The 57,671-nt window shown below is 60.1% G+C and carries 51 protein-coding genes (2 of these 51 cut by a window edge); 37 read left to right on the forward strand and 14 right to left on the reverse strand.

Annotated features, from left to right (window positions below; all coding sequences use genetic code 11):
- The 7 genes from ACTQ1S_RS04800 to ACTQ1S_RS04830 all read right to left on the reverse strand — a co-directional run.
- Positions 1-231, reverse strand: the start of a protein-coding gene (locus tag ACTQ1S_RS04800) for a bifunctional metallophosphatase/5'-nucleotidase (RefSeq protein WP_441547193.1). 1,797 nt of this gene lie to the left of the window's left edge; only the first 231 of its 2,028 coding nucleotides appear in the window; its start codon is at positions 229-231; its stop codon lies beyond the left edge, outside the window.
- Between the two features lie 116 nt (positions 232-347).
- On the reverse strand, positions 348-1,142 hold the full coding sequence (locus ACTQ1S_RS04805) for an ABC transporter ATP-binding protein (RefSeq protein WP_117839998.1): 795 nt from the start codon (positions 1,140-1,142) through the stop codon (positions 348-350).
- The gene (locus ACTQ1S_RS04810) at positions 1,135-2,058 is read right to left on the reverse strand and encodes an ABC transporter permease (RefSeq protein WP_006234992.1); all 924 of its coding nucleotides are present in this window, start codon (positions 2,056-2,058) and stop codon (positions 1,135-1,137) included. The genes ACTQ1S_RS04805 and ACTQ1S_RS04810 overlap by 8 nt, the downstream gene beginning before the upstream one ends.
- Positions 2,059-2,261: 203 nt before the next feature.
- Complete coding sequence (locus ACTQ1S_RS04815; RefSeq protein WP_441540291.1) at positions 2,262-3,242, reverse strand: ABC transporter substrate-binding protein; 981 nt, start codon at positions 3,240-3,242, stop codon at positions 2,262-2,264.
- 158 nt (positions 3,243-3,400) lie between these two features.
- Positions 3,401-4,189 (reverse strand): hypothetical protein, encoded by a 789-nt coding sequence (locus tag ACTQ1S_RS04820; RefSeq protein WP_427795058.1) that lies wholly within the window; start codon positions 4,187-4,189, stop codon positions 3,401-3,403.
- Positions 4,190-4,439: 250 nt separating this feature from the next.
- Entirely contained in the window at positions 4,440-5,843 is a 1,404-nt protein-coding gene (asnS, locus tag ACTQ1S_RS04825) for an asparagine--tRNA ligase (RefSeq protein WP_427796158.1), read from the reverse strand.
- Positions 5,844-6,022: 179 nt separating this feature from the next.
- Complete coding sequence (locus tag ACTQ1S_RS04830; protein ID WP_441032162.1) at positions 6,023-6,586, reverse strand: PTS sugar transporter subunit IIA; 564 nt, start codon at positions 6,584-6,586, stop codon at positions 6,023-6,025.
- A 246-nt stretch (positions 6,587-6,832) separates the two neighbouring features.
- On the opposite strand from ACTQ1S_RS04830, the gene ACTQ1S_RS04835 reads away from it, so the two are divergent.
- Positions 6,833-7,732 (forward strand): alpha/beta hydrolase, encoded by a 900-nt coding sequence (locus tag ACTQ1S_RS04835; RefSeq protein WP_441547194.1) that lies wholly within the window; start codon positions 6,833-6,835, stop codon positions 7,730-7,732.
- Positions 7,733-8,263: 531 nt separating this feature from the next.
- Here ACTQ1S_RS04835 and ACTQ1S_RS04840 read toward each other — a convergent pair.
- Positions 8,264-8,893, reverse strand: coding sequence for a GntR family transcriptional regulator (locus ACTQ1S_RS04840; protein ID WP_441056789.1), 630 nt, complete (start codon positions 8,891-8,893; stop codon positions 8,264-8,266).
- 276 nt (positions 8,894-9,169) lie between these two features.
- Between ACTQ1S_RS04840 and ACTQ1S_RS04845 the strand changes: the two genes are divergently transcribed.
- The 6 genes from ACTQ1S_RS04845 (at position 9,170) to ACTQ1S_RS04870 (ending at position 18,051) form a co-directional block, all read left to right on the forward strand.
- Complete coding sequence (locus ACTQ1S_RS04845; RefSeq protein ID WP_117583089.1) at positions 9,170-9,946, forward strand: dimethylarginine dimethylaminohydrolase family protein; 777 nt, start codon at positions 9,170-9,172, stop codon at positions 9,944-9,946.
- 109 nt (positions 9,947-10,055) lie between these two features.
- The gene (locus ACTQ1S_RS04850) at positions 10,056-11,519 is read left to right on the forward strand and encodes a basic amino acid/polyamine antiporter (protein ID WP_441547195.1); all 1,464 of its coding nucleotides are present in this window, start codon (positions 10,056-10,058) and stop codon (positions 11,517-11,519) included.
- 701 nt (positions 11,520-12,220) lie between these two features.
- Positions 12,221-14,632: a ferrous iron transport protein B gene (gene feoB / locus ACTQ1S_RS04855; RefSeq protein ID WP_441547196.1), complete on the forward strand. Its 2,412-nt coding sequence runs from the start codon at positions 12,221-12,223 to the stop codon at positions 14,630-14,632.
- Positions 14,633-14,758: 126 nt separating this feature from the next.
- Positions 14,759-15,955: an MFS transporter gene (locus ACTQ1S_RS04860; protein ID WP_441547197.1), complete on the forward strand. Its 1,197-nt coding sequence runs from the start codon at positions 14,759-14,761 to the stop codon at positions 15,953-15,955.
- A 152-nt stretch (positions 15,956-16,107) separates the two neighbouring features.
- Positions 16,108-17,484 (forward strand): alpha-amylase family glycosyl hydrolase, encoded by a 1,377-nt coding sequence (locus tag ACTQ1S_RS04865; RefSeq protein ID WP_441547198.1) that lies wholly within the window; start codon positions 16,108-16,110, stop codon positions 17,482-17,484.
- A gap of 3 nt (positions 17,485-17,487) precedes the next feature.
- On the forward strand, positions 17,488-18,051 hold the full coding sequence (locus ACTQ1S_RS04870; RefSeq protein WP_441547199.1) for a uracil-DNA glycosylase family protein: 564 nt from the start codon (positions 17,488-17,490) through the stop codon (positions 18,049-18,051).
- 1 nt (position 18,052) lies between these two features.
- Here the strand turns inward: ACTQ1S_RS04870 and ACTQ1S_RS04875 are convergent, their stop codons facing one another.
- Positions 18,053-18,712 (reverse strand): hypothetical protein, encoded by a 660-nt coding sequence (locus ACTQ1S_RS04875; RefSeq protein ID WP_441547200.1) that lies wholly within the window; start codon positions 18,710-18,712, stop codon positions 18,053-18,055.
- A gap of 93 nt (positions 18,713-18,805) precedes the next feature.
- Here ACTQ1S_RS04875 and ACTQ1S_RS04880 point away from each other — a divergent pair, with 93 nt between their 5' ends.
- The 26 genes from ACTQ1S_RS04880 to ACTQ1S_RS05005 all read left to right on the forward strand — a co-directional run bounded on the left by ACTQ1S_RS04880 (position 18,806) and on the right by ACTQ1S_RS05005 (position 45,527).
- A complete protein-coding gene (locus tag ACTQ1S_RS04880) occupies positions 18,806-19,942 on the forward strand; it encodes a pyridoxal phosphate-dependent aminotransferase (protein ID WP_441547201.1) in 1,137 nt (378 codons plus the stop codon).
- Between the two features lie 508 nt (positions 19,943-20,450).
- Positions 20,451-20,972, forward strand: coding sequence for a 50S ribosomal protein L10 (gene rplJ / locus ACTQ1S_RS04885; protein WP_117646079.1), 522 nt, complete (start codon positions 20,451-20,453; stop codon positions 20,970-20,972).
- Between the two features lie 102 nt (positions 20,973-21,074).
- Entirely contained in the window at positions 21,075-21,452 is a 378-nt protein-coding gene (gene rplL, locus ACTQ1S_RS04890; RefSeq protein WP_154514707.1) for a 50S ribosomal protein L7/L12, read from the forward strand.
- A 311-nt stretch (positions 21,453-21,763) separates the two neighbouring features.
- The gene (locus ACTQ1S_RS04895) at positions 21,764-22,672 is read left to right on the forward strand and encodes a UTP--glucose-1-phosphate uridylyltransferase (protein WP_154514705.1); all 909 of its coding nucleotides are present in this window, start codon (positions 21,764-21,766) and stop codon (positions 22,670-22,672) included.
- A gap of 559 nt (positions 22,673-23,231) precedes the next feature.
- Positions 23,232-26,660 (forward strand): DNA-directed RNA polymerase subunit beta, encoded by a 3,429-nt coding sequence (gene rpoB / locus ACTQ1S_RS04900; RefSeq protein WP_427796029.1) that lies wholly within the window; start codon positions 23,232-23,234, stop codon positions 26,658-26,660.
- Positions 26,661-26,666: 6 nt separating this feature from the next.
- The gene (locus tag ACTQ1S_RS04905; protein WP_441547202.1) at positions 26,667-31,142 is read left to right on the forward strand and encodes a DNA-directed RNA polymerase subunit beta'; all 4,476 of its coding nucleotides are present in this window, start codon (positions 26,667-26,669) and stop codon (positions 31,140-31,142) included.
- A 438-nt stretch (positions 31,143-31,580) separates the two neighbouring features.
- Positions 31,581-31,958, forward strand: coding sequence for a 30S ribosomal protein S12 (rpsL, locus tag ACTQ1S_RS04910; RefSeq protein WP_154514699.1), 378 nt, complete (start codon positions 31,581-31,583; stop codon positions 31,956-31,958).
- A gap of 73 nt (positions 31,959-32,031) precedes the next feature.
- Entirely contained in the window at positions 32,032-32,505 is a 474-nt protein-coding gene (gene rpsG / locus ACTQ1S_RS04915) for a 30S ribosomal protein S7 (RefSeq protein ID WP_006235013.1), read from the forward strand.
- A 19-nt stretch (positions 32,506-32,524) separates the two neighbouring features.
- Positions 32,525-34,624, forward strand: coding sequence for an elongation factor G (gene fusA, locus ACTQ1S_RS04920; protein WP_154514697.1), 2,100 nt, complete (start codon positions 32,525-32,527; stop codon positions 34,622-34,624).
- A gap of 60 nt (positions 34,625-34,684) precedes the next feature.
- Positions 34,685-34,993 (forward strand): 30S ribosomal protein S10, encoded by a 309-nt coding sequence (gene rpsJ, locus ACTQ1S_RS04925; protein WP_427717612.1) that lies wholly within the window; start codon positions 34,685-34,687, stop codon positions 34,991-34,993.
- A 140-nt stretch (positions 34,994-35,133) separates the two neighbouring features.
- A complete protein-coding gene (locus ACTQ1S_RS04930) occupies positions 35,134-36,288 on the forward strand; it encodes a cation diffusion facilitator family transporter (protein WP_441547203.1) in 1,155 nt (384 codons plus the stop codon).
- Between the two features lie 39 nt (positions 36,289-36,327).
- Complete coding sequence (locus tag ACTQ1S_RS04935; protein ID WP_441547204.1) at positions 36,328-36,948, forward strand: histidine phosphatase family protein; 621 nt, start codon at positions 36,328-36,330, stop codon at positions 36,946-36,948.
- A gap of 459 nt (positions 36,949-37,407) precedes the next feature.
- On the forward strand, positions 37,408-38,028 hold the full coding sequence (gene rplC, locus ACTQ1S_RS04940) for a 50S ribosomal protein L3 (protein WP_089572481.1): 621 nt from the start codon (positions 37,408-37,410) through the stop codon (positions 38,026-38,028).
- Positions 38,029-38,074: 46 nt separating this feature from the next.
- Positions 38,075-38,701, forward strand: coding sequence for a 50S ribosomal protein L4 (gene rplD / locus ACTQ1S_RS04945; protein ID WP_006235032.1), 627 nt, complete (start codon positions 38,075-38,077; stop codon positions 38,699-38,701).
- On the forward strand, positions 38,702-38,989 hold the full coding sequence (gene rplW / locus ACTQ1S_RS04950) for a 50S ribosomal protein L23 (RefSeq protein WP_006235033.1): 288 nt from the start codon (positions 38,702-38,704) through the stop codon (positions 38,987-38,989).
- Positions 38,990-39,168: 179 nt separating this feature from the next.
- A complete protein-coding gene (gene rplB, locus ACTQ1S_RS04955) occupies positions 39,169-39,999 on the forward strand; it encodes a 50S ribosomal protein L2 (RefSeq protein WP_117583062.1) in 831 nt (276 codons plus the stop codon).
- Positions 40,000-40,031: 32 nt separating this feature from the next.
- Complete coding sequence (gene rpsS, locus ACTQ1S_RS04960; RefSeq protein WP_006235035.1) at positions 40,032-40,292, forward strand: 30S ribosomal protein S19; 261 nt, start codon at positions 40,032-40,034, stop codon at positions 40,290-40,292.
- Positions 40,293-40,306: 14 nt separating this feature from the next.
- On the forward strand, positions 40,307-40,678 hold the full coding sequence (gene rplV / locus ACTQ1S_RS04965; protein ID WP_006235036.1) for a 50S ribosomal protein L22: 372 nt from the start codon (positions 40,307-40,309) through the stop codon (positions 40,676-40,678).
- Positions 40,679-40,684: 6 nt separating this feature from the next.
- Positions 40,685-41,395 (forward strand): 30S ribosomal protein S3, encoded by a 711-nt coding sequence (gene rpsC / locus ACTQ1S_RS04970; protein WP_154514689.1) that lies wholly within the window; start codon positions 40,685-40,687, stop codon positions 41,393-41,395.
- On the forward strand, positions 41,395-41,832 hold the full coding sequence (rplP, locus tag ACTQ1S_RS04975) for a 50S ribosomal protein L16 (protein ID WP_370450531.1): 438 nt from the start codon (positions 41,395-41,397) through the stop codon (positions 41,830-41,832). Before rpsC ends, rplP begins: the two co-directional genes overlap by 1 nt.
- On the forward strand, positions 41,832-42,047 hold the full coding sequence (gene rpmC, locus ACTQ1S_RS04980) for a 50S ribosomal protein L29 (protein WP_006235039.1): 216 nt from the start codon (positions 41,832-41,834) through the stop codon (positions 42,045-42,047). Before rplP ends, rpmC begins: the two co-directional genes overlap by 1 nt.
- Before the next feature lie 16 nt (positions 42,048-42,063).
- Positions 42,064-42,324, forward strand: a complete 261-nt coding sequence (rpsQ, locus tag ACTQ1S_RS04985; RefSeq protein ID WP_006235040.1) for a 30S ribosomal protein S17 — start codon at positions 42,064-42,066, stop codon at positions 42,322-42,324.
- Between the two features lie 118 nt (positions 42,325-42,442).
- On the forward strand, positions 42,443-42,811 hold the full coding sequence (rplN, locus tag ACTQ1S_RS04990; RefSeq protein ID WP_117734331.1) for a 50S ribosomal protein L14: 369 nt from the start codon (positions 42,443-42,445) through the stop codon (positions 42,809-42,811).
- A gap of 13 nt (positions 42,812-42,824) precedes the next feature.
- The gene (gene rplX, locus ACTQ1S_RS04995) at positions 42,825-43,130 is read left to right on the forward strand and encodes a 50S ribosomal protein L24 (protein WP_006235043.1); all 306 of its coding nucleotides are present in this window, start codon (positions 42,825-42,827) and stop codon (positions 43,128-43,130) included.
- A gap of 567 nt (positions 43,131-43,697) precedes the next feature.
- Entirely contained in the window at positions 43,698-44,777 is a 1,080-nt protein-coding gene (locus ACTQ1S_RS05000) for a Gfo/Idh/MocA family protein (RefSeq protein ID WP_441547205.1), read from the forward strand.
- Between the two features lie 3 nt (positions 44,778-44,780).
- Positions 44,781-45,527 carry a DeoR/GlpR family DNA-binding transcription regulator gene (locus ACTQ1S_RS05005; RefSeq protein ID WP_441547206.1) on the forward strand — a complete coding sequence of 249 codons (747 nt, stop codon included), beginning with the start codon at positions 44,781-44,783 and terminating at the stop codon, positions 45,525-45,527.
- Between the two features lie 444 nt (positions 45,528-45,971).
- Here ACTQ1S_RS05005 and ACTQ1S_RS05010 read toward each other — a convergent pair whose 3' ends face one another.
- Positions 45,972-46,631 (reverse strand): RluA family pseudouridine synthase, encoded by a 660-nt coding sequence (locus ACTQ1S_RS05010; RefSeq protein WP_441038833.1) that lies wholly within the window; start codon positions 46,629-46,631, stop codon positions 45,972-45,974.
- A 15-nt stretch (positions 46,632-46,646) separates the two neighbouring features.
- Positions 46,647-49,142 (reverse strand): DUF3656 domain-containing U32 family peptidase, encoded by a 2,496-nt coding sequence (locus ACTQ1S_RS05015; protein ID WP_441547207.1) that lies wholly within the window; start codon positions 49,140-49,142, stop codon positions 46,647-46,649.
- A gap of 299 nt (positions 49,143-49,441) precedes the next feature.
- Between ACTQ1S_RS05015 and ACTQ1S_RS05020 the strand changes: the two genes are divergently transcribed.
- Positions 49,442-49,819, forward strand: a complete 378-nt coding sequence (locus tag ACTQ1S_RS05020; RefSeq protein ID WP_441547208.1) for a Rid family detoxifying hydrolase — start codon at positions 49,442-49,444, stop codon at positions 49,817-49,819.
- Between the two features lie 245 nt (positions 49,820-50,064).
- On the opposite strand, the gene ACTQ1S_RS05025 is transcribed toward ACTQ1S_RS05020, so the two are convergent.
- Entirely contained in the window at positions 50,065-50,721 is a 657-nt protein-coding gene (locus tag ACTQ1S_RS05025; protein WP_441547209.1) for a helix-turn-helix transcriptional regulator, read from the reverse strand.
- Between the two features lie 241 nt (positions 50,722-50,962).
- Here ACTQ1S_RS05025 and ACTQ1S_RS05030 point away from each other — a divergent pair, with 241 nt between their 5' ends.
- The gene (locus ACTQ1S_RS05030) at positions 50,963-51,556 is read left to right on the forward strand and encodes a solute carrier family 23 protein (RefSeq protein WP_229770606.1); all 594 of its coding nucleotides are present in this window, start codon (positions 50,963-50,965) and stop codon (positions 51,554-51,556) included.
- Between the two features lie 643 nt (positions 51,557-52,199).
- Here ACTQ1S_RS05030 and ACTQ1S_RS05035 read toward each other — a convergent pair.
- Positions 52,200-52,325 carry a hypothetical protein gene (locus ACTQ1S_RS05035; RefSeq protein WP_427796015.1) on the reverse strand — a complete coding sequence of 42 codons (126 nt, stop codon included), beginning with the start codon at positions 52,323-52,325 and terminating at the stop codon, positions 52,200-52,202.
- A 257-nt stretch (positions 52,326-52,582) separates the two neighbouring features.
- Here ACTQ1S_RS05035 and ACTQ1S_RS05040 point away from each other — a divergent pair, with 257 nt between their 5' ends.
- On the forward strand, positions 52,583-53,317 hold the full coding sequence (locus tag ACTQ1S_RS05040) for an exonuclease domain-containing protein (protein WP_441547210.1): 735 nt from the start codon (positions 52,583-52,585) through the stop codon (positions 53,315-53,317).
- A gap of 42 nt (positions 53,318-53,359) precedes the next feature.
- On the opposite strand, the gene ACTQ1S_RS05045 is transcribed toward ACTQ1S_RS05040, so the two are convergent.
- Positions 53,360-54,595, reverse strand: coding sequence for a hypothetical protein (locus ACTQ1S_RS05045; protein ID WP_441547211.1), 1,236 nt, complete (start codon positions 54,593-54,595; stop codon positions 53,360-53,362).
- A 589-nt stretch (positions 54,596-55,184) separates the two neighbouring features.
- Between ACTQ1S_RS05045 and ACTQ1S_RS05050 the strand changes: the two genes are divergently transcribed.
- Positions 55,185-57,671: the 5' portion of a helicase-related protein gene (locus ACTQ1S_RS05050; RefSeq protein ID WP_441547212.1), read on the forward strand. It continues 1,077 nt past the right edge of the window; the window shows 2,487 of its 3,564 coding nt (coding positions 1-2,487); the start codon lies at positions 55,185-55,187; its stop codon lies off the right edge, out of view.

A 57,671-nucleotide genomic window follows, 5' to 3' on the forward strand; every position in this document is an offset into this window, starting at 1 on the left:
ACTGCCTTGAGCGCTATAGAGAACTGCCAGTCCGTCAAAGCCGACAGTGCCGGTACCCTTGCTTGCGTTGTAGCTGTACTTGTAGCTGCCGTGGATATCATTGGTGTGCATGACGGCCACGGAGCCGTCAATAGCGGCGGGCAGGTTCCCCGCGAAAGCGAGGCTTGGGATACCTGTGAGCGCACCGGCAAACAACGCGGCAGCTAACGCAAGGCGGGGGAGTCTTTTCATGGCGGTCTCCTTACTCTTTAACAAAAACCGCCGCAAAGGTGTCTGTCCCTTTGCGGCGGTTTTGACGTCTGCGCAGATAAAACCTGCCAAAATAAACCTGTCCCTTTTTGGTAGGTTTAGCTCAGCAGCATGCGGTCGTTGGCGAGCTCGCCGCCCGAGACCTCCTCGAACTTCTGAAGCAAGTCGGCCACGGTGAGCGATTTCTTCTCATCGCCCGCCACGTCGTAGATTACGTGGCCCTCGTGCATCATGATCAGGCGATTGCCCAGACGGATAGCGTCGTTCATGTTATGCGTGACCATGAGCGTGGTCAGGTGGTTCTCGTCGACGATCTCCTCGGTCAGATTGAGCACCTTAGAGGCCGTCTTGGGGTCAAGTGCCGCGGTATGCTCGTCGAGCAGCAGCAGGCGCGGCTTGGTGAGCGTGGCCATGAGCAGGGTGAGTGCCTGGCGCTGGCCGCCCGAGAGCAGGCCGACCTTGGCGTTGAGGCGCGTGTCCAGACCAAGGTCCAGGCGTTTGAGCAGCTTGACGTACTCGTCCTTCTCGGCCTTGGTGACGCCCCACGAAAGGCCGCGACGCTGGCCGCGACGCTTGGCGAGTGCCAGGTTCTCGGCAATTTGCATGTCGGCTGCGGTGCCGCGCATGGGGTCCTGGAACACGCGGCCCAGGTACTTGGCACGCTGCGACTCGCTCAGACGCGAGATGTCGGTGCCGTCGAGCTCGATAACGCCCGAATCGAGCGGATATACGCCGGCGATCATGTTGAGCAGCGTGGACTTGCCGGCGCCGTTGCCGCCAATCACGGTTACAAAGTCGCCATCGTTGAGGGTAAGGTCGACGCCGGTAAGAGCGCGCTTTTCGGTGACGGTGCCCTTGTTAAAGGTCTTCTTGACGTGCGAGAGCTTAAGCATCTGCCTCATCCCCCTTCGTGTAGGAGCTGCGGAGCTTATAGCGCTCCCAAACCACGGGCACGCATAGGGCCACGGCGACAATCACGGCGGAGAGCAGCTTCATGTCGTTGGCGTCCATGCCCAGCTGCAGCACGATGGCGCGGATGAGGAAGTACACCACGGAGCCAAAGACGGCGGAGGCAAGACGGACGCTAAACTGCGTGAGACCGCCGGGCAGCAGGCGGCCGAGCACCTCGCCGATAACAATGGCGGCGAGACCGATAACGATGGCGCCGGTGCCCATGCCAATGTCGGCGTACTTCTGGCTCTGGCAGATGAGCGCGCCCGAAAGGCCAATGAGGGCGTTGGAGAGCACGAGGGCGATCATCTTAGTGGAGTTGGTGTTGACGCCCAGGGCACGGATCATGTACTCGTTGTTGCCGGTGGCGCGCAGCGCCGAGCCGATCTCGGTGCCAAAGAACCAATACAGGATGGCAACGATAGCCACGGCGAGCAAGATGCCCAGGATGATGGCAACGGTGGACTGCGGCAGGCCCGTCATATTGCTGACGGCCGAGAACACGGTGCCCTTGGCAAGGATGGGCGTGTTGGATTTGCCCATGATGCGCAGGTTGATGGACCACAGGCTGATCTGGGTGAGGATTCCGGCGAGGATCGCGGGAATCTCAAAGACGGTGGTCAGAATGCCCGTGACCGCGCCCGCAATGGCGCCGGCGCACATGCCGGCCAAAACGGCGAGCAACGGGTCGACATTGTTGTTGACGATGAGCACGGCGCAGACGCAGCCGCCGAGGGCAAAGCTGCCGTCGCAGGTCATATCGGGGATGTCGAGCAGGCGGAACGTGATAAACACGCCAAGCACCATAATGCCCCAGAGGACACCCTGCGAAACGGCGCCCTGCAATGCAATGAGCATGCTTCATACCTCCTAGGATAGGGTGGACACGTGATTTTCCATAATAGCGGTACCAATGCATAAAAGAGCAGCGGACGGACATTTTGTTTTACCAAAAACAAGCAGGGCGAACGCCGGTCTTTAGCGTTCGCCCCAATGACTCAGATATTGAATAACACAGCTATGGCGCAAGCGCGTGCCTAGCTGCGTTACCGCGCATGGCGCTACTCGTCTAGAGCGGAAAGGTCGATACCCAGGGCCTCGGCCATCTCGTCGTTCTTGACGACGACCAGATCCTTGCTTGGGAGGTGCTTGATCGGCATATCCTCGGGCTTGGCCTCGCCCTTCAGAATCTTAACGGCCATCTCGCCCGCGGCGTAGCCCAGGTCCTCATAGTTGATGGAAAGGGTGAACAGGCCGCCGGCCATGCACATGCCCTCCTCGCCGGTCACAAAGGGAAGCTTGTTCTCCTTGCAGATCTGACCGACCTGCGAAGCGCCCGCGGCGATGGTGTTGTCAGTGGGGGAGTAGAGCGCGTCGACCTTGCCTACGGCAGACTCGACGACGGACTGGATCTCGTTGGAGCTCGAGACGGTGAAATCGGTGTACTCCAGGCCCAGCTTGTCGAGTTCCTTCTTGGCGGCCTTGATCTGGACGTCGGAGTTGGACTCGGCGGTGCAGTAGAGCAGACCGACCTTTTTAACGTCGGGCAGGACCTTCTGCATCATCTCGAGCTGCTCGGCGACCGGGGTGAGGTCGGAGGCGCCGGTGACGTTGGTGCCGGGCTTGTCGTTGTCCTGGACCAGGCCGGAGGCGGCGTAGTCGGTGATGGCGCAGCCCACGATGGGGATATCGGCCGTGGCGCCGGCGGCAGCCTGTGCGGCAGGCGTGGCGATGGCGTAGATCAAGTTGACGTTGTCGCCCACAAACTTGTCGGCGATGGACTTACACGTGGACTGGTCGTTCTGGGCGTTCTTCTGGTCGATCTTGACCTTGAGTCCGCTCTTCTTGATGGCCTTGACAAAGCCGTCGTTGGCGGCGTCGAGCGCGGAGTGCTCAGTGAGCTGCAGAACGCCGATGGTGTAGTCGGAACCGGCGGCTGCAGAGCCGGAACCAGAGTTGCCGCCGCATCCGGCGAGCGGGGCCAGTGCGAGCAGGCCGGCGGAGACCAGAAGGCTCCTGCGGCTGATGGTGATGTCGTTCATGTCATTACCCCCAGTATAGAAATTGCTGGAAACACTGCACTCAAACAAAGTGCAAGTGGGTCTATAGTAGCGCCGATGCCCATTTTTTCAACAACCTGTCGGGTTTTTTAATACTGAACCGGATGGACGGCGGGGGATTTGGCGGGCAACGGCAAGACTTAGGCGGCGGGCGCGGGCCGCTCCCCCTCGTCCAGCGCGGCAAAGAGCTTCTTGCCGTCGAGCAGGCGCGTGCTAACGTTTCTCATGCGGCCGACCTCGACGGTGCGTAGGGTGTCGTCGGAGCCGTGCCCGTCGACGACCGTTCCCAGCAGATACGAGACGTCGTCTCGCTGTTTGATGGCAAAAGGCCGAACGGTCATCCTCGTCACTTCGATCTTGTCATGTGTCGTGACGCTTGAAATGTCAAAGCTCACCGTGGTTCCGTGGTCGATGGCCCGCTCGATGAGCTCGCAGGTATCGATGCGTTTGGCGGGCGGTCGCGTGGTCTTGGCGGGTTTGCCTTCTGCGCTTGGTGCCGGCTCGGACGTATCGAGATAGCCGCGAACGTCGGCGCTTGCCATGGCGACCAGATGGCGCGCTATGCTTTTCCTGGTCGCGATGGGTGTGGAGCGGTTGCGCATGACCATGCCATGGAGTCGAATGATTTCCTCGTCGGAGAGCGGTCGGGTGAGAAGTCGGTAACCCGCGCCGCGCTTGTACTCAATCTCGTATCCGGCATGTCGCAGGGCGGAAATCGCGGTATGGATACTGCGTCGCGCTGCCGAGATGGGCATGCGAGCGGGGTCGTCGGGATGGGCGAGGCGCTCGATCAGCTCATCGGGAGGAAGCGCTTTGTCCTCACCGGTATGCTCGCTTAAGAGTTGCAGGATACGCACAGCGCGATAGGCTGCCATGGAAGCAGCACCCCTGGTCGTGGCCTCGTAGTTCTCAACAGCGGGTTTGGCCATTGCGTTCACGTCCTTTCCGATTTTGGGTGATGACGCTACGGAGCCTAGGACACGGGGTTTGCTTAGGGGCGCAGGGCGCTCTGGGTGGTCGGTAGTCGTCGGCAAGCGGCGGATCGAGTTTTCAACAGCCCTGCTCAGCTGACCAAAAACTTGACAAAAGCCTGACGGATGCTGTTGAAAAAAGCGCCCCTCGGCTTGCCGAGAGGCGCTGGTGCGACACGCTGTAACGCGCGGGACGGAGCTGTGGCGATTAGAAATCGGCGTTGCCCACGGTGCGGGGGTGCGGAAGGACGTCGCGGATGTTGCCCACGCCGGTCAGATACATGACTAAGCGCTCGAAGCCCAGGCCGTAGCCGGCGTGTTTGCAGGAACCGTAGCGGCGCAGGTCAAGGTAGTACTTGTACTGCTCGGGGGCCATGCCCAGGTCCTTGATGCGGGCCTCGAGCAGATCCAGGCGCTCCTCGCGCTGGGAGCCGCCGATAATCTCGCCGATACCGGGAACCAGGCAGTCGGCGGCGGCGACGGTCTTGCCGTCGTCGTTCATGCGCATGTAGAAGGCCTTGATCTCGGCCGGGTAGTCGGTCACGAAGGTCGGGCGCTTAAAGTGCTCCTCGGTCAGGAAGCGCTCGTGCTCGGTCTGCAGGTCAATGCCCCAGCTGACAGGATAGTCAAACTTGTGACCGGCGGCGACGGCCTGCTCCAGGATCTCGACGGCCTCGGTGTAGGTGACGCGGGCAAAGTCGGAGTTGGCCACGTGGTTCAGGCGCTCGATCAGGCCCTTGTCCACAAACTTGTTGAGCATGTTGAGCTCGTCGGGGCAAGTGGCCATAACGTCCTTAAGAACGTACTTGAGCATGGCCTCGGCGTTATCCATGTAGTCGTTCAGGTCGGCAAAGGCCATCTCGGGCTCGATCATCCAAAACTCGGCGGCGTGGCGCGTGGTGTTGGAGTTTTCGGCGCGGAAGGTGGGGCCAAAGGTGTACACGTCGCCAAAGGCCATGGCAAAGTTCTCGGCATTGAGCTGGCCGGACACGGTAAGGCTTGCATGCTTGCCAAAGAAGTCCTGGCTCCAGTCGACCTCTCCGGACTCGGTGAGAGGCGGATTTTTGGGGTCGAGCGTGGTCACGCGGAACATCTCGCCGGCGCCCTCGCAGTCACTCGTGGTGATGATGGGGGTGTTGACGTAGACAAAGCCCTGCTCTTGGAAGAAGCGGTGGATGGCGGCAGCCGCGACAGAGCGGATGCGGAACACGGCACGGAACAGGTTGGTGCGCGGGCGCAGGTGCTGCTGGGTACGCAGGAACTCGACGGTTGCGCGCTTCTTCTGCAGCGGGTAGTCCGGGGCGCTCGTGCCCTCTACCTCGATGGAGGTGGCAGAAAGCTCGAAAGGCTGGGGCGCATCGGGGGTCAGCTTGACGGTGCCGGTGCAAATGAGTGCAGCCGAGACGTTTTGGTGGGCGATCTCGTCGTAGTTGCCGAGCGTCTCGCGGTTCATGACGACCTGCAGGTCGCGGAAGCAGCTGCCGTCGTTGAGCGTGACGAAGCCAAAGTTCTTCATGTCGCGGACGGACTTGACCCAGCCGGCGACAGTGACGGTCTTGCCGCCGAGCGACTCGGCATCGGCATAGAGCTGCGCGATTTTGGTGCGGTTCACGTATCCTCCCATAACGGTTGAATGATAGTTATCCATATAGTTCGATATTCTAGCAGCTCGGCTCATTTGGGCTATACAGATAAGGCATTGACGGGACGGTTTTCAAACGAAAAGCGCCCGCGGCCAGATGGTCGTGGGCGCTTGGCGTGTTGCCTATTGGCTGTACGGCGCAGGACTCGTTACTTGGTCTTAGCCACCAGCAGCGGGTCGCCCAGCTTGACGAGCGGGTTGCCGCCGATAAGCGTTCCAGACTCGCCGACATGGTCGATGCTCTTAAGACGATCGAGCTCGGAGATGATGACGGTCACGATGTCCTCGTGGCCAGCGGCCTTAATGGCATCGCGGTCGAAACTGATGAGCGGCTGGCCTGCCTTGACCACATCGCCCATCTCGACAAAGCGGGCAAAACCCTTGCCGTTCATTTGTACGGTGCCCAGGCCGACATGGATGAACACGCGAAGGCCGTCCTCGGTGATCATGCCAATAGAGTGGTTGGTGACGGTGGTGGCGCCGATGCGGCCGTTAGCGGGCGCATAGATGGTGCCGGTGATGGGCTCGATGCCGTAGCCCTGGCCGAGCATACCCGAGGCGATGGTCTCGTCGGGAACCTCGTTCAGATTGACGAGCACACCGTTAACGGGAGCGTAGATGACGCCTTCGCGGGTGGCGAAGCTTGCTGCGGGCGGTACGGACGCCTCGCCCGACGAGTTGAACGTGGACTTGAGCGAATCGAGTAGACCCATAGATGCCTCCAACGTATCAAGTGCGCATGTAGCGCACGCGTAGTTTTGCCGGAAACGTTTCGTGTGTGTTACCGGCTCGGTCAGCGTCTCTATTTTACGCTGCTCAACGACGGCCCTGAGCTGGGATTATGTGATATATCAGTTGAAGGGAACTTATTGCGGATACGTTTCGATGCCGTGCGTCCAAGTGGGGTACGCTTGAAGGCGATACATAACGTGCGCACGAATCGCGCGAAGGGAGCATATATGATCGTCGAGAGCCATGCGCTGTGGGGCGAGGAGCCGACCGAGGAATATCCGGCGACGTTTACCTATATGGGTGCCGAACCGCTGCCCGGCAAGCCCAATGGTCGTCGCCCGGCAGTGATCATCTGCGGCGGAGGCGCGTTTACGCACATCGCCCCGCATGAGCAGGATCCGGTGGCGTTTGCATTTTTGGACCGCGGGTACCAGGCCTTTGTTCTCAACTATGTCACGAGTGGCACGGGTGACGTGAGCTTTCCGCACCCCCAGGCAGATCTTGCCAAGATGGTCGCCACGGTTCGTGCGAATGCCGACGAGTGGCATGTCGATCCCAAGCGCGTGTGCGTTGTGGGCTTTTCGGCGGGCGGCATGATTTGCGCCTCGCTGGCAACGCAATGGAAGACCGGCCCCTTCGCGGCACTTGCCGGGGCGCGTCCGGACGACATTCGTCCCGATGCCGTGGTGCTGGGCTATCCATTGCTCGACTTTGCCTATGTTCGCGACATGCAGACGCGCGATCCGCGCATCGACTTGCGCGTGCCCAAGACAGGTGGCAAGACGGGGCGCGATTTGCTCAACGATTACCTGTCGATGGTGACTGGCGGCGAGCCCACCGAAGAGCACCTGGCCGATATCTGCCCTACCACGCATGTTTCGCGTCAGATGCCGCCGACCTTTGTGTGGGGCGTGTCCGATGACAAAACGGCGCCGATCGCGCAGGTCTATCCGTTTGCTCAGCGCATGGCCGAGGAGGGAGTCGCTTGCGAGATGCACGTCTTTGACCAAGGCGGTCACGGCCTTTCGCTCGGCAATGCCAATACCGCGGTCGACAACGAGGACAAGCAGGTGGCAGTCCGCCCTTGGATTCGCCTAGCCTTCCGCTTCCTGGAGCGCCATCTGTAAGAGAGTAAGAGGGCCAGTCCCTCCCGTCCCTCATAACTTGCGGTGAAATAGTTCCTGTTTTTGCTGGTTAAAGCCCCAAACAGGAACTATTCCACCGTAACTTCGTTTTGATGCCCGGGCCGGAAACCGCGTCCCAGTTTTGCCCCTCAAGGTGGGATACAGTTTCCCGCAGAGGGTCGATCGGGAAAATGTGTCCCGGTCTGAGCGACGATTCCGGGATGCATTTTCCACAAGATGCTTCAACCGGAAAACGCATCCCGTTTCGGGCGTGAATTCCGGGATGCGATTTCCCCAAGGGGCCCCATTGGGAAGCTGCATCCCAGAATTCGCCCGGATAGTGGGACACGGTTTCCGGAAGGGTGTCGTTTGAGAAGCTGCGGCCCGGAGTCCCGCCGTTTGGTTGCTCCGCATCCTACTTATTGGCGCAAAGTAACCTGCTCCCATTGCACCAATGATCCCTTGGTGACGGAGGGAAATGAATCATTTTGAGCGGCGGTGCCAAGAATTGGTCCGCTACCGCCCGCTGCTTTCCTACCAAACGGTGAACTGGGCGTTCTCCGTGTTCCAATGGACATCGCGTACGTAATCGCGCACGCCCGCCGCGTCCCGCGCTTCGAACAGTTCAAGAATATGGGCATGTTCGGCATTGGCTTTATCGAGCAGCTTGCACGCCGTCTCTTGATCGACAGTCTCGTAGTCGCGTTTGATAAAGCAGCGCTCGAGCTGCGAAATCATATCGCGTAGACGATCGTTGCCGCAGCGGTTGAAGTACGTCAGATGAAAGTCCCGCTGAATGTCGTCGTACTTTCGGATAAGACCGCCTTGGATCGCAAGGTCCATGGACCCAACCAAAAACTTCAGCTGCATGATGTCCTCTTTTGTCAGGAGGGGACAGGCGAGGTATGCCGCCTGCCCATCGAGCGGCCCCATAATCTCAAAGACTTCAACGGCGTTTTGTTGATCGAACCCACGGACACGGAATCCGCGACGGGGGAGATTGTCCAGGTAGCCATCGCTTGCCAGCTGAATGAGCGCCTCGCGAACCGGCGTGCGCGACACGCCCATGGCATCGCAGATCGCTTGCTCGCTCACGCGGTCGCCAGCCGAAAGCTCGCCGGCATCTATGCGGCTCGAAATATAGTCGTATACATGATCCTTCAAGGGTCTTCTGAGCGTTTCCATGAGCTTGTGTTCCTCAACTGTATATTTTCAAAATTAAATACGTTTCGCTTGAATAGCTCAGTTGAATTATAGAACGACCAGTTAAATCGCGCTACTTTGCGCCGATAGGTGAGAATACGCTTACCGATGAATACCTACCGTTCAGGATTGTATACAATATACAAAATAGGAAAACCGCCCTAAGATAAAGCCATCGAAAGGAAGGCGGGCGCAAAGAAGTCCCGCTCTCTGCTAAGAGATCCAAGGAGGATCACCATGACCAAGTTCAGCCACGTCATCATCCGTCGTCCCGGCAAGTCCCTGAGCAATGGCATCACGAGTGCCCCCGAGCTTGGCCAGCCCATCTACGAGCGCGCCATCGAGGAGCATTACGATTACGAGCATGCGCTCGAGCAGTGCGGCGTTGACGTGTCGGTGCTGCCGGCGCTCGAGCAGTATCCCGACAGCTGCTTTGTCGAGGATCCGGCCGTCATCACTCGCTGCGGCGCCATCATTACCAACCCCGGTGCCGACAGCCGCAACGGCGAGAAGGACGAGATCGAACCGGCCGTCCGTCGCTTCTTTGACGACGAGCATGTCAAGCACATCGTTTCTCCGGGTACGCTCGACGGCGGCGACGTCATGATGGTCGGCGACCATTTCTACGTCGGTCGCTCCGCTCGCACCAACGAAGAGGGCATCCGCCAGTTCTGTGAGATTCTCGAGGGCTGGGGCCTCGAGGGTTCCGAGGTTCCGCTGGAGGAGGTCCTACACCTCAAGACGGGCGTCAACTACATCGAGGACAACAACATGCTCGTTTCCGGTGAGTTTATCGATAAACCCGACTTTGCCCAGTACAACAAGATCGTCGTGCCCGAGGACGAGGCTTACGGCGCCAACTGCATCTGGGTCAACGGTACGGTCATCGTCGCCGAGGGCTATCCGACCGTGCTCAAGGCCGTGCAGGATCTGGGCTACAAGACGCTCGTCGTCGATACCTCCGAGTATCGCAAGGTCGACGGCGGCCTTTCTTGCCTGTCGTTGCGCTTCTAACGCGATAGCTGTAACAGTCTGATGATCGCTTGACCGATGGCCCGGCACCCGATTCGGGACGTCCGGGTCATCTTTCGTTCGATCACATGATGAAGGGGGTGCACATACAATGGCCTCTAAAGCTCAAAACGACGAGATTATCGACCCTAATGGCCTCGATCTCTTTCGTCTGACCATGATGGTCATTACCGCCAGTATTTGTGGCGGTATCTTTTCGCTTGCCGGCGATATGGCAGCAGGCGGGGCAAATACCGGTGCGGTTATCGTCTCGTGGGGAATTTGCTTTATCGGCGTCTTTGCGCTGATGATGGTGTTCAACGGTTTGTCTCAGGCTCGTCCCGACCTGACCGGCGGCATCTATGCATACGCTGCGGCCGGTTTTGGCGATTACATTGGATTCAACTCCGCCTGGGGTTACTGGATCAGCGCATGTCTTTCCAACGTGAGCTTTGCGCTCTTGCTGTTTAGCGCGCTGGGCTATTTCTTCCCTGCGTTTGGCGCGGGTAACAACCTGCTTTCCATCGTCTGCGCCAGCGTGTTTTTGTGGTTCCTTACCGTCCTTGTGCTTCGTGGCGTTAAGGAGGCTGCGGGCATTAACACTATCGTCACGTTGGCGAAGCTGGTGCCGCTGGGGCTCTTTGTGCTGAGCATCGTGCTCCTGGGTAAGTTCAACGTCGATATCTTTATGGACAACTTCTGGGGAGAGCCGGCTGGTCCTGGCTTTGGCGAGCAGGTTGTCTCGACCATGATCGCCCTTGTCTGGGTCTTCACGGGCATCGAGGGCGCTGTCGTTATCTCGGGCCGTGCAAAGTACGTGCGTGACGTCGGCCGCTCGACGGCACTCGGATTTGCGGCTGTATTTACGCTGTATCTGATCATCTCGATGCTGTCACTCGGCATTATGCCGCGCGAGGAGATGGCGCAGCTCGCAACGCCCTCCATGGCGGGAATTCTCGAGTGTGCAATCGGTCCGGTTGGCGCTGCCATCGTAAACCTTGGCGTTATCCTTTCGCTGGTCGGCGCGCTGCTGGGCTATGTCATCATTGCGTCCGAGACGCCGTTCGAGGCGGCGCGCCAGGGATCCTTCCCTCTGGCGTTTGCCAAGACGAACAAGCACGACGCCCCGGTGGTAACGGTTCTTGTGAGCTCCGGCATCACGCAGCTCTTCTTGATCGTGTCGTATGTGGCGGCGAGCACCTACCAGTTCTTCTATAGCTGCGCAGTCAACACGATTCTGGTTCCGTATGTCTGCTCGGCTGCCTATTACATGGTGATTGGCTGGAAGAACGAGCATCTGGACGGGCCGCATGCGCCCAGCGTCGGCAAAGCCCGCTTCTTCGGTACGCTCGGCTTCGTCTACACATTGTTCCTGGTGTGGTCGACGGGTCTTCAGGGCGTTATGATCACGACGATTCTTTTTGCTCCGGCCATTCCCGTCTATATGCTGGGCGAGCGAGGTCGCGGTAAGCCGGTGCTTCCGCATCTGCACGACAAGCTGATCGCAGCGGTGGTCATTGTCGTAGCAATCATTTCGCTGTATCTGCACTTTGCCGGCATTGCGCCGATTGTCTAGGACTGCGGCAAGCTTCATCGCTTGGTAAGCTGACTGAGGCATCGCGTGCCGGTGCCGTTCGGTAATCCATAACTGACGTGGGCCTCTGTAACGCACCTTTGTGAGCGCCCACTAAACCCGCGCAGGTGACTACGGTTGCCTGCGCGGGTTTTTGCAGTTGCGGTGAAATGCTGCCGGCAGCTGGGGACGTTCCTATTGCCGGCACTCTGGGACACTCCTTGGATGTTCCGCATACAACGGAGGAAAGCGGATGATTTTGGCGAGGGGCGGGCGGCTGTTTCGGTCCTCGGGGAAACCACGTCCCGTTTCGGGCACAGATTCCGGGTCGCAGTTTCCCCGAGGGGCTCGATCGGGAAAATACGTCCCAGTCTGAGCGCCTATTCCGGGACGCAGTTTCCGCTAGAGACCTCAGTCGGAAAGCCCATCCCGTTTTAGCGTTTCGGAGTGGGATGCAGTTTCCCCAGGAGCCCCCATCGGGAAACTGCATCCCGGAATTCGCCTGAATAGTGGGGTGCGGTTTCCGAAAGGGTGCCGTCTGGGAAACCGTGTCCCGGAATCCCCTCCCGCGCCTGGTTGTTCCGCATCGCATCTATTGGGCAAAGCGATCTGTCCCCATTGCAACAATCTGTTGATTGAACGTCGCTGCATGTTCGCGCTATCATGCATGGTTAAAATTGGTTAGCCATGGCAAACGGTTAGCAATGGTGAACATAAATGCAACGCCCTGTGGGCGTCGGGGGAGGAACACGTACGTGAAGCTCGATACACTCGAGATTGGAAAGGACGCCGTTGTCGCATCGGTGGCATCGGACGATCAGGCACTCCGACAGCATATTTTGGACATGGGCTTAACGCCGGGCACCGAAGTCACCATGATGAAATACGCCCCCATGGGCGACCCGCTCGAGATTCGCCTGCGTGGCTACGAGTTGACGCTGCGCAAAGACGATGCTGCTCGCATTGAGCTCGTGGGTATTCACGACACCGATACGAGCCCGCGCGTTAACGCCGCAATCGGCACGACGGAGCACCCGGCGCTCGGTGAGGGGACGTATTCGCCCCGTGCGGCAAAAACGGCCGTGCCCGAGGGCGCGCCGCTGCACTTTGCCCTCGCCGGCAACCAAAATTGCGGCAAGACCACGCTGTTCAACCAGCTGACGGGTTCCAACCAACATGTTGGTAACTTTCCCGGCGTGACGGTCGACCGCAAGGACGGTACTGTCCGTAACCACCCCGAGGCGAGCGTTACCGACCTGCCCGGTATTTATTCGTTGTCGCCGTACACGGGCGAGGAGATCGTCAGCCGTCAATTCATCCTTGACGAGCATCCCGACGCCATCATCGACATCATCGATGCCACCAATATCGAGCGCAACCTCTACCTGACGCTGCAGCTTATGGAGCTCGACTGCCCCATGGTCATCGCGCTCAACATGATGGACGAGGTGACGGCCAACGGCGGCGCCGTGGACGTCAACCTGCTCGAGAGCCTGTTGGGCGTGCCTGTTGTCCCCATTAGCGCTGCCCGCAACGAGGGTATCGGCGAGCTGGTGGATCACGCTCTGCATGTGGCGCGGTTCCGCGAGCGCCCCGGTCGCCTGGACTTCTGCGCGCCCGATGGCCCGGACGGCGGTGCGCTGCATCGCTGCATCCACGGCATTGCCAACCTGATCGAGGACCATGCCGTGACGGCCCGCATTCCGGTGCGTTTTGCGGCGACCAAGCTGGTTGAGGGCGACGAGCTGGTGACCGAGGCACTTCACCTGGATCGCAACGAACTTGACGCTATCGAGCACATCATTACCCAGATGGAGGGCGAGGCTGGCACCGACCGCCTGTCCGCGCTGGCCGATATGCGCTTTAGCTTTATCGGCGACGTGTGTGGGCGCTGCGTCGTCAAGCCGCACGAGAGCCGCGAACACGTGCGCTCCGTCAAGATCGACCGCATCCTGACGGGCCGCTACACGGCCATTCCGGCGTTCCTGGCGATCATGGGCCTTGTCTTTTGGCTGACGTTTGGCGTGATCGGCGCGGCGTTGCAGGGACTTATGGAGGACGGCATCGCTGTCATCATCGCCTCGGCCGATGCGGGTCTCAAGGCGTTTGGAACCAATGACGTGGTGCGCTCGCTGGCTGTCGACGGCGTGCTTACGGGCGTGGGCAGCGTGCTGACCTTCCTGCCGATTATCGTCGTGCTCTTCTTGTTCCTCTCCATTCTGGAAGACTCCGGCTACATGGCGCGCGTGGCCTTTGTCATGGATAAGGTGCTGCGTCGCTTTGGCCTGTCGGGCCGCAGCTTTGTGCCCATGCTCGTCGGTTTTGGCTGCACCGTGCCGGCTATCATGTCGACCCGTACACTCCCATCCGAGCATGATCGCAAGATGACGGTCATGCTCACGCCGTTCATGAGCTGCTCGGCCAAGTTGCCGGTTTACGGCTTGCTGTGCGGAGCATTCTTCCCGCAGGCGACGGTCCCAGCCATGGTCTCGCTCTATCTGATTGGCATTGCGGTCGGTTGCATCGCGGCTTTGGTGCTCAACCGCACGGCATTTAAGGGCGACCCGGTGCCGTTTATCATGGAGCTTCCCAATTACCGCCTGCCGAGCATCAAGACGACGGTGATGCTGGCGTGGGATAAGGCCAAGGACTTTATTACCAAGGCCTTTACCATCATCTTTGCCGCCACCGTGGTCATCTGGTTCCTCCAGACGTTTGACATCCGCTTTAATGTGGTCGCCGATCAGTCGCAGAGTCTACTTGCCGGTCTGGGTAGCATCATCGCGCCGGCGTTGGCGCCGCTTGGCTTTGGCGACTGGCGTGCATCCACGGCGCTCGTCACCGGACTTATCGCCAAGGAGAGCGTCATCTCGACCCTCACCGTGCTTTTGGATGCAACGTCACCCGCGGCGCTGTCGACCATGTTTTCGCCGTTTACCGCCTACGTGTTCTTGGTCTTTACGCTGCTGTACCCGCCCTGCGTGGCGGCAATCGGTGCCGTCAAGAGCGAGTTGGGCGCGCGCTATGCCGTTGCCGTGTTCGCGTTTCAGGTGACGGTCGCCTGGATCGTGGCGTTTGTCGTGCATTCGGCGGGCATATTGCTGGGGTTGGCTTAGCTATTTATTGACGGTGCAACCTCTGTGTATTGAGTTGTTGATTGCGGCCCCGCATCTGTGCTGACGGATGCGGGGCCGTTGCTATATAATCGCCCACCGCCCAAGACAATCGGAGAGGTTTCCTACATGACTCAGGCAAGACAAGATGGCATCTCGCTCAAGCAGTGGCTCCCGCTTATCGGGCTCGCCTGCTGCGCGTTCGTGTTCAACACATCGGAGTTCATGCCCATCGGCCTTCTGACTGATATTGCCGTATCGTTCTCGCTCACCGAGGCCCAGGCAGGCATCATGATTTCGGTCTACGCCTGGGGCGTCATGCTGCTGTCGCTGCCGCTTATGGTGTTTGCCTCGCGCTTTGAGTTCAAGCGTATGCTGCTCGGCGTGCTCGCTGTGTTCTCTCTGGGTCAGTTCCTGTCCGCCGTGGCGCCCACCTATCCTATTTTGGTCTGTGCACGCCTGGTGGTCGCTTGCGCACATGCCGTGTTCTGGTCGGTCGCCTCGATTATGGCGTCGCGCCTGGTCGACACCCGTCACGGGGCGCTCGCCATCAGCATGATCGCCACGGGCTCGTCCATCGCACAGATCTTTGGCCTGCCGATCGGCCGCGCCATCGGGCTGGCTGTGGGCTGGCGCATGACATTCGCTGTGGTCGGGGCCTTCTCTGCCGCCGCGGTGGTGTACCAGGCAGCGGTGTTCCCTGCCATGCCGGCGGGTGAGCGCTTTGCCGTTAAACAGCTGCCCGAGCTGCTCAAGAACCCGTTCCTCATCGCGCTCTACGCGGTCACGGTTTTTATGGCGACCGGCTATTACGCAGGCTACAGCTATATCGAGCCCTTCCTGGCGCAGGTCGCGCACGTCGACGCGGGCGCCATTACCATGACGCTGACGGCGTTTGGCTGCTCCGGTCTGGTGGGCAGCTGGCTGTTTGGCCGCCTGTTCGACGGGCACCGCTTCCCGTTTTTGGCTATCACGCTCTCCGGCGTGCCAGCGGCCCTGCTGCTCATGGGTTCGGCCGCATCGTCGCTCGCAGCAGTGCTTGCCGTCTGCGTGCTGTGGGGCTGCTGCGCCACGGCCTTCAATGTGGCGTTCCAGGCCGAGCTTATCAAGTACACGCCGGCGGATTCGTCGGCTGTCGCCATGTCGATCTTCTCGGGCCTGTTTAATTTGGGTATCGGCACGGGCACCGCGATCGGCGGCGCCGTGGTTTCGGGCCCCGGTATCGCCTGGATCGGCTTCGCGGGCGGGGCGATTGCCGTCGTGGGCGTCATCCTCGCCATCACCGTACTGTTCCCAGCCATCCGTCGCACCAAGCCCGTCGCCTAATCACGTTCCCTCATCAGTTGCGGTGGAATAGTTCCTGTTTAAGGCCTCTGAAGGCCCAAGCAGGAACTATTCCACCGCAACTTATTTTGGGGGAGGGGATACAAGCTGGGCATACAATGTATGTCGTTGTGTTGGCTTACCGGGAGGTTGCTATGTGGGCATACGAGACGACGTTCTATCAGATCTATCCGCTGGGCTTTTGTGGAGCTCCGCGCGAAAACGCCGCGCCCGTTGCCGAGGATGAGCTTGCCCAGGCTGCCAACGACGCGCCCAACCCCGATGCCCCCATCATGAAAATCGCCCAATGGGCCGACTACCTGCAGGAACTAGGTATTGGCGCTGTGCTCATCAACCCACCGCTCGAGTCCGATAGCCATGGCTACGACACGCGCAGCCTGCGCCACATCGACCGTCGCCTGGGTGGGGATGCCGACTTTGCCGCCGTGTGCGAGACGCTGCATGCCCACGGCATCCGCGTGGTGCTCGACGCCGTCTTCAACCATGTGGGCCGTGGCTTTTGGGCCTTCCGTGATGTGCAGGAGCGCAAGTGGGACTCGCCCTACAAGGACTGGTTCCACATCAGCTTTGACGGCGACTCGTGCTACGGCGACGGCTTTTGGTACGAGGGCTGGGAAGGCCATTTTGAGCTCGTGAAGCTCAACCTGCAAAACCCCGCCGTGGTCGATTACCTGCTCGAGTCCGTGCGCCGCTGGGCCGATGTCTTTGGCGTCGACGGTCTGCGCCTGGACGTCGCCTATATGCTCGACCGCGACTTTATGCGCCGCCTGCACGCCTTTGCCTGTGAGCTCAAGTCCGACTTTGTGCTGATCGGCGAGACGCTCCACGGTGACTACAACCAGATCGTCAACGACGAGATGCTCGACTCCTGCACCAACTACGAGTGTTACAAGGGACTGTACTCCAGCTTTAACTCGATCAACATGTTCGAGATCGCCCACTCGCTGCACCGTCAGTTTGGCGGCGACCCGTGGTGCATCTACCGCGGCAAGCACCTGCTGTCGTTTGTCGACAACCACGACGTGCCACGCCTGGCGAGCATCCTTACCGACAAGTCGTGCCTGCGTCCCGCCTATGGCATGCTCTTTGGCATGCCGGGCATCCCGTGCATCTACTATGGCAGCGAGTGGGGAATTGCTGGCGAAAAGGGCGGCCCCGATGGCGACTGGGCGCTGCGCCCTGCGCTCGATGAGCCTGCGCCCAACGAGCTGACGGCGTTCGTCACACAGCTTACGCACCTGCGCTCGGCCGACGACGCGGCGGCCCGTGCCCTCAACTACGGTGCGTATCGCAACGTGATGATTCAGAACAAACAGCTGCTGTTCGAGCGCGCCTGCGACGACGCGACGGTGCTCGTGGCGGTCAATGCCGTGAACGAGCCTTATACCTTTGGAGCCGGCGAACTCAACGGTTCCTTCGTCGACCTACTTGCCGACGATGCACCCACGGTCGAGCTGACGGGTGCGCTTGAACTTGCGCCCTACGAGGTGCGCTATCTGTTGAGGGCCTAGGTCATGGCGGCGTCAGACGAGGGCTATCAACATATTGAGCATGGGTTTGAGCCCGTGTTTGACCAGCACTCGCGCGTTTTGGTGCTCGGGTCGTTTCCCTCGGTGCTTTCGCGCGCCAATGCCTTTTATTACGGCAACCCTCAGAATCGCTTTTGGCGCGTGATGGCCGCGTGCCTCGGTGTGCCCGTGCCGCCCAACGAGGGCGACCCTTTGGCAAGCGGTGAGCCCGCGACGCTCGATGCCTCGATTGCCGCCAAGCGGGCTATGCTGCTCAACGGCGGTGTGGCCCTGTGGGACGTGATCGAGAGCTGTGACATCAAGGGGTCGAGCGACGCGAGCATCAAAAACGTTGTGCCGGCATATATCGAACGCATCACTGGAGCTGCGCCCATCGAGCGGGTGGTATGCAACGGAGGTACGGCGGGGCGCCTCTATAAGCGCTATCTACAGGAGCGGACGGGTCTGTCCGCTGTCGTGTTGCCGTCAACTAGTCCCGCTAACGCGGCCTGGCGCCTGGAGCGGCTTGTCGAGCGCTGGCGCGAGGCAGCTGACTGGACCGCACGGTAATTTAGATATTTGATTGAGCACGGGTGCCGAGGTGTTTGATGATGGCGTGCCAGATTGGTGTGGGCACAGCGGGCTTGGCGCGCACCATGCCGTCGACATCGACACTATCGGCATCGCCGCCGCCAAGCTGCTGCGCATGTTCAATGGAACAGCCCATGCGCACAGCGCCTACAAGCTTATCCATCGCTTCGGAAAATGGACGGCGTAAGAGGCCCATACGCGGGGAGTGGCGAAGCGCCGCAATACCGCTGCCGGCACAGATGACAACGCCACCGCACCATGGCAGGTCACGTAGAATACATGCCCGGTACAGGTGGTCGAGGACTTCGTCCGCCTGCTTGTTGTTTTTTGACAGGGCCTGGACGACGACATAGACGCGTGTCTCTGTATCCCCGAAGCGATCGAGTATCTGCTCGACAGCGATCATCGCCTCATCATCAAATGCATCATCAACAGCGAACACCATGCCATCGACTACACCGGTGTCATTTGCCTTCAAATCAACCGGACGGGGGAGCGCGGTGCCGGAAAGCTGAGCATAGGCGGCGATGGCATCCTGCAGGTCCCAGAGTAAAAACTCAAGATCGGCGCTCTCGGGAATACTGATATACGCAATGGTTTGCAGCGTTTTTGGTACATCGCCGAGTGCAGTCGTCTCCATGCCGCCTCCTTTCCGGTTGGTTTCCGTTTAGGTTACACCGTCAGGTGGCGCGCGGGCGCGCTATCCTAGTGCAACCCTTACGAAAGGAATGCCATGCGACTGCCCATGAACACCTCGCTTGCCACGCTCAAGCCCTCCGGCATTCGCCGGATCAACGCGCTCGCCGCCCAGCACCCGGGGTGCATTGCGCTCGCGCTTGGCGAGCCCGATTTTCCCACGCCCGATGTGATTAGCGCCGAGGTGACCGCTGCGCTGGGCCGCGGTGACACGCACTATCCGCCCAACAACGGCCGTCCCGCCCTGCGCGAGGCGCTGTCTACCTACATGGGAGACGCGGGCCTTACGTTTTCGGCCGACGAGGTCATCCTGACCGACGGCGCGACCGAGGCCCTGTCGGCAACATTTATGGCCATGCTCAACCCCGGCGACGAGGTTATTATCCCCACGCCGGCCTTTGGTCTGTACGAGAGCATCGTCGTGGCCAACCACGCCAAAGCGGTCTTTTTGGATACGGAGCCCGCGCAATTTCAGATTGACGAGGAAGCGCTTCGCGCCTGCGTGACCCCGGCGACTAAGGCCATCGTCATCTGCACGCCCAACAATCCTACGGGCTGTGTCCTCGACGCGGCATCGCTCGACGCCGTGGCACACGTGGCAGAGCAAGCGGGCATCTACGTAATCTGCGACGACGTATATAACCGCCTGGTCTATGTGGATGGCTATGAGCGCTTTGCCCAGCGCCACCCGGAGCTACGCGAGCAGACGGTGGTCATCGAGAGCTTCTCCAAGCCATGGGCTATGACCGGCTGGCGCTTGGGCTGGCTCGCAGCTGCAGCCCCCGTCATCGCCGAGATCGCAAAAGCTCACCAATACCTAGTATCGAGCGCCGTCTCCTTTGAGATGGACGCCGCAGCCCGAGCCCTGACCGTCGACCCAACCCCTATGCTCAAAGTCTACCGAGCTCGCCGCGAACGCGTGCTCGCAGCCTTAGACACCATGGGCCTCGACGTAGTGGAACCAGCCGGCGCCTTCTACGCTTTCCCCAGCATCAAACAATTCGGCCTAACAAGCGAAGACTTCTGCATCAAAGCCATCAAAGAAGCCAACGTAGCCCTAGTCCCCGGAGACTGCTTCGGAACCGAAGGCCACATCCGCTTAAGCTACTGCGTTTCCGACCAAGATCTGGACGAAGGCCTCCGCCGCCTGTCCAACTTCGTGTCAACCCTATAGCCCACCGGGACCCAAAACCATCAGCCCACCGACCCAAGCATTATGAGTGGGGCGCGCCGGCCAACGGAAAACCGGGCTGCCCCATAGTTGACGCAGGCCGCGCCGCCGAAGGCCAGGCGCAAGGTTTTCGTAGATTCCGCACGAGCCGAAGGCCACTTAATGTGGCCTTCGTGCGAGCCCAGGACTTGACCGAGCGAAAACCTTGCGCCTGGCCTTCGGCGGAGCGTGCCGGATGGTGGAATTGTGTGCAGCCCGGTTTTCCGTTGACCGACGCCGGGGTCCCCGCCATAATACTTTCGGTTCACGCACGAATCCGCTGCCAGAGACAGCCGGTGCAAACGGGCATTGCCCGCGAGCTTAATGGGACATCCCGCCAGCCGAGGTGGTCGAGTAGATATGTCTTCTCGCCCCCGTCGCTCATGCAGCGCGGGGGCTTTCTTTTTGGACATGCCCCCGTCACGTCCTTGTGGCGGACCGTGCCCGGAAAGAATTCGAGGAGGTGTAATTCATGCCCCAGCAGTACAAAATCGACAAGGTTGCAGAGATCGAGTCCCGTATCGCCGAGAATGCCGGTCTGTTCGTCGTCAACTACAACGGTCTGACGGTTAAGCAGGCTCAGGAGCTGCGTCATCAGCTTCGCGAGTGCGGCGCCGAGATGAAGGTCTACAAGAACAACCTGGTCAAGATCGCTCTCAAGAACCAGGAGCAGCCCGAGCTCGACGAGATCCTCGCCGGCCCCGTCGCTTATGTGTTCTACGAGACCGAGCCGGTCGAGGCCGCTAAGACCCTTAAGGACTTCTCCGCTAAGTCCAAGGGCGTCCTTGAGATCAAGGGCGGTATCTCCGACGGCAAGGCCGTTTCCGCTGATGATGTTAAGGCTATCGCCGAGCTGCCCACCAAGGACCAGCTTCTCGGCCAGATCGCCGGTCTCATCTCCGGTTTCGCTCGCGACATCGCTGTCTGCGTCAACGGCGTTTCCTCTGGTCTCGCTCGTTCGATCCAGCAGGTCTCCGAGCAGAAGGCAGCCTAGTCGCTGTTTTCACCCGCGGCGGCAACGCCGCACCCCTGGCGCATTCGCGCCGTGTTTTAACTGATCTCCGTGCACAGACACGGAAACCGAAAGGACTTAGAAATGGCTAAGCTTACCACCGATGAGATCATCGATGCTCTTAAGGAAATGACCCTTCTCGAGGCTTCCGAGCTCGTTAAGGCTATCGAGGACACCTTCGGCGTTTCCGCCGCTGCTCCTGCCGCTGTTGTCGCCGCTCCCGCTGCTGGCGCTGCTGAGGCCGAGGAGAAGACCGAGTTTGACGTCGTGCTCGAGGGCTTCGGCGACAACAAGATCCAGGTCATCAAGGCCGTCCGTGAGCTCACCAACCTTGGCCTGAAGGAGGCCAAGGAGGTCGTCGAGAGCGCTCCCAAGGCTGTTCTCGAGGGCGCCAAGAAGGAGGACGCCGAGGCTGCCAAGGAGAAGCTCGAGGCTGCTGGCGCTGCTGTCACCCTCAAGTAATCAGGCTTTCTCGCCAGATTTCTTTGCAGACGGGGTTCGCATTGCGAGCCCCGTCTTTTTTGTTTTGCCCCCTCATTCCCATTGCTCGGCACGCAGAACACCGCTGTCTTCGCCGTGCCAATCCCGTTACCGCTGGGGCATAAAATTGCACCATTCGAGCAATAATTTGCGTTGACCTGCTGAAGAATTGCGTTTGCCTTACGGCGACGTATGTCTCCGGCGGTAAGATACTTCGGTATCGCAATTTGGTCTGCGGCCGCCGTGCCGCACGCTTGGGGCGCTTTGCGCCTGCGAAAGGATCCTTGAATAATATGAAGGCAATCATCCCCGCCGCCGGTCTAGGCACGCGTTTTCTGCCTGGCACTAAGTGCACGCCCAAAGAGATGCTGCCGGTTCTCGACAAGCCGGTTATCCAGTACGTCGTTGAGGAGGCGCTCGCTCCCGAGGAGGTCGATGATGCTATCATCGTCACCTCTCCTGGCAAGCCCGAGCTGTTGAACTACTTCCAGCCCGATCGTTCGCTCGAGAACCTGCTGCGCGAGCGCGGCAAAGATGCATATGCCGATGCCGTTGCCCACGCAGGCGGTATGCCGGTCGACTTCCGTTATCAGTACGAGCCCAAGGGCCTCGGCCATGCCATTCGCTCGGCGGCCGATGCTGTGGCGGGGGAGAACTTCCTGGTTCTTCTGGGCGACTACGTTGTGCCCAACCATGACATTTGCGACAAGATGCTTGCCGTCTCCAAGGAGCATGGCGGCGCTTCGGTTATCGCTGTTGCCGCGTGTGCTCCCGAGGAGGTCAGCCGCTATGGCGTTATCGCCGGCGAGCGCGTGGGCTCCCTCGAGGGCGCTGAGGGCGTTGGCGATGCCGAGCCTGGCGCCGTGTGGCGTATCGGCGGCTTGGTGGAGAAGCCTGCTCCCGAGGCTGCGCCTTCTAACCTTTACATCGTCGGACGCTATCTGCTGAGCCCGCTGGTCATGGAGCTGCTTGCCGACCAGCAGGCCGGCAAGGGCGGCGAGATCCAGCTGACCGACGCCATGGCCCGTTCGCTCGACCGCGAGGCCATGTACGCCGTCGTCATCGATCCTCTGTCGGGCTACGACACCGGCACGCCTTCTGGCTGGATGGCCACCAACGCCCTTATGGCCGCAAGCGATCCTCGCTTTGCCGATGCCTTCTGGGATGCCATCGACGAGCGCGGCGGCTTGATGCGCAAGTAAACAGCGCTTACGGGTGCGGACTTCGGTCTGCACCCGTTTTTTTGCGAACTGCCGCTTAGCTCCGGAAAGTGCGACCCACAATTTGGTCGAATTCTGGGATGCGCTTTCCGGCTGAGGACCCTAGCGGAAAGCGCATCCCAGAATATCGGCTCAGGACGGGATGCAGTTTCCCAAACGGGGCTCAATCGGAAACTGCGACCCAGTTTGAGGCCTCAAAACGGGACACAGTTTCCGCCCGATCAGCCTTCGCCGCCATTCCGCCATTCAGCGACGCGTATCAGCAACTCTGTTCACAGAAAATATATGAACATATGTTCGATATACGCACATCTACCTGCGCATTTTCTGTCGAAAAAATTTGCTACTCCAAAAACTCAATCGCGTCAAGGCTTTTCTTGCCCAACGGTCGGTACCTGATAAACTATTAGGTTGCGATAACTGGCGAAGCTATGCCTCGCCAACCCACCGAGCATTTCCGTGAAGGAGGAAAAACCTGGTGACCTACGCATACACTGCCACTGAGCGCAAGCGCGTCAGCTTCGGGAAAATCCCGGAGGCCATGGAGCTCCCCAACCTTATCTCTGTTCAAAGGGAATCCTTTGAGCGTTTTAAGGACGAGGGCCTTCGTGAGGCGTTTAAGGAATCCAGCCCCATCCAGAGCCAGAACCATGTTCTCGAGGTTACCTTCGGCGAGCATCAGTTTGGCGACCCCGCGCACACCGTCGAGGAGTGCCGCGAGAAGGATATGACCTATCAGGCTCCGCTTCTGACCGACGTCCGTCTCACTAACAAGGAGACCGGCGAGATCAAGGAGCAGCTCGTCTTTATGGGCGACTTCCCCATGATGACCGATCAGGGCACCTTCATCATCAACGGTACCGAGCGTATCGTCGTCTCGCAGCTCGTCCGTTCCCCGGGCGTGTACTTCAGCTCCGAGATGGATTCGGGCAAGCAGATCTACAAGGCTCAGATCATCCCGTCCCGCGGTGCCTGGCTTGAGTTTGAGGTCGATAAGCGCGACCAGCTCATGGTCTCCATCGACCGTAAGCGCAAGCAGAGCGCCACGATGTTCCTGCGCGCCCTTGGCATCGCCGTCACCAACGACGACATCATCGAGCTGCTCGGCAACTCCGATGTGATCAAGCGCACCCTCGAGCGCGATACCGCCCTTACCCGCGAGGATGCTCTTATCGAGATCTACCGTCGCCTGCGCCCGGGCGAGCCTCCCACCGTGGATGCTTCCCGCAGCCTGCTCGAGGGCCTGCTCTTCAACCCGCAGCGCTACGACCTGGCCCGCGTCGGTCGCTACAAGGTCAACAAGAAGCTCAACCTCACTACCGAGGAAGAGGTCACGGTGCTCACCGACGAGGATATCGTCGCTACGTTGCGCTACCTTCTGTCCCTCGCTGCCGGCGAGCAGGGCTTCAAGGTTGACGACATCGACCACTTTGGCAACCGCCGTATCCGCACCGTCGGCGAGCTCGTCGCCAACCAGTTCCGTATCGGCATGAGCCGTATGGAGCGCGTCGTCCGTGAGCGCATGAGCTCCCAGGACATCGACGAGATTACCCCGCAGTCGCTCATCAACATCCGCCCGATCGTGGCCTCCATCAAGGAGTTCTTCGGTTCCTCGCAGCTCTCGCAGTTCATGGACCAGGCGAACCCTCTGACCGGTCTGACCCACAAGCGCCGTCTGTCCGCACTCGGCCCTGGCGGTCTTGCCGGCCACAAGTCGGGCTCCAGCCGCCGCACCAACGTGCCGACGGCCGTCCGCGACGTTCACAACTCGCACTACAGCCGCATGTGCCCGATCGAGACCCCCGAAGGCCCCAACATCGGCCTGATCGGCTCGCTTGCCCTCTACGCCCGCGTCAACGAGTATGGCTTCATCGAGGCCCCGTTCCGCCGCGTCGAGAACGGCGTTGCCACCGACCAGATCGACTGGATGACCGCTGACGAGGAAGAGAAGCACGTTATCGCGCCGGCCAACACGCCGCTCGATCCCAAGACCAACGAGTTCATCACGACCGATGCCGAGGGCAAGATCGTCCGTCCGCATTCCGTGATCGCCCGCACCCGCGACTTCGACGGCTCCTTCGGCGCTCCCGCCGACGTGCCTGTCGAGGACGTCGACTACATGGACGTCTCGCCGCGCCAGATGCTCTCCGTCGCAGCCACGCTGATCCCGTTCCTCGAGCACGACGACGCTAAGCGTACGCTCATGGGCGCCAACATGCAGCGTCAGGCCGTGCCGCTGGTTCACCCCGCCGCTCCCTATGTCGGTACCGGCATGGAGCGTCGCGCCGCCCTGGACTCTGGCGAGGTCACCCTTGCCAAGAACGCCGGCGAGGTCATCTTTGCCGACGCCTCCAAGATTATCGTCAAGCATGCCGGCGGCATGGACGAGTATCACCTGGCCAAGTACCAGCGCTCCAACCAGTCCACCTGCATCAACCACCGCCCGCTCGTGCGCGTCGGCGACACCGTTGAGCAGGGTGAGCCTCTGGCCGACGGTCCTTCGACCGATCACGGCGAGCTCGCACTGGGCCAGAACCTCACCGTGGCCTACATGCCGTGGGAAGGCTTCAACTACGAGGACGGTATCGTCGTGTCCGAGCGCCTGGTGGCCGAGGACCTGCTGACGACCATCAACATCACCCGTCACGAGATCGACGCCCGCGATACCAAGCTCGGCCCCGAGGAGATCACTCGCGAGATCCCGAACCTCTCCGAGGACATGCTTGCCAACCTCGACGAGGACGGCATCATCCGCATCGGCGCTGAGGTCGGCCCTGGCGACATCCTGGTCGGCAAGGTTACCCCTAAGGGCGAGAGCGCTCTGACTGCCGAGGAGCGCCTGCTGCGCGCCATCTTCGGTGCCAAGGCTCATGACGTTCGCGACACTTCCCTTAAGATGCCTCACGGCGCTTACGGCCGCGTCATCGACGTCGTCCGCTTTAGCCGCGAGAACGGCGACGACCTGGCCCCCGGCGTCAACGAGCAGGTGCGCGTCTACGTCGCCCAGCGCCGTAAGATCCAGCAGGGCGATAAGATTGCCGGCCGCCACGGTAACAAGGGTGTTATCTGTAACGTTCTGCCGGTCGAGGACATGCCCTACATGGCTGACGGTACCCCGATCGACGTTATCCTCAACCCGCTGGGCGTTCCTTCGCGTATGAACGTCGGCCAGCTGCTCGAGTGCCACCTTGGCTGGGCTGCTGCTTGCGGTTGGGATACCGAGGATGCCGATTCCGACAAGTACGTCCCCGGTCCGTTCTTTACCGCGACGCCCGTCTTCGACGGCGCCAAGGAGGACGAGATCGCCGAGGTCATCCGTCGTGCCAACAAGAATATGCTCAACAAGGCCACCGCTGCCTTTGGCGATCACATGCGCCCCGAGTTTGTCACCCAGCTTGACGAGCGCGGAAAGACCCGCCTGTTTGACGGCCGCACCGGCGAGGAGTTCCGCGAGCCCATTACCGTGGGAACGTCCTACATCCTCAAGCTCGGTCACATGGTCGACGACAAGATCCACGCCCGTTCGACTGGCCCTTACAGCCTGGTTACCCAGCAGCCGCTGGGCGGCAAGGCCCAGTTCGGCGGCCAGCGCTTCGGCGAGATGGAAGTTTGGGCACTGTACGCATACGGTGCTTCCAACGTCCTGCAGGAGATCCTGACCGTCAAGTCCGACGATACCGTGGGCCGCGTCAAGACCTACGAGTCCATCGTCAAGGGCGAGAACGTCCCGGTTCCGGGTATCCCCGAGTCCTTCAAGGTTCTCGTCAAGGAGATCCGTTCCCTCGCACTGGACATCGAGCCCATGCACGATGCCGACGAGGACGCCTCCGCCCCTGTGACCGCCGAGGAGACCTCTGCCCTCGATGACCTGGCTGCGCTCGCCGGCGTTGACGCCGACGTCGAGGCCCAGGATGCCGAGACCGCCGAGGCGCCCGAGGCTGTCGCCGCCACGACCACTGATAAGGAGTAGTTGACTGTGGCAGATTTCGAAGCTACTGAATTTGACTCGGTAAAGATCTCCCTTGCCTCCGCCGACCAGATCCGTTCCTGGTCGCACGGTGAGGTCAAGAAGCCGGAGACCATCAATTACCGTACCCTCAAGCCCGAGAAGGACGGCCTGTTCTGCGAGAAGATCTTCGGTCCCGCCAAGGACTGGGAGTGCTCCTGCGGCAAGTACAAGGGCATCCGCTTTAAGGGCATCGTCTGCGAGCGCTGCGGCGTCGAGGTCACCTCGGCCAAGGTGCGTCGCGACCGCATGGGCCATATCGAGCTCGCCGCTCCCGTGTCCCACATCTGGTACTTCAAGAGCCCCACGAGCTTCCCGATGAGCCGTATGCTCGACATCAAGTCCAAGGACCTCGAGAAGGTTCTGTACTTTGCCAGCTACATCATCACCGAGGTCGACTACGAGGCTCGCGAGGCCGACGCTGACGACCTGCGCGAGGAGCTCGCCGCCGATCTGGAAGAGATCGATGCCGAGTGCGCCCGCCAGATCGAGTCCCTCAAGGAGCAGGGCAACCCCGAGAACTTTGACGAGTTCTCCGACGAGGAGCCGCTGACCCCCGAGGAGATCGCCTCTGGCATCGTCGACATCGAGGAAGAGTGCAAGGACGAGAAGCAGCTCCGCACGGACGCCTTCAACGCCTTCATGAAGCTCACCGAGCGCGACCTCATCTCCGATGAGCCGCTGTTCCGCGAGATGACCCGTTACTACTCCATGTACTTCAAGGGTGGCATGGGTGCCGAGGCCGTCCGCGACCTGCTCGCTGCCATCGACCTCCCCTCCGAGGCCGAGAAGCTCAAGGCCATCATCGCCGACGAGGACTCTCAGAAGCAGAAGCGCGAGAAGGCCGTCAAGCGCCTCGAGGTCGTTGACGCCTTCCTGAAGGGCGGCAACAGCCCCGCGAACATGATTCTGGATGTCATCCCGGTCATTCCGCCCGATCTGCGCCCGATGGTCCAGCTCGACGGCGGCCGCTTCGCCGCGTCCGACCTCAACGACCTGTATCGTCGCGTGATCAACCGTAACAACCGACTCAAGCGCCTGCTCGACCTGGACGCCCCTGCGATCATCGTGAACAACGAGAAGCGCATGCTCCAGGAGTCCGTGGACGCCCTGTTCGACAACGGCCGCCGTGGGCGCCCGGTCTCTGGCCGTGGCGGTCGCCCGCTCAAGTCGCTCGCCGAGGCCCTCAAGGGCAAGCAGGGTCGTTTCCGCCAGAACTTGCTGGGCAAGCGTGTCGACTACTCCGGCCGTTCGGTAATCGTTACCGACCCCAAGCTGCTGCTGCACCAGTGCGGTCTGCCCAAGACCATGGCGCTGGAGCTCTTCAAGCCCTTCGTCATGAAGCGCCTGGTCGAGCTTGGCAAGGTCGAGAACATCAAGGGCGCCAAGCGCGCTATCGACCGCGGTGCCACCTTTGTGTGGGACATCCTCGAAGAGGTCATCGACGGTCGTGTCGTGCTGCTTAACCGTGCACCGACCCTGCACCGTCTGTCCATCCAGGCCTTTGAGCCGGTGCTGGTCGAGGGCAAGGCTATCCACCTGCACCCGCTGGTCTGCGCGCCCTTCAACGCCGACTTCGACGGCGACCAGATGTCTGTCCACGTGCCGCTGTCCAGCCAGGCTCAGGCCGAGGCCCGCGTGCTCATGCTCTCTGCGAACAACCTGCGCTCGCCGGCATCCGGCAAGCCGGTCAACATCCCCTCGCAGGACATGATCATTGGTGTGTACTACCTGACCCAGGTCCGCGACGGTCTGCCGGGCGAGAACCACGTGTTCTCGAGCTTCGACGACGCGCTGCACGCCTATGACTGCCGCTCCGAAGTCGACATGCAGGCCAAGATTCAGGTCCGCGTGTCCGCCGAGAACGCCAACGTCATCAACGAGGACGGTACCCGTATCTTCCGCGTCAAGAACGGCAAGAACGAGTTCGTCGACTACGATGTCACCGGTAACAAGACCGCACGCTTCGAGACGTCTATCGGCCGTATCATCTTCAACCGCCAGTGCCTGCCCGAAGACTACGAGTTCATGAACTACAAGATGGTCAAGGGCGATGTGGCCAAGCTGGTTGCCGACTGCTGCGATCGTTACCCCGAGGCCAAGGTCGGCCCGATCCTCGACTCTATCAAGTACTCCGGCTTCCACTACGCTACCCGCGCCGGCCTCACCATCTCGGTGTGGGACGCTCTCATCCCTGCCGAGAAGCAGGAGCTGCTCGACCGCGCCCAGGCCAACGTCGACCAGATCAACGAGTACTTCGAGGAGGGCTTCATCAACGAGACGGAGCGCCACATCGAAGTCGTTAACGAGTGGACCGCTTGTACCGATAAGGTCGCAGCGCTCATGCTCGACATGTTCGACGAGGAGAACCCGCTGTACATGATGGCCGACTCCGGCGCCCGTGGTTCTAAGACCCAGCTGCGTCAGCTCGGCGGCATGCGTGGCCTGATGGCAGATATGTCCGGCGAGACGATCGACCTTCCCATTAAGGCGAACTTCCGCGAGGGCCTGCTGCCGCTCGAGTACTTCATTTCGACCTACGGCGCCCGTAAGGGCCTGGTCGATACCGCATCCCACACCTCGGACTCTGGCTACCTGACCCGTCGTCTGGTCGACGTGGCCCAGGACGTCATCGTCCGCGAGGAGGACTGCGGTACGCACGAGGGTGTCACCTACAACCTCATCATCCCCGGCACCACCGACCTCAACACCGATCTTGTCGGCCGTTGCTTTATTGAGGACGTCGTGGCTCCCGATGGCACCGTGCTCTTTGAGCAGGACGGCTATATCGAGAAGGTCGCCGACATCCAGAAGATGGTCGATGCGGGCCTTAAGAAGGTCAAGCTTCGCGCGCTGCTCACCTGCCGCTCCAAGTACGGCGTGTGCCAGAAGTGCTACGGCTGGGATCTTTCCACCCGTCGTCCGGTCGCCATCGGTACCGCAGTCGGCATTATTGCCGCCCAGTCCATCGGCGAGCCCGGTACGCAGCTTACGATGCGTACCATTCACTCCGGCGGCGTCGCTGGCGTCGACGATATTACGCAGGGTCTGCCTACGGTCAGCCGTATGTTCGATATCGTCGGCAACGTCAACGAGAAGATCCTGGGTCGCGAGGCCGAGCTGGCTCCGTACTCCGGCCACCTCTCGATTAAGCCCGAGAAGTCCGAGTACGTGCTGACGCTCACCGACTCCGAAGATCACACCCGTGTCCTCGACGAGCGTCGCGTCCCCGCTTCGGTGCGCTTTATGCCCGAGATCGAGGACGGCTGCGAGGTTCGCGCCGGCGACCAGATCACCAAGGGCTTCGTCAACTTCCGCAACCTGCGCAAGCTGACCGACATCGAGTCGACGATGCACACCTTCGTCGAGAGCGTCAAGGACGTCTACACCAGCCAGGGTGTCGACCTGAACGACAAGCACATCGAGGTGCTCGCACGTCAGATGCTGCGTCGCGTTCAGATCACCAACCCCGGCGACTCCAAGTACCTGCTTGGTCAGTACGTCGACCGCTACGAGTTCGCCGACGAGGTCGAGCGCGTTGCCCGTCTGGGCGGTCAGGCTCCCGTGGCTGAGCCCGTCATCTTGGGTACGCTCAAGGTTGCGTCCAACATCGACTCCTGGCTGTCGAGCGCTTCGTTCATCCGTACCGCCGGCGTCCTTACCGAGGCTGCTATTGAGGGCAAGGTCGACCACCTGCTCGACCTTAAGTCCAACGTCATCGTCGGTAAGAAGATCCCGGCTGGTACCGGCCTCAAGCCGTACGCTAACGCCAAGCTGACGTATCGCACGGCCGACGGCTACGTGGACATCGATGGTCCGGCTTCGCCCAACGCCAAGTCGCTGCCCGAGTGGGCTCCCGTGGAGCTCAAGGACCTGGACGAGCGGCTCCCTCAGCAGCTCGACTGGGCCGGCTACGACGAGTTTGGCGGTGCCGACGGTTCGTTCACCCGCAACGGCCACACCATCTCCGCCGAGAAGGCTCGCCTGTACCTGTTCGACGACCTGGGTGTGTCGCAGCGCTGGACCAACAAGTTCAGCGAGGTCGGCATCGAGACGGTCGGCGACCTGGTTGGCAAGTCCGAGGAGGATCTGCTGCGCATCGATGGCATCGGTGCCAAGGCGATCGAGGAGCTCCGTGACGGCCTCGAGGCCCACGACCTGCTCTACATCCTCGAGAACAACGACGACGTTGCCGACGAGGAAGACCTCTCGCAGCTGCTGCAGATGGTCTTTAGCCCCGACGGTCCGGACGACATCCTGCTGGGCACCTCCGCTCCGACGCATCACGCCGATGCCGACGAGGAGCTCCTGGGCGCCCCGATCGACGACAAGAAGGCTCCCGCCAACGGCGCCATCAACGAGGACATGGCTTCCCTCGACGAGCTGCTCAACCAGCTCGTGGACACCGACGACGCCGAAGAGGCCAAGGACAACGACGGGGAGTAATTTCCCAGTACGTTAACCGCCCTTCCAAAGACCCGCTTCCCAACAGGGAAGCGGGTCTTTTTTGTTGAGGAACGTTGCCCTGACGAGCACGTAGGATTCCCGGTCCGGGCGGCCCAGGGGTTAAGTTTGTCGCGAGTTCCGCACGAGCCGGAGGCCACTTAATGTGGCCTCCGTGCGAGCCAGGACTGTAGAGCAGCAAACTTAACCCCTGGGCCGCCCGTCCCGGGAATCCGCCCTCGCGCACAGGAGGGGATTCCTTTTGTGTAGGCTTTGCGGAAATGTGGCTATTTTAGGATACGCCCGGCGGCGTGGTCTGTTGACGACACAGCTAACGGCACGTATCCTATCGAACTGCGTGTTTCGTAGGGGGATGCTGACCCCTCGATTCAAGCCGTTGCACTTTACAGAAAGCTGGAATCATTCGAGAAGGAGTACGCTTTGCCTACTATTAACCAGCTGGTTCGCCAGGGCCGTCGTTCCGCGCCCAAGAAGTCCAAGAACGCTGCTCTGCAGCACAACTCCCAGAAGCGCGGCGTGTGCACCCGCGTCTTCACCACGAGCCCCAAGAAGCCGAACTCGGCTCTTCGTAAGGTTGCCCGTGTTCGCCTCGTCAACGGCATCGAAGTTACTGCTTACATTCCGGGTGAGGGCCACAACCTGCAGGAGCACTCCATCGTGCTCGTCCGCGGCGGTCGTGTTCGTGACCTCCCTGGTGTCCGTTATCACGTCATCCGTGGCGCCTACGATGCTGCTCCGGTCCAGAACCGTATGCAGGCCCGTTCCAAGTACGGTGCCAAGCGCCCCAAGGCCAAATAAGCCAGATAACGTTTTGATACTTTCGCCGTGTGCCGCCTAAGCGCCGCACGGTAGACACTTAAGGAGATTTCACATGCCGCGTCGTGCAGCAGCTAATCGTCGTGAGGTTCAGCCTGACGCCGTTTACAACAACCGCCTGGTGACTCAGCTCATCAACAAGGTCCTTCTTGACGGCAAGAAGGCTACCGCTGAGCGCATCGTTTACACCGCTTTCGAGATCGTTGCCGAGAAGTCCGAGGGTGGCGACGCTCTCGCTACCTTCAAGAAGGCTATGGACAACGTCAAGCCCACGCTCGAGGTTAAGCCCAAGCGTGTCGGTGGCGCTACCTATCAGGTCCCGATGGAGGTCAACTCCCGTCGTTCCACCGCTCTGGGCATCCGCTGGATCGTCAACTTCTCCCGCGCTCGCAAGGAGAAGACCATGGCTGAGCGTCTCGCAAACGAGATTCTCGACGCTTCCAACGGCCTGGGCGCTTCCGTCAAGAAGCGTGAGGACGTCTTCAAGATGGCCGAGGCCAACCGCGCGTTCTCTCACTATCGTTGGTAAGTTAAGGTAAGGAACTAACATGGCTAAGGCTAAGCACAAGCTTTCCGATACCCGTAACATCGGCATCATGGCCCACATCGATGCCGGTAAGACCACCACGACCGAGCGTATTCTTTACTACACCGGTAAGACCCACAAGATCGGTGAGGTCCATGAGGGCGCTGCCACCATGGACTGGATGGTTCAGGAGCAGGAGCGCGGCGTAACCATTACCTCCGCTGCTACCACGTGCTTCTGGAACAAGGACGGTAAGGACTACCGCATCCAGATCATCGACACCCCGGGCCACGTTGACTTCACCGCCGAGGTCGAGCGCTGCCTGCGCGTCCTCGATGGCGCTGTCGCCGTCTTCGACGCCGTTGCCGGCGTCCAGCCCCAGTCTGAGACCGTTTGGCGTCAGGCTTCTACCTTCAACGTTCCCCGCATCGCCTTCATCAACAAGTATGACCGCGTGGGCGCTGACTTCTTCAACGCTATCGAGACCATGAAGGATCGTCTCGACGCCAACGCCGTGGCCGCTCAGGTCCCGATGGGCGCCGAGGACAACTTCTGGGGCGTCATCGACCTGGTCACCATGACTGCATGGGACTTCAAGGCCGACGAGAAGGGCATGACCTACCCCGAGCCGATGGATGAGATCCCGGCTGAGTTCGCCGACATCGCTGCCACCAAGCGCGAGGAGCTCCTCGACGCCGCTGCCAGCTTTGACGACGAGCTCATGGAGAAGATCCTCATGGAGGAGGACTTCACCGTCGAGGAGCTCAAGGCTGCTCTGCGCAAGGGCGTTCTGGCCAACGAGCTCAACCTCGTCTTTGTGGGCTCCGCCTACAAGAACAAGGGCGTTCAGGAGCTGCTCGACGCTGTCGTCGACTACCTGCCCAGCCCCCTCGACGTTGAGGCCGTCACCGGTACCGATCCGGAAACCGGCGAGGAGATCGTGCGTCATCCCTCCTTCGACGAGCCCTTCTCCGGCCTGGTCTTCAAGATCATGACCGACCCGTTCGTCGGTAAGCTCACCTACGTCCGCGTTTATTCCGGTCGCGCCGAGTCCGGCTCCTACGTGGTCAACGCCTCCAACGGTCAGCGCGAGCGCCTCGGCCGCATCCTCGAGATGAACGCCGCCGAGCGTATCGACCGTGACGACGCTTGCGCCGGTGACATCGTCGCCTGCGTCGGCTTCAAGAACTCCACCACCGGTGACACCCTGTGCGCCGAGGGCAAGGAGATCGTCCTCGAGAAGATCGAGTTCGCTAAGCCCGTTATCGACGTTGCCATCGAGCCCAAGACCAAGGCCGAGCAGGACAAGATGTCCCTGGCTCTGACCAAGCTCGCCGAGGAGGACCCGACCTTCACGGTGTCCACCAACCACGAGACCGGCCAGACCATCATCGCCGGCATGGGCGAGCTGCACCTCGAGATCATCGTTGACCGTCTGCTCCGTGAGTTCAAGGTTGACGCTAACGTCGGTAAGCCCCAGGTTGCCTACCGCGAGACCGCTGGTCACGACGTCGAGAGGGCTGAGGGCAAGTTCGTCCGTCAGTCCGGCGGTCGCGGTCAGTACGGCCACGCCGTCATCAAGCTCGAGAAGATGGAGGAGGGCTTCGGCTACGAGTTCGTCAACGCTATCGTCGGCGGCGTCGTGCCCAAGGAGTACATCCCGTCCATCGACAAGGGCATCCAGGAGGCCCTGAACACCGGTGTTATCGCCGGCTTCCCGGTCCTCGACGTTAAGGTCACCCTGTTCGACGGTTCTTACCACGAGGTCGACTCCTCCGAGGCCGCCTTCAAGATCGCCGGTTCTATGGCTATCAAGGACGCCCTCAAGAAGTCTGATCCGCAGCTGCTCGAGCCGATCATGGCTGTCGAGGTCGAGACCCCCGAGCAGTACATGGGCGACGTTATGGGCAACCTCTCCGGTCGCCGCGGCAAGATCGAGGGCATGGAGGATCGCAAGAACACCAAGCTCATCCGTGCCAAGGTGCCGCTGGGCGAGATGTTCGGTTACGCTACCGACCTTCGCTCCCAGACCCAGGGCCGTGCATCCTACACGATGCAGTTCGACTCTTATGAGCCTGCGCCCAAGTCCATCGTGGACGAGGTCATGAGCAAGAACGCCTAAGTTCGAGCTCCCTGTTACGTAATCCGCGAGAACATCTCTCGCACTCTTTGGAGGTTTAAGTTGGCTACCCAGAAGATCCGCATTCGCCTCAAGGGCTATGATCACGAGGTCGTCGATCAGTCCGCGAAGCTCATTGTCGAGACCGCTCAGAAGACCGGCGCTCGCGTTTCCGGTCCTGTTCCCCTGCCCACCGAGCGCAACCTGTACACGGTCATCCGCTCGCCGCACAAGGACAAGGACTCCCGCGAGCAGTTCGAGATGCGCACCCACAAGCGCCTCATCGACATCCTCGACCCCACCTCGGGCACCGTTGATTCGCTCATGCGTCTCGACCTCCCCGCTGGCGTCGACATCGACATCAAGCTCTAAGCTTTTTGCTCGATAGTGCGATTTGTAAGGCCGCAGCCCTAAGGGTTGCGGCCTTTTTTGTATCGATGGGGTAAAGGGTCTACACTACTGAGCTATTCGACAAACGAGTGTATGAGTAAAACTGTTGGGGGCAGATATAGATGGTCGAGTGGATCGTTCGTCGTGCGCAGGGTGACCGTGCGCGCGTGGGCACGTTGGCGGGCGTGGTGTGTATTCTCGCCAATGTGGCGCTATGCGCTGCGAAGGGTGCAATTGGCGTGCTGTCGGGATCGGTTTCGATTGTGGCGGACGCCATGAACAACCTGTCTGACGCCAGCTCAAACATCGTGAGCGTGCTTGGCTTTAAGCTGGCTGGCAAGCCGGCAGACCCCGAGCATCCTTACGGCCATGGCCGCTACGAGTATCTCTCGGGTCTGGTCGTGGCGGCGCTCGTGCTGCTCATCGGCCTCGAACTGGTGAAGTCCTCGTTTGAGCGTATCGTCCACCCCGAACCCGTCGAGTTCTCGCTTGCCCTGGTGGCAGTCTTGGCGCTTTCGATGGTTGTTAAACTGTGGATGGCGGCCCTCAACCAAAAGCTCGGTGACCGTATTGAGTCTGAGACGCTGCATGCGACCGCGCAGGATTCCAAGAACGATGTCCTTGCCACAGGCGCCGTGTTATCTTGCGCAATTGTTTCGCAGGTGACGCATATCAATCTTGATGCTTGGGTCGGCCTTGCCGTTGGCGCCTATATTGGCTGGAGCGGTTTTGAGCTCATCCAGGATACGGTGAGCCCGCTTTTGGGTCAGGCGCCCGATCCCAAGCTGGTCGAACATATTCGCGGCAAGATCATGAGCTACCCTGGCGTCTTGGGCGTTCATGACCTAATGGTTCACGACTACGGCCCGGGCAGGAAGTTCGCAAGCGCTCACGCCGAGATGGCGGCCGAGGCCAGCCCGCTGGAAAGTCATGACACGCTCGACAATATTGAACAGGCATTTAGGGACGAAGACGACATGATTGTCACGCTTCACTACGATCCCATCGTGACCGATGACCCCAAGGTGGCGAGCATGCGCTTGCGCATTCACGCCATGGCCCAACAGATCGATAGCCGCCTTTCGATTCATGACCTGCGCTGTGTGCCGGGTCCTACGCACACCAACGTGATCTTTGACTGCGTGCGTCCCTCGGATTTGGGCATGGGGTCCGATGAGCTCAAGCACGCGTTGGCCCAGAGGGTCGAATCGGAATTTCCCAAGTCGATTGCCAAGATTACGATCGACGATGACTACGTAGGGCATACCCACGAGTAGGTCTGCGCCGGCAAAGCACGTTATACAGAAGGGGAGAATATGAAGAGGCTGTATCTGCTCCGCCACGGCCAGACGGAATTCAACGTCAAAAAGCTCGTCCAGGGTCGCTGTGATTCACCGCTTACCGATTTGGGCCGTCAACAGGCCCAAGCGGCAGCCGAATGGCTCAAAGCCCACGGCGTCGTCCCCGACAAAGTGGTCTCATCGCCTTTAGGCCGAGCTATGGACACGGCAAGTCTCGTCGCATGCGAGATCCTCGGTCCGGATGCGGCTGTCGAGCCCTGCGAAGGCATCATCGAGCGCGGCTATGGGACCTTCGAGGAAGGCCCGCACGACGCATTGCCTACCGACGTTTGGGATCCGGGCGAGGATTTGGTCCCCTTCGGAGGAGAAGGAAGCCGCGCGCTGCAAGAACGCATGGTAGACACCCTCACCAATCTCATGGGCGCCGAGGGCATCGAAACCCTTCTAGCAGTAAGCCACGGCAGCGCCAGCCGCCAATTCATCAAGGCTGCAGCTCCAGAGGGCTTCGAGCTCCCAGCAAAACTCCCCAACTGCGCCATTATGATCTTCGATTTCGACGATGCGCGAGAAGAGGACGATACGCCCCAATGCAAGTTCACCTTGCAGCAAATTGTGGATCCCCAACAAAGTCATTAGCCTGAGCGAGCAAGGTTTAGCAGACATCAACGTGGCGTTCCCAGTGTGCGGCGGAGGGGGCGGGCCTGAGACATATTAAGGTTGTCGCGAGTTCCGCACGAACAGGAGAGCACTTAATGTGCTCTCCGTCGTGAGCAGGACTGTAGAGCAGCAACCTTAATATGTCTCAGGCCCGCCCCCTCCGCCGCACACTGGGAACGTGCCACGCACTTTACCTGCGTAAACAATGTGAGTGAAATATGAATCTCGATGGATACGCCCGCAGCCGTGTATACTAAACAGCTGTGTGAAACCAGGGGAGTATTCTGGCTGGACAAAATGCCTGCTTAATAGGGTTGTCAGGTAGTCCGGACGCAATACAAGGCTGGGGAGCACGTCGTGTAAGTAGTGGTCCTCTAGGGGCGTACGCTCGGTGGTGTACGCATTGTCCCAAGACCACGCGAGAGTTGGGATCATATCTTGATCAGCATGATTCTCGGCCGCAAGATTGGCATGACCCAGGTTTGGGACGAGAACGACAACGTCGTTCCCGTCACGGTCATCCAGGCTGGCCCCTGCGCTGTCTCGCAGGTTAAAACTCAGGCAACCGACGGCTATGACGCCGTCCAGATCGGTTTCGGCGACATCAAGGCCAAGAACGTGAACAAGCCCATGGCTGGTCACTTCGCCAAGGCCGGCGTCGAGCCTGTCCGCTTCCTTCGTGAGGTCCGCGTCGAGAACGGCGAGGAGCACAAGGTCGGCGAGGTCGTCACCGTCGCTGATTTCGCTGATGTCGAGAAGGTCGACGTCATCGGTACCTCCAAGGGTAAGGGCTTCCAGGGTCGCATCAAGCGCTGGGGTCAGCGCCGCGGTCCTATGACGCATGGTTCTCACTTCCAGCGTCACCCCGGTTCTATCGGTCAGTGCGCCTATCCTGCGCGCGTCCTCAAGGGCGTCAAGATGGCCGGCCACATGGGTAACGAGCGCGTTACCGTCAAGAACCTTTCCGTTGTCCGCATCGATGCCGAGCAGAACCTCATCTTGGTCAAGGGCGCTGTCCCGGGTGCCAAGAATGGTCTCGTCGCCATCCGTATGGCCTAAGGGCCCAGCCCATTTAGCCCAGCGTCATACCAAGGAGAACACTTAAATGGCAAAGTTTGAAGTAAAGAACAGCGAGGGCAAGAAGGTCGCCGAGGCCGAGCTCGCCGCTGAGGTGTACGGCATCGAGCCGAACATCCACGTTATGCACCACATCGTCAAGTGCCAGATGGCCTCTTGGCGTCAGGGCACCCAGTCCGCTAAGGGCCGCTCTGAGGTTTCCGGTGGCGGCAAGAAGCCTTGGCGTCAGAAGGGCACCGGTCGTGCCCGCCAGGGTTCCATCCGTGCTGCCCAGTGGCGTCACGGTGGCGTTGTCTTCGCCCCCAAGCCCCGTTCCTACGCTAAGCGTATGAACAACAAGGAGGTCAAGCTGGCTATGCGCTCTGCGCTGTCCGCCAAGCTGGCCGATGGCGAGCTCGTGCTCGTCGACGACTACGGCTTCGAGAAGCCTTCCACCAAGGCTGCCGTTGCCATGCTCAAGGCTCTTGGCCTTGAGGGCAAGCGTCTGACCATCATCGTTCGCGATGAGGACGTCAACGCCTACCTGTCGTTCCGCAACATTCCCAAGACGTTCATCATCACTGCCGACGAGGCCAACACCTATGATCTCGTCAACAACAACGCTGTGCTGATGCCCGCCGACATCGCCGCTCACTTCGGGGAGGTGCTTGCATAAATGACCGCCCACGAGATCATCATCCGTCCGATCGTGTCCGAGCGTTCCTTCTCCGGCATGGAGCAGAACAAGTACACGTTCGAGGTCGCCAAGGATGCTAACAAGTATCAGATCAAGGACGCTGTCGAGGAGATCTTCGGCGTCAAGGTCGTTCGCGTGAACACCCTGACGGTCAAGCCCAAGACCAAGCGCGTGCGCTATGTCGCCGGCAAGACCCGTTCTTGGAAGAAGGCCATCGTTACGCTGGCCGAGGGCGACACCATCGAGGTCTTTGGCAACCAGGCCTAAGACTCGCTGCTGTTGAGTGAGCTCATGCCTCCCAAATAGGGGAGGCGAGAGCTCAAGGTTTTGGGCGTATAAAATGGACACGCCCGGAACCGTGTATACGTCCGGTGTCATCGCACCCGAGGCAGAACCTCGAATCCCTGTCTGCGATGGCTAACGGATACCTATTGAAAGGGATTGTAATGGCTGTAAAGCACCTTAAGCCGACCTCCGCTGGTAGGCGTTGGCAGACGATCTCCGACTTCTCTGAGATCACCTGTACCAAGCCCGAGAAGTCTCTTCTCGAGCCCCTGCCCAAGAAGGCCGGTCGTAACAACAACGGCCGCATCACCACCCGCCACCAGGGCGGCGGCGTGAAGCGTCGTTACCGCGTGATCGACTTCAAGCGCAACAAGGACGGCGTGCCCGCCAAGGTTGCCACGATCGAGTACGATCCGAACCGTTCCGCTCGCATCGCTCTGCTGCACTATGCTGACGGTGAGAAGCGCTACATCCTGGCCCCCAAGGGCCTCGAGGTCGGTCAGACCGTCATGTCCGGTTCTGACGCCGACATCAAGCCGGGCAACGCTCTGCCCCTCGCCGACATCCCCGTCGGTACGCTCATCCACGCCGTCGAGTTCCAGCCGGGCAAGGGCGCCGCTATCGCCCGTTCCGCCGGTAACTCCTGCCAGCTGATGGGTAAGGAGGGCAAGTACGCCATCGTCCGTATGCCTTCCTCTGAGATGCGCCGCATCCTCGTTACCTGCCGCGCCACCGTCGGTGAGGTCGGCAACGCTGATCACGCCAACATCGTCATCGGCAAGGCCGGCCGTAAGCGTCACATGAACGTGCGCCCGACCGTCCGCGGTACCGTTATGAACCCTGTCGACCACCCGCACGGCGGTGGCGAGGGCAAGAACCACACCTCTGGTCGTCCCTCTGTTACCCCCTGGGGTAAGCCGACGAAGGGCCTTCGTACGCGCAAGAAGAAGAAGGTCTCGAACCAGCACATCATTCGTCGCCGTAAGAAGTAATTTCGGATACCGAGTTTTAGGAGAAAGCACTTATGAGCAGAAGTCTCAAAAAGGGCCCGTTCGTGGAGACTCGCCTTCTCTCGCGTATCACCGCGATGAACGAGGCTGGCAAGAAGGACGTCGTGAAGACCTGGTCCCGCGCGTCCACCATCTTCCCCGAGATGGTTGGTCACACCATCGCCGTCCACGACGGCCGCAAGCATGTGCCCGTGTATGTTACCGAGTCCATGGTTGGTCACAAGCTCGGCGAGTTTGCGCCGACTCGTACGTTCCGTGGCCACAAGGCCAAATAGGGGGTTAACCGTAAATGGCAACTAAGTCTATTGAAACTGAGGCCACCGAGGTTCGCGCCGTCGCTAAGTACGTGCGTGTTTCCCCCAGCAAGGCCCGCCTGGTGGTCGATTTGATCCGCCGCAAGCCTGTCGCTCAGGCCTTCGACATCCTCCACTTCTGCGACCGCGCCGTCGCCGTGGATGTCGAGAAGGTTCTCCGTTCCGCCGTTGCGAACGCCGAGAACAACAACGGTCTGCGTGCCGACAACCTGGTTGTCGCTGCTGCCTATGTTGACGAGGGTCCGACGCTTAAGCGCATCCGTCCCCGCGCCAAGGGTTCCGCTTCCCGCATTCTGAAGCGTACTTCCCACATCACCGTCGTCGTTGCTCCTCGAAAGGAGGCGTAAAGCTGTATGGGTCAGAAAGTCTACCCCACCGGCTTCCGTCTTGGCATCACCGAGAACTGGCGCTCCCGCTGGTTCGCAGAGAAGGATTACGCTAAGACCCTCGGTAACGATCTCGAGATCCGCAAGTACCTCGAGAAGCGTCTCTCCCGCGCAGCTGTCTCCCGCGTCGAGATCGAGCGCGCTGGCGACAAGGTGAAGGTCATCATCTTCACCGCTCGCCCCGGCGTTGTCATCGGTAAGAAGGGTGCCGAGATCGATACCCTCCGCACCGAGCTCGAGAAGGTCGCTGGCGTCTCCAAGGGCCAGCTCTCCGTCGACGTTGTCGAGATCAAGCGCCCCGAGCTCGACGCCAACCTCGTTGCTCAGTCTATCGCTGAGCAGCTCGAGGGCCGCGTTGCCTTCCGTCGCGCCATGCGCAAGGCTGTCCAGTCCGCCCGCAAGGCCGGCGCCAAGGGCATCCGTATCCAGTGCTCCGGTCGTCTCGGCGGTGCCGAGATGGGCCGTCGTGAGTGGTACCGTGAGGGTCGCGTGCCTCTGCACACCCTCCGTGCCAAGATCGACTACGGCACGGCTGTCGCCAGCACCACCATGGGTGCCTGCGGCGTGAAGGTCTGGATCTACCTGGGCGAGAAGCTCCCGGGCCAGCCTGTTCCCAACCCTGCACTCGAGGGCTCTTCCCGTCCTCGTCGTCGTAACTCCGAGAGGAGGGGTCAGTAGTGCTTGCCCCTAAGCGTATTCTTCACCGCAAGGTGCAGCGTGGCTCCATGAAGGGCCAGGCCAAGGGTAATACCGAGCTGCATTTCGGCGAGTTTGGTATCCAGGCTCTCGAGGCCCATTGGATCACCAACCGTCAGATCGAGGCCGCTCGTATTGCCATGACCCGCTACATGAAGCGTGGCGGTCGTGTATACATCACGATCTTCCCCGATAAGCCCATCACTAAGAAGCCTGCCGAGACTCGCATGGGTTCTGGTAAGGGTAACCCCGAGGAGTGGGTGGCCGTCGTCAAGCCCGGCCGCATCATGTTCGAGGTCAAGGGCGTGCCCGAGGAGGTCGCTCGCGAGGCTCTGCGTCTGGCGCAGCACAAGCTCCCCATCAAGACCAAGATCGTCGCTAAGCCTGCCGCTACAGAGACGGCCGAGGAGGAGAACTAATGAAGCCCGCAGAGATTCGTGAGCTCTCGGACGCTCAGCTCGTTGAGAAGCTGAAGGAAATGCGCGCCGAGCTCTTTAACCTTCGTTTCCAGATGGCCACCAGCCAGCTGGACAACACCGCTCGCGTCAACACCGTGAAGAAGGACATCGCTCGCGTCCTCACGGAGCAGCGCGCCCGCGAGATCGCAGCGGAGAAGTCCGCTGTCGCCGAGTAGGACCTAAGGAGAGAACATGACTGATTCGCGTAACTCGCGTAAGGTCCGTACGGGTGTCGTTACCTCCGTCTCCGGTGCCAAGACCATCGTTGTCACCATCACCGAGCGCAAGCGTCACCCCAAGTACGGCAAGATGATGACCAGCTCCAAGAAGCTGCACGCTCACGACGAGGAGTGCACGGCTGGCGTGGGCGATACCGTCCGCGTTATGGAGACCCGTCCTATGTCCAAGATGAAGCGTTGGCGCCTCATCGAGGTCGTCGAGCGCGCTAAATAAGCAGTCGCTCTTACGACTTGTACGTTTCCGAAGATGTGCGTATGCCTGGCTTGCATACCACGGGCCGCATAAAGGCTGCGCACCTCTCTTCGGTTCTTAGTTCGGAGGAACATCTACCATGATTCAGATGCAAACCATGCTGAACGTCGCCGACAACTCCGGCGCTCGCAAGATTCGCTGCATCAAGGTGCTTGGCGGTTCCAAGCGTCGTTATGCAGGCATCGGCGATGTGTTCATCGGTGCTGTCCAGGAGGCTACCCCTGGCGCCAACGTCAAGAAGAAGGACGTTGTCCGTTGCGTCGTCGTTCGCACCGTTAAGGAGATCCGCCGCAAGGATGGCTCCTACATTCGCTTTGATGATAACGCCTGCGTTGTCATCAACAACGATGGTTCGCCCGTCGGCACCCGTATCTTCGGGCCCGTCGCTCGCGAGCTTCGTGACAAGAAGTACATGAAGATCGTCTCGCTCGCTCCCGAGACCCTGTAGTTAGGGGAGATATATGTATATCAAGAAGGGCGATAAGGTCCAGGTTCTCTCTGGTAAGGATCGCGGCAAGCAGGGCGTTGTCCTGCGTGCTCTCCCCGCCGAGAACAAGGTCGTTGTCGAGGGCGTTTCGGTCGTCAAGAAGGCCGTCAAGCCCAACGCTGCCAACCAGCAGGGCGGCATCGTTTCGCAGGAGGCTCCTATCGATGCCTCCAACGTCAATCTCGTTTGCCCCGAGTGCGGTAAGGTTACCCGCGTCGGTCACGAGAAGGACGGCAAGAACAAGCTGCGCGTCTGCAAGAAGTGCGGCCACAAGTTCTAAGCTGCCCGCAACATCTAAGTTGCTAGCAAAGGCCCGGATGCCACGGCACCCGGGCCTTTTTCTATCCCTACTCATTGGGGACAGACATAAATGAGTGGCTACTCATTGGGGACAGACATAAATGAGTGGCTATACTCATTGGGGACAGACATAAATGACTGGTCGTTGGGGACGTTCTTAAACGGCTAGTTGATGGGGACAGTCTTGCCACGAAAGCGTCGTACGGGAAACGCCCCCAGGTTTCGGCAGCCTGGGACAGTCCCTATGTGCCGGCAGTTAGGGATGGTCTTTTGATGTCTGATGCCCCTAGGGGGCAGAGTAAGACAGCCTGCTTTCCTTTAGGGGTTTTGGTGTCTCGCTTTATTATGCATCATAACGATCGATGCATGCGTATTTACGCACAGAGTCTTGCGCGATAATGCGCATAGACGCGCAAATATCTGCTAATTATGGTTTAATAATAACCGATAAACAAATAAACACGCAACTACAAGCAAATGCGCGCAAATTTGTGCGAATATAAGGCTGTTGGAAATGAAGAACTTCCGGTGACTCAGGAGGCATATGATGACAGATTCCAAACAGGCTCCGCTCGACGCCGAAGCAGCCGCTAAGGCGGCGTTTGCCTCGGTCCAGGATCAGCCGTTCCCTAACGACATCTTTACGGCTCCCGAGCTTCGTTGGGCTGTGATCGGGTGCGGCGTTATCGCCAACCAGATGGCCCAGTCTCTCGCCCTTGCCGGCCGCAAGCTTGCGGGCGTCGCCAACCGTACGCTCTCCAAGGCTCAGGCTTTTGCCGAGCAGTATGGCGTCGAGAAGGTGTACGAGACGGTTGAGGACCTCTACGCCGATCCCGACATCGACGCCGTTTATATCACCACGCCGCATAACACGCATATCACCTACCTGCGCGCCGCTCTGGCAGCTGGCAAGCACGTGCTTTGCGAAAAGGCCATCACCCTCAACTCCGCCGAGCTCGACGAAGCACGTGCCATTGCCGACGAGCATAACGTGGTCCTTATGGACGCCACCACGGTGCTCCACATGCCCTTGTATCGGGAGCTGCGTCGCCGCATGGATGCCGGCGAGTTTGGCCGCATGAACCTCGCCCAGCTCAACTTTGGCAGCTACAAGGAGTACGGGGACCTGACCAACCGGTTCTACAACCGCAACCTTGCTGGCGGTGCCATGCTCGATATTGGCGTGTATGCCCTGTCCGTCATGCGTCTCTTTATGGCAAGCCAGCCTGTTGAGGTCGTTTCGCTCGGCAACACCTGTGAGACCGGCGTTGACGTTGCGGGCGGCATTGTCTGCCGTAATGCCGAGCAGCAGCTGGGCGTGGTGAGCCTTACACTTCACTCCAAGCAGCCCAAGCGCTCGGTCATCAGCTTTGACAAGTGCTATATCGAGGTCAACGAGTATCCCCGCGCCGATCACGCGACCATCGTGTGGACTGCGGACGGGCACCGTGAGGAGGTCCACACCGGCACCGAGGCTTACGCCCTGTGCTACGAGATGGCCGACCTGGAGAAGGCCGTTGCCGGCGATGATTCGAAGCACGAGCTTCTGGATTATGCTTCTGATGTTATGGAGCTTATGACCAAGCTCCGCGCCGACTGGGGAGTCGTGTACCCCGAGGAGGAGTAAGCGATGCTTGCGGAGGATAGGCTCAACGCGATCGTGTCAATGGTCCAGCAGGCTGGCTCGGTTACTGTGCAAGAGCTTGCCGATACCCTGGGCGTAACGGCGTCTACCATTCGGCGCGACCTGCAGACGCTCGATCGAGCACACCGTATCGCCAAGGTCCACGGCGGAGCGACGAGTCTTGAGCGCGCATACGTGACGCGCGACCTAACGCTCAATGAGCGCAGCGACCTCCATAACGACGATAAGGAGCGTATCTGCGCCCGCGCCGCGGCGCTGGTGGAGCCCGAGAGCTTTGTATACATCGACTCGGGCTCGACGACGCTCAAGCTCATCGAGCATCTTCCACACCTTGAAGATGTCACCTATGTGACCGATTCCGTGCTCCATGCTCAGCACCTCGCTTTGCGCGGCATGCGTACCGTGGTGCTGGGCGGCGAGCTCAAGCCCGAGACCGAAGCACTCGTTGGCCCCGATGCCTTGGCAACCTTAGACCGCTACAACTTCAACTGTGGCTTTTGGGGTTCTAACGGTATTGCCGCCGAGCAGGGCTTCACGGCGCCCGATATCGAGGAGGCGCAGGTTAAGCGCATCTCGATGCGCCATACGGCCAAGCGCTTTGTAATCTCGGATGCCAGTAAATTTGGCATGGTGGCGCCCGTCAAGTTCGCGGACTTTCGCGACGCAACGATTATTACCGCGGGCGAGGTGCCCGCCAAGTATCGGGCAATGGACAACGTCATCACGGTCTAGCGACGGGACAAAGCCAAAACCATCACAAAGGTGCCTGTCCCCATTGTGGTGGTTCGTAACGAAAACCGAGTAGTTTTCTCAATAGAAAAGCGGCAACGTCCATCACAGGCGTTGCCGCTTTCGTTGTCCGCCGGTTTGTCTAAGTCTGTAACAACTGGACCGTTAAAAGTGGGTTAGATGTTACAGATTGAGATACTTCCGAACCGCGCCATCCCTTTGTCTCAATCTGTAACATCTGGGACCGATTTTGCCGATTTATTGTTACAGATCGAGATTTTCCCTTGAGGGGGATTTGAATGTCTCGATCTGTAACAGAAAGACCGGAAAATGGGTTCTAACTGTTACAGATCGAGATGTTTTGGGGCCGCGGCTGAGCCATCGTGGCGGCTAGACGTTTGCGCAGATAAAACCTGCCAAAATAAACCTGTCCCTTTTTGGCAGGTTTTAGGGCTCCCAGGGGCAGGGGGCTTCGATGTAGATGTGCTCGCCGGTTACGGGATGGGTAAAGGATACGCTGTGGGCGTGGAGCATGAGGCCACAGGGGCGCGGCGTTCCGTACAGGTCGTCGCCAACCAGGGGATGGCGCTCGCTTGCCAGGTGCACGCGGATCTGGTGTTTGCGGCCGGTGAGTAGCTCAACATCGATATACGAACGGGTGGGCAGGCCTCGGCGGCTCTTAAGGCGCTTGAGCACCTTGACGCGCGTCTGCGACGGCTTGCCGCTGGCGCCGACACGCATCTTGCGGCTATCGTGGCGGTCGCGGGCGATGGGCTTGTCGATGAGTTTTTCGTTCCAGTCGATCTTGCCCTCGGCGAGCGCCAGATAGTGCTTTTCAAAGGCGTGGTCGATGACCATCTGGTCAAAGGCGGGCTGCGTCTGCTTGTCGAGCGAGAACAACACCACGCCGGTGGTGTCGCGGTCCAAGCGGTTGAGCGGCTGCATGTCGGTCGCGGCAAAGCCGTCGCCCATCGCCAGCAAAAGGTCGCTGGCATAGTCGGTAAGCGTGCGCTCGCCGGTGCCGTCGCCGTGGACGATCATGCCGGCGGGCTTATCGATGGCCATGAGCCAGGCGTCGCAGTAGAGGACTTGGGGTTCTTCGTTCACGTGTAAGCCTTTCGGTTAGCTAATTCCCACAAACATGCAGCCCGAAGTGGCGCCGCGCAGGCGGGCGGCGGGCTTACGGCCGGCCTGCGCGGCCTCGACGGCGCGACGGACGCGTGCGACGGCGCGACCAATCTCATCGGCTTCGAGCAGGGTCCCGTCGACCATGAGACGGCGCACGCCGGCGTCGAGCAGCTGTGGAACCTGCGGTGTGAGGTCGATGGGGTAGGCGTCGTACAGGCGCGAGCGGCCGTGGATGTCGGTACGCACCGGCATGACCTTGCCGTCGATATTCTTGAGCGACAGCTTGCGGGCGCGCAGGCGGCAGTGGGCGCAATCGTGGATGCAGCCATTGGCCACCTGCAGGATACAGTGCTCGCTCGTCATAACGCGCGGGCGGCCGAAAACGGTGATGCCCAGGGCTGCGGGCGCGGAGGTGCCAAGCGAGATAATCTCGTCGAGCGTGATCTCGGGCGAGAGCCAAAACGCCCCGGCTCCGCGCTCGGCGAGTGCCTCCATGCAAGGCGTGTTGTGCACGGGCAGGCAAGAGCGAATCTCGGCCGTGGCACCAACCTGGGCGGCCAGGGCAAGCTCAGAGATGTTGCCAATAGCGACCGTGGCACCGGCAACGACCCACGGGTCGACGCGCGCGTGGTCGACGGCGCGGCAGACCTCATCGAGCACGGGGACAATACCCTGCTCAAACGCATCGGCGGGGGAGAGCTCGGCCGCATCGAGCGCGTCGGTGGTCATGTAGATGCGCACGGCTCCCTCCGCGCGCGCTGCCTCGGCGGCCTCGAGCGAGGTGACGGTGGCGCAGATCTGCGGCTCATCGCGGTAGTGCTCGGGCGCGGGGCGGGAATCACTGGTGACAATCGCCGGCAGCTCGAGCGTGTGGGCGCGCTCGTCATACGGCGCCAGAATGGCCTCCTCGAGCGCCTTGCAAGCGGCGGCGCGCACCTTGTGCACAGCGGAGAAACCCATGCCACAGCCCTCATCGAGCGCCACGTCAAAGCTCGCGGCCTCAAAGGGAGAGGAACCCATGCGGCCCACATGCTCCACCAGATCGGATGCCTCGACGGCGCGGGTCTTGGCGGCCTCGACGGTAAAGCCGGTGGCGGTGGCGGTGAGCGTGGGGTCGTCGCAGCAGGTGAGCGTGACGGTAAGCGGCTCGCCTAGGCGCGCCGCGACGGACACGTCTACGGCGCGGCGGCGCAGCACGTCGCGCTTGAGCGCGGCGCCGGCAGCGTCAATGGCGCGCTGGCTGCGAATCACACGCACGCGGCAGCCCTCGGGCATACTACGGGGCACGCGGCACTCGATGATGTCGCCGGCGGCGGCATCATCGGTAGCGATGGTGGTCAGGAATTGGTCGAACTCATCGTCGTGACGAAGCTCCAACAGGTCGCCCTTGCCTACAGGCTCAAACAACTCAATGCGGGCGATGGCGGCGCGGCGACGACGGTCGTCGGGTTTGAGCCCGCGCATGTCGCGGTTGGCCATACGGCTGCCCAGCACCGTGCCCACAATCTGGCCGCGGTTGTTGGAGCGCTCGTAGCTCATCATTTCGTCGCCCGAGGTGCCGTCCTGATAGGCGTGCGTAAAGTCGCGGTTAAAGCAGCGCTTGAGTTGGCGCTGGCGAGCGGCGTCCTCGTCCTTATCTACGACGGCCCCGGCCAGCATGTCATCGATCTGGTGACGATACACATCGACAATGGAGTACACGTAATCGGGCGCCTTCATGCGGCCCTCGAGCTTGAGCGATGCGGCGCCGGCGTCATACAGGCGGCGAACAAGCTGTGAAGTGTTGGTGTCGCGCGGGCATAGCGCGCGCTCGCGACCGGCAGGGGAGAGCGTGCGGCCGTTCTCGTCGATCAGCTCGTAGGGCAGACGGCAGGGCTGAGCGCACATGCCGCGGTTGGCCGAGCGGCCCGCCATGGCAAAGCTCGACAGCAGGCACAGGCCCGAGTAGCAAAAGCAGATGGCGCCGTGGCTAAAGACCTCCAGGTCAACGTCGGGCGCGGCGTCGTGGATGGCGGCGATCTCGTCGATGGAAAGCTCGCGCGAGAGGGTCACGCGGTCGGCGCCCTGCTCGCGGCACCAGATGGTTCCGCGGTCATCGTGGATGTTCGCCTGGGTCGAGATATGGGTCTCGATGCCGGGCATGGTGCGCTTGACCTCAAAGAACAGGCCCCAGTCCTGGATAATAAAAGCGTCGGCGCCCAGCGTGGAGCAGCGGTGGATGAGCTGCAGTGCATCGCTCATCTCGGACTGCTTGATGACGATGTTGACCGTGACGTAGACGCGCGAGCCGGCCAGGTGCGCGGCGCGGCAGGCCTGCTCAAAGGCCTCATCGGTAAAGTTGGTGGCCTTGCGGCGGGCGTTGAAGCTGCCCATGCCGCAGTAGATGGCGTCTGCCCCGGCGGCGAGCGCGGCGGCAAAGGGCTCCGGGCCTCCGGCGGGAGCCAAGAGCTCGGGCCTGCGGTTGGTGGTTCGGCTGGCGGTTGCGGTCATATCCTGCCTTTCAAAATGCTCAGATACACAAAAGTATAGTGGCGCCGTCGCGATGGGCGATGCCCGCAGCCTAAGCAGGACAAAGTCTTCAGTAGCCTGGGCTGGCTGACCCCGTGGAGAACCGTTCAGCGGTTCGGGGAAACCGTTGGGCGATAAAATATTCTCGCATTCTGATAATTATCTTGCAGCGGGCGTAATCATCCCCTACTATCCCAATCAAGCGCGGTGTTCAGACCGAACTGTGCCTCCCGGTGCGAACGCCGCGCTCACGCTCTCTATTTGATCGTAAGGAGAAAAACATGAGCAAGACCGTCGTGTCTTCCGATAACGCGCCCGCAGCCATCGGCCCGTATTCTCCCGGTATCCAGTCCGGCAACATGGTGTTCCTGTCCGGCCAGCTGGGCATCGATCCCGCGACCGGCAAGACGCCCGAGGGCATCGAGGCCCAGGCCAAGCAGTCCCTCGCCAACGTCGAAGCCCTGCTGACCGCTGCCGGCGCTACGTTTGCCGATGTCGTCAAGACCACGGTCTACCTGGCTGACATCGCCGACTTTGCCGCCGTGAACGAGATTTATGCCTCCAAGTTTGAGGCCCCGTTCCCCGCGCGCAGCGCTTTCCAGGTTGCCGCTCTTCCGGCTGGCGGTCTGGTCGAGATCGAGGTCGTCGCCGCTCTCTAAGGCGTTGGCAACAACTAAACATGACATGCAAAAAGACCCTGCAGCGCGTGTGAGCTGCAGGGTTCTTTTGTCACGTGACGGATCGCTTGCGGAGCCACCAAGGGCAGTCTTTTTGGGACGGGGCCATTTTAGCTACCCCTATATGCAGGATTGATTTTACTTGCGGCTCATCGAAATCGTGGGCAGAGGGAGGGTAGCTAAAATAGCCCCGTCCCAAAAAGACTGCCCGCGCTCCATTTTGCTCGTTAGCCCTCCTTGCGAACTTTTTGCAGGTAGCGGTAGACGCTGGGCTCCGAGATGCCCAGCGAGGTGGCAGCGCAGGCAACAGCGCCCTTGAGCATAAATACGCCGTTGCCGTTAAGGTGGCGAATAACGTCCACGCGATCGGCCTGCCCAAGCGAGGCGACATCCTGGCCGCGGCTTTCGAGCAATTCGGAAATGCTGTGGTCGATGAGCTCCTGTGTAGACTCCGAAAGAATTTCGACCTCGATAGACGCGGGCTCCGCCTGCCTTGGCACAGCGTCGAAGCAGGCCATGAGCTGCTGAGCCATGGCGTTGATGGAGCGTACCGTGGAAAGATCGGTGTTGACGCAGAGCATGCCGACGATCTCGTTATCCTCGCGAATAAAGTACGTTGCGGATTCCAACGTCTTGCCACCGGCACCGCGCCCCTCGTAGCCCGTAATAAATGGCAGGTCGCGATATTTGGGATCGTGCATGATCTTGAGTGCCAGATCGGTGGCGGGACCGCCGACCTTGCGGCCGCTCACGATGCCGTTGCGGATATCGACGATGGCGTGGTCGGGATCCGAGAAATCGTGCAGCACGATTTCGCTGTTTTTGCCGAGTATCTGCTCCAGGAAATCGACCATCGGCAAAAAGCGACGTACAGTCTCGTTCACGGGCAACTCCTTTGGATGAAATCGGAAGTTTCATAACAATTTTTTCTCATGGTAACACGGTGTCTATTGACTCGTATATTCGCAGGTACATTGCGTAATACAGACGAACGGTAGGATTTTGGCGGTAAGCGGTCGACCAAAAGAAAAGTTAGATGTTATTTTGACCAGACACTTTCCTGACCTGCGGAAATGCGTTGTCTCAGCTGAAAAATAGTCAGATAACAAAAAATTATTATTGAGAATGAGAAAGAGCACCGACATCATTCAGGTGGCGCTCATTCTTTCGGCAATCGACACGGCCCTTCAGGCCTTCGCTCCCTTCCGCCGCATCGGCGGCGGCCTGCTGGGCGGTCTTCCCACCAGCGCCCTTGGCCAGAACGTGGGCATCATCTGCTCCAACAAGGTCGTCAACAAGTGGGTCTTTGTGATCATCGCGTCCGTCTTTGCCATCGCCGGCCTGTTCCCGCAGCTCTCTGCCGTCCTTTCCGCTATCCCGCAGCCCGTCATCGGCGGCGCGACCGTCGGCGTCTTTGGCACCATCACCATGAACGGCGTGCGCATGTTCACCCGCGAGGGCCTTACGCAGCGCACCACCACCATCGTCGGCACCTCCGTCGTCTTTGGCCTGGGTATCTGGATGGCCAGCGGTTGCCTTGCCGGCGAGGGTATGCCCACCTGGGTGTCCACCGTCATCGGCTCCAATGCCGTAACCCCCACCGCCATCATGGCCATCGTGCTCAACCTGATCCTTCCGCAGACGCCGGTCGTGGCTCAGCACATCGATGCCGCCAAGGATGCTGCCGTGGATCTGGTCTTGCCCGAGAGCAAGAAGTAACCAATTCGGTGCTATTCGTCGGCGGACGCATCGCCTCGTCCGCCGACGTCATGCGGCGCCAAGCCGCACTTCAAAGGGTTTGCCCCGTGGGTAAAATAAGGCTGACGGCAGCCCAAGTGGTGAAGAGCTGGGCAGCGCCGTTGCTTAGATTAGGGGGTCGATGCCTTAACCGCGTCGACCCCTCTTTTTATGCTTCGAGCACTGCTTGAGTGCCTCGGAAAGTCCGATGAGCGCCGTGAGGAGCGAGACCAGAGCGGTCAGGAGCTTCCGGAACGGTTCACGTGCGGTGGCGTGCCGCCCCTTCTGCGTGCGCGATTGTCGAATTACGTTATAGCTAGCTATATTATAGGAAGACATAATATAGCTAGCTATAACGTAAAGGAAGCTGAGGGTCCGTCCTGTGTTGTTGGGGACGGGGCTTTGCCCGATCGCGTGGTCTTTAGCATTTTCGGTTGAGTGCTCCGTGGATGTTGAGTGGTGGCTGGAGTAGAGCGACGAGTTGAGCGAACGCAGGAGCGGGCTCCGAGGCTCCATTACTGAAAATTCATTTGTTAAACCTGGCAACCGTGGGTAGAATAAAGTCGACGGCAGCCCAAGGGTGATAGCTGGGCAGCGCCGTTGCTTTGATCAAGGGGTCAATGCCTTAACGGCGTCGACCCCTCTTTTTGTGCTTCGAACACTGCTTAAGTGCCTCGGTAAGTCCGATAAGCGCCGTGAGGAGCGAGACCAAAGAGGTCAGGAGCTTCACGAAATCAATCAGATCGGTCATGGGCATCACCTCCCATCGCATGGAGGGCGCTGCCCGGCACATGGGACTGCCGTCAACAATAACCAGTCTATCAAACTGCAGTCATAAATACGAATATATGTTCGCTCATAACGGCGACGTGGCCATCTCAAAGCGCGGCTTTACGCAAGGGGCCGGGTGGCCGTGCTGGGCGATTTCATGTCCGCGCGGGCGCCTATCCTTACGGCAATGTAGCCGCCTATGTAGCAAGCGGCAGGCAACGGAGAAAGGCCCTAACCGTGTCAGCTGAAAAGACGCCGGGTATCTCGGCTATCGATACGACGAACTTTGCGCGACAGATCGTGCTGGACTTTGAGTTTGCGCCGGTGCCAAAGCAGCGCCAGCGCCGTGGACTGCGCAACGAGATTATCGAGGTCGGCGCCGTTAAGCTCGATTACCACGGCAACGTTATGGGCGAGTTCTCGCAGTTTGTGCAGACGGAATTTACCGAAGGCGTTGCGTATCCCGTTCGCGAGCTCACAGGGATATCGGCCGTGGACACCGCGATGGCCGATCCGCTCTATGTGGTGATCAAAAGGCTCAGCGATTGGATCGGTCGCTACTCCGCCCAGGTGGTTTGCTGGAGCGGGACGGACCGTCGACAGCTTTTAACCGAGTGCCAGGCAAAGCGCATCGATCTTTCCGCATTTCCTACGGACTGGGCCGACCTGCAGGCGTTTTATACTTCGATCATGGATGTGGGCAGCCATGGGCGCGTTTCGTTGGGCGACGCGGCAACGTGGTTCGGCATCGAGTTCGACGAGTCGACGGGTCACGCCCACAGCGCCCTTGCCGATGCGCGCGTGACCGCCAAGCTGCTCAAGCAGGTGATGGACGGGGACTACCACGTGAGCCCGCGCGCCCAGGAAGTCCGCCAGCGGTGGGGGATGGGCGAGCGAGCCGAGACGCGCCTTTCCAGCAAGTGCCCCGAGCTGGGCGACCTGCTGCTGAAGCTGAAGGCGGAGGGGAGGTAGGGGGCGCTAGCTGTCTGCGTGGCGCGTGCCTGTCGTGTATCGCTACTCTTCCTGCTGCTTGGCAGGCAGGATGTAGACGTTCTCGGCATCCACAGCGATTTGCGTGGGGCGGTTGTAGAGGGTGTCGATCTCCATTATGCTCTGCCTGAACGGCGCGACGTCGGGCGTCTTTGCCTGGTGGAGCTTCTCGATGAGTTTCTCGGATTGCTCGTCGTTGAACCTGCCGATGTCCTCTCCTGCACCCTCAAGCGCCTCGTCTATGGGCGTGAACTCGCCGATGGGCGTCGCCGCGATGGCGCGACCGAGCATCTTGCCCGCGGAGGCGATGCCGCCCAGAAGTGCCACGTCGATAGTGTCGGCAGCGCTCGCCTCGAGTACGTCGTAACACTCGGTGTAGAGCTCGCGGTACGCAAGCGAGTCCGCTTCGATTTTTGCGGCAGCGTCTGCGAGCTTTGCAGGTTTGAAGTTCTGGGTGAGCATGGGCTCGAGGAACAGCGAGAACGCGTGGATATAGGTGGCGAGCTGGTAGTCCTTGAGATAGTCGAGAACCTTGTCGAGGCGCCTTTTCACGTCGTCTCGCACCTCGATGAACCCTTTCTTTTTCAGGTCCGCCTGCGCCTGCGAGCGGAAGAGTTCCATGTCACGCGTGGACGCGTGCTCGATGTCGAGCACCTTCATATGGGCGTTGGCCATGTAGGTGGCGTCGCCGCAGTTGAAGCTGTAACCGTTGAGGATATCTGCGAGCGTCTTGAGATCGCCGCGCATGTTGGCCTTGTCACGCTGGCGCATATACTCGAACATTTCGTCAACGGACTCCTGGATGGAGTCGAGCTTTTGGTTTATCTGCGCGATTGCGGCTGCCATGAACAACGACGTTGGATCGTAAGGCACCTGCGTGACGCTTGTGGCGATGTCGCCCTCGACTACGTGGAGGCGCGCCTGCCCGAAACCCTTGGCCGCATCGCGGTAGGACCCCATGAGGCCGCTGCCGTCCTTGAACGATTGGAGTATCGATGGGTCAAGCGGATTGCCAAACTTGTCGGTTGGCCGGAGCAGCATAGGCACACTCACCGTATTGGTGACGGTGCGGAATGTCGAGGGAAGTGAGGCGAGCGCTATGCCGAGCTGGGGGACTCGTTCGAGCGGGAGCTTGATGGCGCCGGAGACGTCCGCCCGCTCCTGAGTGAGCGAGAGGTGGATTTTGGTGGATGCGAGCTGTTTTGCCACGAGTTCCTCTCGATCGCCGTCCGTCGAGGATTTGATCTCGTTGTCTGCCATAGCGTGCTCCTTGCTTACGTTAATAGTCGCGGGCATTATCTCACCGTTGCGTGACCTGCTGGGACGGGATGGATTAGCGGTAGCACGAGGCCGATTGACGGTCGAGGCACATCGACCTTAAGGGCTTTCCTGCGAACGCTCATGTGACAAATCTGCCGTATGTGGATAAGCAATAAGTCAATGGCCCCGGGAATGATCTCTGATGCAAGTCATCGGGGCTCATCTTGTTTTTATGGGCGTTACTTTATGCGGGCAAGCGTGCTTACATGCGCGAACGGCATGGAGGCAAATCATAAGGCATTCACGCTATTCGCAGCATTGTTGAGCAACAAACCGCGCGAGGTAAAAACGATTCCTTTTGCAGAAAACCCCATGACACGGCAAGCTGATTGAAAGACAATAGATAAAGCTGTAACAAGGGTGATTTATCGTTCACCCCGGTATCAATAAAACCCAGGAGATTTTTCGTGTCCATTCAGACGAAAACTCTTCGGGGGTGGGTGCTCGCCAGCGAGTGTCTTCCTTCGATAGACAATCCTAGCGTTATTTTGCGACACGCATTTTCGCTTCTCGTAAAGCGGGGCGCGTGATGGCAAAACTAGCAGAGATAACGCCCGGTACGCGCGTTCGCGGTATCGCGGGGGATTCGCCCGTGACCATTAAGGCTGTCGAATGGCATGGCGATTCCGTCTTAAACGTAATCTACAAGACGGACCAGGGCGCACTGGGTGACCGACCTCTCTTCGATACAGACGAGGATAAATACATCATCGAAAAGTCCAGCGCCTGGGCGTTCGATGCCGACCCCGATGACCTGCGACTTGTGTCCGAGGCATATCGCATAGGTTTGGCTCATCTGTTCGATCCCTATCTGGCTATTCGTACGTCGTCTATCGAGCCGCTGCCGCACCAGATTTCGGCCGTCTACAAGGAAATGCTGCCGCGCTTGCCGCTGCGTTATGTGCTGGCGGACGACCCCGGTGCAGGCAAGACCATCATGACGGGTCTCCTAATAAAAGAAATGATTGCTCGCGGCGATCTTAGGCGTTGCCTTATCGTGGCTCCCGGTAATCTTGTGGAACAGTGGCAAGACGAGCTATGGCAAAAGTTTGGGCTCAAATTCCGCTTGCTTACAAACGATGTGCTGGAGTCTTCTGCTACCGGGAATCCCTTCGATGAGGTCGATTTTTGTATCGGCCGCCTAGATAAGCTGGCTCGCAACGACGAGATCCAAAAGAAGTTAAGGGCAACTTCGTGGGATCTTGTGGTGTGCGACGAGGCCCACAAGATGAGCGCGACAAACTTTGGCGGCGAGTTTAAACCGACCAAACGCTATAAGCTCGGTCAGCTCTTGGGTGACACAACCGAAAACTTGTTGCTTCTGACGGCTACGCCTCATAACGGTAAGCCGGCTGACTTTCGCTACTTTATGGCGCTCGTGGACAAGGACCGGTTTGCGGGAGGCAACCGCGTTAAGAATCCTGCGGCGCGCTCCACTGCCGGCCAGGCTCAGGGCCTTCCGCCCGCCGCTTCGCTTGACTGCGATGTTTCCGATGTCATGCGTCGCCTCGTGAAAGAGGAGCTGCTCAAGTTCGATGGACGTCCACTATTCCCCGAACGCTGCGCCTACACAGTCGAGTACGACCTATCTCCTGCCGAGCAGGAGCTCTATGACTCGGTGACTCATTACGTCACCGAGGAGTTTAACCGTGCAGAGCGCTTGGGTGGCAAGCATAAGAACAGCGTCGGCTTTGCTTTGACTATCTTGCAGCGTCGTCTTGCGTCGAGTCCCGAGGCCATCTACCAGTCGCTTCGGCGTCGTCGCATACGGCTTGAGTCCAAGCTCGCCGAGGCAAAAAGCGTTGCGAGCGGCAAGGTCGCCTATACAGATAAATGGGGCATCGATGCCAGAGATTTTGACGAGGACGATTACGACTCCGAAGAGTACGAACAAATGGAAGATGACGTCGTAGACACCGCTTCTGCGGCGGCGACTGCGGCTGAGCTCGATGCCGAGATCGCGATTTTACGCACGCTTGAGCGCAAGGCAAACGATGTTCGCATTAGTGGCGAGGACCGTAAGTGGGAGGAGCTTTCGCGACTGCTGCAAGACGATTCCAATATGTTTGGCATGGACGGTCGACGTGAGAAACTCATCATCTTTACCGAGCACAAGGACACGCTGAACTATCTCGCAGAGAAGATTGGCTCCCTCCTGGGTGACCGTACTGCTGTGCTCACCATTAAGGGCGGTATGACGCGCGACGAGCGCCATCGTGCCGAGGAAATGTTTAAGCAGGATGCGAACTCGCGCATCCTTGTCGCTACGGATGCCGCCGGCGAGGGCATTAACCTGCAGCGTGCACACCTTATGATCAACTACGACCTGCCGTGGAATCCCAATCGACTCGAGCAGCGCTTCGGTCGTATTCACCGCATCGGTCAAACCGAAGTATGTCATCTGTGGAACCTTGTCTCCACGCAGACGCGCGAGGGAGAAGTATTCCAACGTCTGTTCAGCAAGCTCGAGGTGGAACGTGCCGCGCTGGGCGGCAAGGTTTTCGACATCTTGGGCAGAGTTACCTTTGAAGGCAAGACGCTCCGTGACTTGCTCCTCGATGCGATTCGCTATGGCGATGACCCCGAGGTACGGGCGCGGCTCAACCAGGTGGTCGATGCTTCTCTCGACACGAGCTCCATTAAACGGCTCCTCAAGGAGTATGCGCTTACCGATGACGTCATGGACGCTCGAGGCGTAAGCGCTATTCGCGAGGACATGGAACGCATGGAGGCGCGCAAGCTCGAGCCGCACTTTATCCAGGCGTTTTTCATGGCGGCAATGAAGCGCCTGGGGGGACGCGTGGTGCCGCGGGAGCCTGGCAGGTTCGAGGTGCTCGAGGTGCCGTTCTCGGTTCGCTCGATGAGCATGGGCGGCGAATGCGGCCACGTGCTTGCCTCCTATGAGCGTATTTGCTTTGACAAAGAATCTAAAGAGGGCCCTGGACTCGTTCCCGCGGAGTTGGTATGCCCCGGTGAACCGCTTTTGGATGCAACGGTGAAGGTGCTGATTGGCCAA

Origin of the sequence: Collinsella sp. LCP21S3_D3, from assembly GCF_052118305.1 — a bacterium.
Taxonomy (GTDB): domain Bacteria; phylum Actinomycetota; class Coriobacteriia; order Coriobacteriales; family Coriobacteriaceae; genus Collinsella.

Excerpts from the sequence above, each read along its gene's own strand:
- ACTQ1S_RS04805 (WP_117839998.1), bottom strand. The coding sequence starts at position 1,142 with ATGCTTAAGCTCTCGCACGTCAAGAAGACCTTTAACAAGGGCACCGTC.
- ACTQ1S_RS04810 (WP_006234992.1), bottom strand. The coding sequence starts at position 2,058 with ATGCTCATTGCATTGCAGGGCGCCGTTTCGCAGGGTGTCCTCTGGGGC.
- ACTQ1S_RS04815 (WP_441540291.1), bottom strand. The coding sequence starts at position 3,242 with ATGAACGACATCACCATCAGCCGCAGGAGCCTTCTGGTCTCCGCCGGC.
- ACTQ1S_RS04820 (WP_427795058.1), bottom strand. The coding sequence starts at position 4,189 with ATGGCCAAACCCGCTGTTGAGAACTACGAGGCCACGACCAGGGGTGCT.
- ACTQ1S_RS04830 (WP_441032162.1), bottom strand. The coding sequence starts at position 6,586 with ATGGGTCTACTCGATTCGCTCAAGTCCACGTTCAACTCGTCGGGCGAG.
- ACTQ1S_RS04835 (WP_441547194.1), top strand. The coding sequence starts at position 6,833 with ATGATCGTCGAGAGCCATGCGCTGTGGGGCGAGGAGCCGACCGAGGAA.
- ACTQ1S_RS04845 (WP_117583089.1), top strand. The coding sequence starts at position 9,170 with ATGACCAAGTTCAGCCACGTCATCATCCGTCGTCCCGGCAAGTCCCTG.
- ACTQ1S_RS04850 (WP_441547195.1), top strand. The coding sequence starts at position 10,056 with ATGGCCTCTAAAGCTCAAAACGACGAGATTATCGACCCTAATGGCCTC.
- feoB (WP_441547196.1), top strand. The coding sequence starts at position 12,221 with ATGGTGAACATAAATGCAACGCCCTGTGGGCGTCGGGGGAGGAACACG.
- ACTQ1S_RS04860 (WP_441547197.1), top strand. The coding sequence starts at position 14,759 with ATGACTCAGGCAAGACAAGATGGCATCTCGCTCAAGCAGTGGCTCCCG.
- ACTQ1S_RS04865 (WP_441547198.1), top strand. The coding sequence starts at position 16,108 with ATGTGGGCATACGAGACGACGTTCTATCAGATCTATCCGCTGGGCTTT.
- ACTQ1S_RS04870 (WP_441547199.1), top strand. The coding sequence starts at position 17,488 with ATGGCGGCGTCAGACGAGGGCTATCAACATATTGAGCATGGGTTTGAG.
- ACTQ1S_RS04875 (WP_441547200.1), bottom strand. The coding sequence starts at position 18,712 with ATGGAGACGACTGCACTCGGCGATGTACCAAAAACGCTGCAAACCATT.
- ACTQ1S_RS04880 (WP_441547201.1), top strand. The coding sequence starts at position 18,806 with ATGCGACTGCCCATGAACACCTCGCTTGCCACGCTCAAGCCCTCCGGC.
- rplJ (WP_117646079.1), top strand. The coding sequence starts at position 20,451 with ATGCCCCAGCAGTACAAAATCGACAAGGTTGCAGAGATCGAGTCCCGT.
- rplL (WP_154514707.1), top strand. The coding sequence starts at position 21,075 with ATGGCTAAGCTTACCACCGATGAGATCATCGATGCTCTTAAGGAAATG.
- ACTQ1S_RS04895 (WP_154514705.1), top strand. The coding sequence starts at position 21,764 with ATGAAGGCAATCATCCCCGCCGCCGGTCTAGGCACGCGTTTTCTGCCT.
- rpoB (WP_427796029.1), top strand. The coding sequence starts at position 23,232 with ATGGAGCTCCCCAACCTTATCTCTGTTCAAAGGGAATCCTTTGAGCGT.
- rpsG (WP_006235013.1), top strand. The coding sequence starts at position 32,032 with ATGCCGCGTCGTGCAGCAGCTAATCGTCGTGAGGTTCAGCCTGACGCC.
- fusA (WP_154514697.1), top strand. The coding sequence starts at position 32,525 with ATGGCTAAGGCTAAGCACAAGCTTTCCGATACCCGTAACATCGGCATC.
- ACTQ1S_RS04930 (WP_441547203.1), top strand. The coding sequence starts at position 35,134 with ATGGTCGAGTGGATCGTTCGTCGTGCGCAGGGTGACCGTGCGCGCGTG.
- ACTQ1S_RS04935 (WP_441547204.1), top strand. The coding sequence starts at position 36,328 with ATGAAGAGGCTGTATCTGCTCCGCCACGGCCAGACGGAATTCAACGTC.
- rplD (WP_006235032.1), top strand. The coding sequence starts at position 38,075 with ATGGCAAAGTTTGAAGTAAAGAACAGCGAGGGCAAGAAGGTCGCCGAG.
- rplW (WP_006235033.1), top strand. The coding sequence starts at position 38,702 with ATGACCGCCCACGAGATCATCATCCGTCCGATCGTGTCCGAGCGTTCC.
- rplB (WP_117583062.1), top strand. The coding sequence starts at position 39,169 with ATGGCTGTAAAGCACCTTAAGCCGACCTCCGCTGGTAGGCGTTGGCAG.
- rpsS (WP_006235035.1), top strand. The coding sequence starts at position 40,032 with ATGAGCAGAAGTCTCAAAAAGGGCCCGTTCGTGGAGACTCGCCTTCTC.
- rplV (WP_006235036.1), top strand. The coding sequence starts at position 40,307 with ATGGCAACTAAGTCTATTGAAACTGAGGCCACCGAGGTTCGCGCCGTC.
- rpsC (WP_154514689.1), top strand. The coding sequence starts at position 40,685 with ATGGGTCAGAAAGTCTACCCCACCGGCTTCCGTCTTGGCATCACCGAG.
- rpmC (WP_006235039.1), top strand. The coding sequence starts at position 41,832 with ATGAAGCCCGCAGAGATTCGTGAGCTCTCGGACGCTCAGCTCGTTGAG.
- rpsQ (WP_006235040.1), top strand. The coding sequence starts at position 42,064 with ATGACTGATTCGCGTAACTCGCGTAAGGTCCGTACGGGTGTCGTTACC.
- rplN (WP_117734331.1), top strand. The coding sequence starts at position 42,443 with ATGATTCAGATGCAAACCATGCTGAACGTCGCCGACAACTCCGGCGCT.
- rplX (WP_006235043.1), top strand. The coding sequence starts at position 42,825 with ATGTATATCAAGAAGGGCGATAAGGTCCAGGTTCTCTCTGGTAAGGAT.
- ACTQ1S_RS05000 (WP_441547205.1), top strand. The coding sequence starts at position 43,698 with ATGACAGATTCCAAACAGGCTCCGCTCGACGCCGAAGCAGCCGCTAAG.
- ACTQ1S_RS05005 (WP_441547206.1), top strand. The coding sequence starts at position 44,781 with ATGCTTGCGGAGGATAGGCTCAACGCGATCGTGTCAATGGTCCAGCAG.
- ACTQ1S_RS05015 (WP_441547207.1), bottom strand. The coding sequence starts at position 49,142 with ATGACCGCAACCGCCAGCCGAACCACCAACCGCAGGCCCGAGCTCTTG.
- ACTQ1S_RS05020 (WP_441547208.1), top strand. The coding sequence starts at position 49,442 with ATGAGCAAGACCGTCGTGTCTTCCGATAACGCGCCCGCAGCCATCGGC.
- ACTQ1S_RS05030 (WP_229770606.1), top strand. The coding sequence starts at position 50,963 with ATGAGAAAGAGCACCGACATCATTCAGGTGGCGCTCATTCTTTCGGCA.
- ACTQ1S_RS05035 (WP_427796015.1), bottom strand. The coding sequence starts at position 52,325 with ATGACCGATCTGATTGATTTCGTGAAGCTCCTGACCTCTTTGGTCTCG.
- ACTQ1S_RS05045 (WP_441547211.1), bottom strand. The coding sequence starts at position 54,595 with ATGGCAGACAACGAGATCAAATCCTCGACGGACGGCGATCGAGAGGAA.